Origin of the sequence: Enterococcus sp. RTP21361st1_A6_RTP21361_211029 (assembly GCF_040910045.1) — a bacterium.
Classification (GTDB): Bacteria; Bacillota; Bacilli; order Lactobacillales; family Enterococcaceae; genus Enterococcus_D; species Enterococcus_D gallinarum.
Genome location: NZ_JBDGBK010000023.1, coordinates 1 through 41,752, shown reverse-complemented (window position 1 = coordinate 41,752; position 41,752 = coordinate 1). Strand labels below are relative to the sequence as shown.

Sequence of the window (41,752 nt, the reverse complement as noted above, 5' to 3'; positions counted from 1 at the left end):
GACCTAGTCATTGATGATATGAAGTTCTCTGGGAATGCAATGTACGCCACCAATGGTCGAATGTTTGCTCATGGGACCATCATGTTTGACAGTGACATTAATGAAGTGGTCAATGCGTTGAAAGTGCGCAAAGATAAAATCGAATCAAAAGGGATCAAATCGATTCGTTCTCGCGTGACGAATATCAAACCTTTCTTACCAAAAGACAAACAAGATATGACGACCGAAGCGTTTCGTGAAGAGATTCTTTTGAAGATTTTTGGTGTGGATTCAGTCGACCAAGTCAAGACCTATACATTGACTGAGGAAGATTGGGTCAAAATCAACGAAATTTCCGACAAGTATTATCGAAACTGGGATTGGAATTACGGGAAATCTCCTGCGTTTGATATTGAACGCCGCAAACGATTTCCAATTGGATCGATCGAAGTTCGCTTTAACGTTCAAGAAGGCAAGATTACAGAAGCAAAGATTTATGGAGATTTCTTTGGATTAGGAGATATTGCTGACGTTGAACAAGCTTTTATCGGCACCCGCTATGATAAATCTGCATTGAAAGATGTGATTGATCAAATTGATGTCAAAAAATATTTTGGCAATATTACCCCTGAGGATTTGTTGGAATTAGTTTATTGATTTTCCAGCAAATCAAAAAAAGATGTGGATATAACGAAAATCTATAGAATAACTGAAATGCACTAAGAAAAAGCAGCCACAGATCCTACGATCTGTGGCTGCTTTTTCTTTTAGTGAACATGCCGTTTTTTTACGGGTTGCGCTTTTTTCTTTTTGCTCTTTGCTTAGTAAGCTCGGGCAATCCAAACGGTGTGTTTAGCAGGTTTCCCGCTGACGATGTCAACTGTTTTTTCCATAGGAGCTTCAAATGGGATATTTCTGGTAGTAAAGCCAGTTTCTTCTTTGATCTTGGCTTCAGTTTCTTCTGTCCCGTCCCAACCAATTAAGACAAAACCAGTGACTTTATCTTCTTTTTTGCAGGTTTCGATATGTGCTTTTAACTCTTCCAGTGTTTCGATATCGTAATACTCGTTCTCTTTATTTCTATTACGAGCTGCTTCAAGCAAACGTGGTGTCATCGCAGCCAATTGCTGATCCACGAAATCAGCAAGGTCATCAAATGCTACGGTTTGTTTTTCGGCAAGATCACGGACTTTGACCATTACATGCCCATTTTCTAAATCTCTTGGACCACATTCGATTCGTAAGCAAGCGCCCTTTAATTCCCACTCGTTAAATTTGTAACCTGGCGAATTGTCAGAATCATCTAAGCGAACACGAATACCTTTGGCTTTGAAAGATGCAAACAACTCTTCCAATTTTTCTAAAATGGCAGGATTTTTCTTCCAAGGTCCGACTGGCATCAAGACGATTTGCGTAGGGGCGATCGTTGGTGGGAAAACCAATCCGTTTTCATCACCGTGAGTCATGATCAATGCGCCTAACAAACGTGTAGAAACACCCCAAGAAGTTGTATGTGCATAGGTATGTTTGTTTTCTTTCGATAAATATGTAATATCGAAAGCTTCCGCAAATTTCGTCCCCATATAATGGCTCGTACCGGCTTGGACAGCTTTTCCATCTTTCATCATGGCTTCGATGGAGTAGGTATCCACCGCGCCAGCAAAACGTTCAGAAGGTGTTTTTTGTCCTTTGTACACTGGAATGGCTAAAAATTCTTCGCAAAGACGTGCATATTCATCCAAAATTCCTAACGTCCGCTTTCTTGCACCTGCTTCATCTTCATGGGCGGTATGTCCTTCTTGCCATAAGAATTCAGAAGTGCGGAGAAAAGGCAGTGTTTTCTTTTCCCAACGAAAAACATTGGCCCATTGATTGATTTCATATGGTAGATCACGGTAAGAATTGATCCAATCAGAAAAGGCTGAACCGATCATAGTTTCAGAAGTAGGACGCAATGCTAATGGTTCTTCTAATTTTTCATTACCGACTTCTGTCACCCAAGGCAATTCAGGAGCAAATCCTTCAATGTGATCCGCTTCTTTCGTGAAAAAACTTTGGGGGATCAGCATTGGGAAATACGCATTGCGAATGCCTTCTGCTTTTAAAAAGCGATTAAATTCTTCTTGAATATGTTCCCATAGCTCAAAGCCATCAGGACGGAAGATGATTGATCCTTTAACTGGCGAATAAGCCATCAATTCGGCTTTTTGAATGGTCTGAATGTACCATTCTGTAAAATCATTTTTTTGTGTCATTGTTTTTCCTCCTTAAAAAATAAAAAAGCATTCCGTCCTATAAAAAGGACGAAATGCTTGGATTTCGCGGTACCACCTTTGTTGACTATTGCTAGTCCAACTCATGAAGGATAAGGTCTTCACACCGACCGTTTTGCGGTCACTACCATTGGCAGGTTCTTCTTATTAGCGGGTATTGGATTTCCAGCTTGCTCCAACTCTCTTTAACCATCATAAGAATACTGATCCAAATCTTACATTCATGCTAAATCGAAACTCGGAAAAAAGCAAGCTTTTTTTGTCATTTTGTTATTCATTACTGACTAGCTCTAGGTAATCTGGCAACCCATCTGAAGAAAATGTCAGAGAAAAACGAGTGGCTTGTTCCTCATGTAAGACCGAGCAAGACCCAAAATTTTGCTGGGTCAGTTTTTCAATAATCTGAAGATCAAAATAGTTTTCTTCTTCAAAGGTTTCAATATTCGGCATGGCTTCTTTTTCCGAAGTAGCCAAAGTTGGAAACTGACAGCTGACGAACAATTGATTCTGCTGTTTGATAGCACTTAGATGAATCTTCCGCAGGGCGCGATCTTTGAGTAGATACGTTTCCCGAATTGCATAGTCCATTAAATGAGCAAATAATTGTAGAAAATCTTCTTCAGCTAGTTCTTTGATTGCGGGAATATCCACATCATAAGAGAATTCAATGCTTTTTTGCTGAGTCAATTGCTGATAACTTGTCAATAGCAGGGTTGTTAGAGAATGATCTTCACTTTTGATTGGACAGGATTCTTCTAGCGTTTGCTCGATTAGGTTGATTTGATCAAAAGCTCCCAGCAAACTGTTGTCTTCCAGCATGACTTTTGCAGTATTCAACTGTTTGCGAAAACCGAGAAAAGCTTGTTGCCATTGATTGATTTGTTGTTGAATTATCGGTTGTTGTTCTTCATACAAGCGAATCTTGAGTCCTGCGATATCCTGTTTTTTTGTTTTCCCCTCATTATAGAAAAACAAACGCAGCAAATCATAGCACCAGCAGACAATAATCAAGAGTACGAAGAAAATCGTATTCCAATTGATTTTTGATTGATCGCTGTTTAGGACATCTTGAATGTAGATAAAGCAGTGACCAATCGCGGATAAAACGATCCAGGGAGAACAAAGAACAAAAAATTGATTCTTTTTAACCGCTTCATAGATGGCAGCAAAGGATGTCACAAGAGTGCTAAAAATATTCAGTAAATGGATATAATCCATAATTTCCGGCAAGTGGAGTTGATGGGAAAAGACAGATAAAATGGCTGCTGCACCACAAATGCCATGGAAGATCACCTAAATCTTGTACTTCTGTTGAAGAACTTCCATTTTCGATAAATAAAAGCCGATCAAGAACATTGGGGTAATGATCGATAAGACATTCAACATCACTGAATTTATGGTGGGGTTAAAGAGCAACCCTCCAAGAATATCGCCAAAACCGGCTTCTAGTCCAGCTGACAGTGCAAAAGCACTGAATAATAATTTCGAAACGAGTAATTTTCGTTTCTTAACTAATTTAATCCCTACATAAATCAAATTAAGCAAGCTGATAAAACCTGTCAGAAGAAGCATGAAAATATTGGGAATCGAATGACGAAAGACATAACTGACTAAAGCGTTTGAAGAACCAAGAAAGACCTCAGCGGGATATCCTGAATAATTTTTGAAAGGACTAGATACATAGATACGTAGTGTTTGGCCTTGGTAATTTTCTGGCAAGGTGACAAAAGAGAGGGTTTTCCCAGGATTCACAAGACCATCTGCTACTTCTTTTTTATTGGTATATAAAAGTTTATCATTTAAATAAACCGTCATTTTCTGATGATCGCCCACCAACAGCAATGTCGGGTAGTAGTGCTCATTGGTGATTTTACGTTCCATTACCAAATTTTCATTGGTAGGAATATTAGGCAAAAAATTCACATAGTTACTGTCGAAAGTTGTTTCTGGTTCTGCTGCAGAATAATACAGCCAATCTTCCTGTTTTTCAATAGAAGGAAGACTGATCACTGGATTAATCAGAGCAGAAATATAGAACAAGATAATTCCCAGAGAAAAAGCAGAAATCGTTAAGAAGGGAATTGCATTCTTCAAGTTTAGTTTGTTATTTTTTTAAACATATATGAATTCTCCTGTTTTTTATCCACGTCTAGAATAAAACAAAACAATTGATTAAGTCAAATGATAATGGGTGTTATACCAGAAATAATAAAATAACTAATAAAAAAAATCATTTAAAAAAGCGGACTCATATTATTTGAAAAAATCATTAATCGTTATAATATAAACGTAATATACAAAAATATCAAAAATAAAGGAGAACTGTGATGAAAAAAAATTTCTAAAACAAGTATCCTTCTTTCTTTTACAACATTAATTATTATGCTTCTTCCTTTACTCATGATTGTTATTCCAAAAATGTTAGGGTTACCCATCGCTATTGTGAAGAGTGACGCAATGGAACCAACATATTCCTCTGGAAGTTTATTATTTGTTAAAAGTGTGGATGCAGAAAATTTGATTGTCGGCGAGGCAATCACTTATTTTGTGAATCAAGGGGAACAAATATACACGCGGCGAATTGCTGCAATTGATCAAAATGAGCAAGTGATGTATACGATCGGAGACATTCAAGACCACATGGAAACGACCAAAATCAGAAAAAGTCAATTACTTGGCCAACCTTTGTTTCATTTGCCTCGAATCGGTCATCTAGTCACGAGCGAAACTGTTTCTATTGTAAAAAAGCTTTATTTGGTTTTCACCATTTATATTACAGCAACCACTTTTTTGGTGATGATTTCTCAGATCAAACAAGGGAAACGAATGGTAATGTAAGTTCCACTAATCAATAACAAATACCGCAAACAAGTTCAGCAAGTGCTGTCCTGTTTGCGGTATCTTTTTGTTTAGAATCAGATTTGTTGTTTATTCTATCCCTTTTTTTAGCTTCATACTGGAAGCAAAGTAAGGATCAATCCAGCGCCAAGAAGTCCAAGTCCAAACAACCAATCCTTAAGGGTGACTGAATAATTCACTGCATAGGTTCGAGGTGCATCACCGACAAATCCGCGAGATTCCATGGCTGCAGCTAGAAGTTCTGACCAGCGGATCGATTTGACCATCAGTGGAATCAGTGGTTTTAAGGATAGTTTGGAATAAGTGATTCCTCGAGATTTCAGACTAAACTGGATGTTGCGGTACTCTTTAGGAATCATAGGTGCCATATGAAAGGCTGCCATTAAGCCATAAGCAAAAACAGGAGGCAAGCGAAGTTGCTGTTGTAAAGAATAGATCAGCTCTGTTAGTGAGGTCGTAGCGGCAAAGACACTTCCTAATGTCCCAAAACAATAAACGCGACTGGCGAGACGAATGCCATAGGCATATGCCGCTGTCGTGCTGCCGTTTTGACCTTCTTGGAAAAATAATAGCCCGGTAAAAAAGATCCCGACTGCACTTAAAGACAAGAGAAAAAGTAACTTGAGCAATTTTTTCAGAGGCAGATAAACCAAGAGCAGCAACAAGAAAAATAAAGTCAAACTGCTATTTAGCAACAAATTATCTTGAAAAGAGACGAGCAAAGCCAGCGCGGATAAAGTCAGCAGCTTGACTGTTGGGTTTCGGTACTTCATTGGAAGACTCCTTTACAAAATGATTGAAATCGAATGTTCGGTCACAAAAATCTGACAGAAGACGCAAATCATGGCTAATGATGAAGACCAGTGTACCGCTGGCCGCTTTGTCTGCCAATAACGACATCAATTGCCAAGACTGCCGCAAATCTTGTCCATAGGTTGGCTCATCAACAAGCAAAATCGGGATCTCACGATCGATCAAACAGGCAACAGCTAATCGCCGTTGTTGTCCTTGGCTTAATAGGAAAGGAGAATCTTCCTGTTTCTCCCATAGTCCCAATTGGTTCAGCTTTTCAGAGAGATCCTCTCTTTCTTGACCATTGGCTAATTCTTGTGCCACGGAGGAAGCTAGAAACTGATCCTGCGGGTTTTGCATGACCCAGCTCATCCGATCGAAAGGACGACTGCGAGAGGTCAAGCATTGCTCTTGGTAATAGATCGTTCCATCATAGGGAACTTGCTGCAACAGGGCTTTAAAAAAGGTTGATTTTCCTATCCCGCTTTTTCCTGTGATGCCTATTCGTTCTCCGGTCGAAAAGACTTCGTCTTTGATCAGCAGAGAATGTCTGCCAATTGGCAAACGAAAATTTTCAAACCGCAAGAGGGGCTGCGGCTCAATAGGAATGAGGGACGGTTTAATCATAGTTTGTCTTAGCTGCTCTTCTTGCTCTAAAAGCAACTGAGAAGGAACCGACTGAAAAGCATCTGTTAATAGGAGCCATTCCTGCACCCAGTCAGCGACCGGTGCGACTTGATGGTCGATTAAAAGAATTCCGATTTTCTTTTTTTGTTGAATTTCTGTTAATTTTTCAAGCAATGATTGGGCGGTCAGCGAATCGAGATTAGCGAAAGGTTCATCTAATAGAAGATAGCGGCTTTCTAAAACAAGACAGCATGCTAACGCTACTAGTTGTTTCTCCCCACCTGAGAGGGTTGTCAGCACTCGATCTTCTAAATGACGAATCTCGCAAAAATCGAGTGCCGTCTCAATACGACGAGTCATTTCGTTTAATGGAATGGCTCTGTTTTCCAAACAAAATAACAGCTCTTCTCGGGGAGTTCGCATACAAAACTGCGTATCGGGATTTTGAAACATCAAACTAACGGACGCAATCCGTTGTACAGGGGATAAATCAGTAAAATCTTTCTCATCGATCACATAGTGTCCAGATTCGAACCCTTGATCCGACAAACCGGCTAATAAGCGAAAAAACGTACTTTTTCCTGAACCAGAAGGACCATAGATCCCTTTGATTTCCCCAGGAGCTAATTCAAAGGTAGCGGTAAGTTTTTGCTCATCAATCGTAAAGACACAGGAGTCTAGTGCTAAACTCATTCTTTCACACGGCTTCGTTTGAAGCAAGTATGTTGAGCAATCGGATAGCTATTCAAAACCCCCATTTTTGCTAAGTGATCACAAACCACTTTAACAAGGACAGCTGAAAAAAGGAGCGCGGAAAGCAGACGGATCACGAAAATAGTCAGCAGTAATTGCCACTTTAAATCAAGAAAGCTGGAACGGATCATGCCCCAAATAAAACTGGTGACAGTCGCTCCCAAAGCTCCCAGGATCAAAGAAGACCAGCCGAATTTTCGATAGCGAAAAGCGGCAAAGCCAGCCTCTGTGCCGATTCCTTGAAGAAAGCCGCTGACAAAGATAATTGGACCATAAAAGTTACCCATGAAAACCTCCAACAAAGCGGCGATCATTTCAGTAATCGTGGCTGCACCTGGTTTTCTTAGTACGTAACCGGCAAATGCAGACGCCATAAACCAAATCCCAAAGAGAAATTCATTCGCTAGAATGGCGAGGCCAAATGGAGTTAACAAGGTGCTGAGTAAAACCCCCAAGTGAACGGCCCCTAAATAAACGACACCGAATACGAGAGAAACGATGCCTACCATGATCACATCCTTTAATTGCCACTTACTCATGCAAAGAGGCCTCCTTCAACGAGGGACTATTGACTGAAACGGTTCCTTCAAGAACATAATGAGGCAGCTTTTCGTGTGCATAGGCCAGTGCTTGTTCAAAATAGGCGAATAATTGAGCGGCTGTGCCAGATAGCAGCGTCACGTAATGGGCCGATTGCGGTCGTAAGCCCATGGCATCCGCCAACGAGACGATATGCGCAATTTCTTCCATATAATCTTCACGTCCAAAGACATAAAAAGAATATTTGCACTGAACGATGAACGTACCTTTTGCAGTAATTTGCTGATGATTTGGCCGTTCATGCTTGCCGCTGAGAAAGGCATCACCAGCCAGATCTCCTGGACAGCCTTTCGAAAAAGTGAACTCACCGACCAAATGTGTTTTTGGGTCATAGGCATTGACAAAAAGAGCTGCTGCCGCATCAATCACACTGGCAGCTTCACCACGGTAGAGTGTACTGAAAAGATCTGTCTGCTGCCAAACGGCTGTGGTATCGGTCTCTTTGATGCTTCGAAGAATGTGAGAGGCAAAATCATCTTTCATTGGATAAAGACTGATGCGGCATCCCGTGATATCGATTTGATTCATTGAACAATTTTCCATAGTATTCTTCCTTTCGAATGATTTTCTGTCTACAAAAAAAGCGTTCCTCCTTTTCTATCCACGGGTAGACAGAAAAATGGGAACGCGAAATAAGCTGCGCAACCACTTCCCTACGTTGGTATTAACCAAATCAGGTTCAAAGGGACCAGACAAACTGTCTATCTCAGCATAAAGCGCCCCTAGTGGATAATTCGATTCAATTACTTTCTGAGTGTAGCACAGACGATTTGAAAGAACAAGTCAGACAGCGCGAGCAAAAAGACAAATGAATCACTGCAGATATGAAAGAATAGACATATAAAAAACATCTTTTTAGGTGTTGACAGATTGTTTTCCCTTGTGTAAAGTAAATAATCGAAAGTAAAACGTAAGTGTTACGATTTGTGAAAATCAAATCGTAACAGGCTCTCTGGTGTTTTTTTAGGAGAAATGATCGTTTTGCTAAATCAAAAAGGGGTGCTGGTAAAGAGATGAAGAAATTTTTAAAAATAACAGGTATTTCGCTTTTAACCATAGGGTTGGCTGCTTGCAGTGTGACAAAGGAATCAGCGAATGAACAGACAGAACAATCAAGTGATCCAACGATTCAAGTCCTCGCTAGTTTTTATCCTATGTATGATTTTACTCGCAATGTGGTGGGAAATGAAGGCAATGTCGAATTGTTGATGCCGGCAGGGACAGACTCACATGACTATGAACCATCGGCTAAAGATATGGCAAAAATCCAAGAAGCGGATGCCTTTGTTTACAATAATGAGAACATGGAAATGTGGGTTCCTGCCATTGAATCTACATTGAAAGAAGGAGATGTCACCATTGTGAAAGCTACGGAGGGGATGGTGTTGCTGTCGGGTGATGAAGAGCATGACCACGATCACGAGCACGATCATGAAGAAGGGCACTCTCATGAATTAGATCCTCATGTCTGGCTAGCACCAAGCCTTGCAATCAAACAAGTAGCAAGCATTCGTGATCAGCTAAGCAGGGCTTATCCAGAAAAGAAAGCTGCTTTTGAAAGGAATGCTGCGGCCTATTTAGAAAAATTGCAGTCATTGGATGATTCTTATCAGTCAGCATTTAAGAATGCCAAGCAAACGCATTTTGTCACCCAGCATGCTGCTTTTGGCTACCTCGCTTTGGAATACGGATTGACACAAGTTCCGATTGCTGGACTGTCTCCCAATGAAGAGCCTTCAGCGGCACGTATTGCTGAGTTGAAGCATTTTGTAGAAGATACCGGGATCAAGACGATTTACTTTGAAGAAAATGCCAAAGACAGTATTGCCAAAACACTGGCAACAGAAGCTGGTGTCGATTTATCCGTTTTGAATCCGCTGGAAGGATTGACACAGGAACAAATGGATCGTGGGGAAGATTACATTTCTATCATGGAACAAAACCGAGACGCATTGATGCTGACTACTTCACAAGCCAATGAGAAAGAAGTGAAAGAAGCAGAGAAAGAAAAAACCGTTTATAATGGGTATTTCGACGACGCAGATGTTCAAGACCGCTCACTCACGGACTGGAAGGGACAGTGGCAATCGGTCTATCCTTATTTGAAAGACGGCACGCTGGATCAAGTTTTTGACTACAAAGCAAAACAGAATAAAAGCATGACGGCCGAGGAATACAAAGACTATTATACAACTGGCTACCAAACAGATGTTGCAGAAATTACGATCACAGGAGATACGATGTCATTTACCTTTGAAGATGGCACAACCAAGAAAGCAACCTATCAATATGTAGGCAAAAAGATCTTGAATTACCAAGCAGGGAATCGCGGCGTCCGTTATTTGTTTGAATCAAAAGATAACGATGCAGCCTTCAAATATATCCAATTTAGCGATCACTCGATTGCACCAACTGATTCCCATCATTTTCACCTTTATTTTGGCAATGAAAGTCAAGAAGCATTATTGTCGGAAATGGATCATTGGCCAACGTTCTATCCGACTGATCTGTCTGGATTAGAAATTGCACAGGAAATGCTTGCTCATTAAAAAAAAGATTGACAATTACTGCTCTTTTCGTCAAAGTTAAACTGATAGAAAGGAGCGGTATTTTTTGGAAAAAACATTGAAAAAATTAGCAAAAGTAATCGATCACATGATGGATCATGTCGCGTTGTTCGGTGGTCCGAGTGTTGTCAGTAATGATGATTTAGATCATTACTTAGATCCGGTTTTTTATTTGATTTTTTGTGCAGAACAAAAGACGAATAAAAGAATGCTGACAGACAAAGAGTTTGTCGAATGGGTCTATACGGAAATGATGCCTCAAGAGATTCCTTATGATTTGAATTTCCTCCCCTTTGCTAAATTAGCTATTGAAGATTTTTATTATTGCATGTATAAAGAACAGCACATCACAAAAGAACAATACCAAGAGATTATCTTTGTTCTTGCAGAAAAACAGCCTGTGTTTTACTCTCGCATGTCAAAACCGCATTTCTGGTCTTCAGAGAAGAAAGCGGCAATGCTAGAGATGCTTCATGATGTCGAACCGGAAGATCATGATTTGGTTCCGATCGAACATCCCTATGAAAATCAACGATCGCCAAAAATCGTCCCTTTTCCAATAAAAAAAGTTCCTGAAGCTAGCGAAGAAAGAATCGCTGCATATCAAATCCGTATTGATTTGGAAGGTTTCAAGCCGCCGATTTGGCGAAGGATGCTCATTCCTGCAGGCATTAGTTATGAACAACTCCATAATATGATCCAAATTGCTTTTCAATGGAAGGATTCACAGCTCTACCTTTTTCTTGCCGGCAATAATTCAATCGATGTGCCGAACACGGAACCTACAAATGCATTAGTGATCGACCATGATTTCCAAACCTGCCAAACTCTGACCTACATTTATGACATGGGTGCTGACTGGACCCACAAAATAAAAATCGAGAAAATACTGACGGCTGCTGAAGCAGGTGAAACAGTCACGCCTGATTGTCTAAAAGCGGTTGGTGATGTGCCAAACGAAGAGCAACCAGAGGAACAAAGAGAATCAGTGAATGTTGAAACAATCAATGAAGAACTCCGGGATTACTGGGAATCTGATCCGTCCGACTAATTTTTTTCTCGGAATAAGTGCAATAATCGATTCATACGATGGTGTGACGAATCTGTTTAACAGTTCGTGACATCTTTTTTGATCGGTCCTTGTTTGATTAAGGTGTTGACCATTCATGAACTACATCAAGTTAGCTGATATAGAAATACTCATTTCTGTGGCGACACGCCTGGTTTGATACAGATTCTAACTTTTTAACTCTAGAGCCAATGATTCAGCAGATTGATTTTCGAGTACATTCGAGTACAATAGTTCGTAATGATACTGGACAAGCGACGATGCTCTATCTGCTGTGAGGTGCATCTTTCAATCGCTCTAGAAGATGGACTATCTGTTCTGGCGACAGCTGAGAGCAAGTGAGGGGAGTTTTTATGAAAAAACGAGAATTTATCGTTCAAGATTTGCTTAGTAAAATTTATCAGGAAGAATTTATTGAAGGAAAATTACCGAATCAAAGAGAACTTGCCAGAAATTATGGCGTTTCCCGCTTTACGATTCAACAAGCAATCAAAAATTTAGAAGAAATCGGCATCGTTCGTGTGGTCCAAGGATCGGGAATCTTTATCCATGAGAAGTGGGTCAAAAATCCCATGATCTTTAATTCCTTGACACGGACTCCTTACGATCGGATCCACTCCAAAATGATTTCTTTGAGTAAAGCACCCGCTACCCCAGATGAACAAAAAATCTTTCAGTTAGCAGACAATGAAGAAGTTTGGACTTTTGAACGGGTGCGAATCGTCAATTATAAGATTGAACAGCTAGAAACGTCGAAGCTACCGGTAGGATTATTTCCTAATGTCACTCAAGAGGTAGTAGAACATTCAATTCAGCGCTATGTTGAGAGTTGCGGATATCGGATTTCCCACTACATCAGCAGTTATACCCCGATTGCGACTTCAATGGCCCAGTCGGCAATCTTGCTGTGCAAACGGGGGACCCCAGCGATGCAAATCACGAATCGGGCAATTTTGGAAGATGGGCGGGTCTATGAATTCAGCAACATCGTCGCCATCGACTATGCAGTCACCTATATTCGACCTTTCGATCGAGAAATCCATCGTTCACGCATCGATTGATCGGCAGAGGAAGAGCCACAAATTTCCTAGACGATAAATCAAAAAAACTCAGAGCTCTGATTCAACAATTTGAGTCAGGCTGCTGAGTTTTTTAGGATTATTATTTAAGGTGTGATTAGTGTACCATCCGGCGTTCTGCTTTGTGTCCACTCATGGGGGCGGTAAACGACCGGAAAATCAGCCGCAGCTTCTTCATCAAATGTAATACCGATCCCGCTTTTTTCCATTGGATAGAAGAAGCCGCCTTTGGGTTGGGGACTGCCAACAAACACGGATTGGGTATTTGCCGGCAACTCGATTGTTTCTTGGATCGCGGCATTGTGCAGATGGATATTCAAATGCGTATTGACTGCCAAGCCGACTGGACTGATATCAGAAGGCGTATGCCAGGCAATTCGAACCCCCATCGCATCGCAAAAATGAGCTAGCTTCAATGCTGGCGTAATGCCGCCAATCTGTGATACATGGGCCCGCATGAAATCGATCTGCCGATTTTTGACTAGTTCTTGCCATTCCATTGGATTATTGAACAATTCACCTGTTGCAATGGGGGTTGCTGACTGACTGCGTAATTGTGTCAGCCAGTGACTTTGGTCAGGCGGCAGAATATCTTCCAAGAAAAAGAGCTGATAAGGTTCTGCTGCTTTGGCGAACTGAATGGCTTGATTCGGATGGAGGCGTTCATGAACATCATGCAGCATTTGAAATTGGTTGCCATATTTTTCTTTGATCGCTGCGAACATCTTCAAAGTCGTTTCCATATAATCTGTCTGATCAAAGTAAGAGCCGGAGATTGGTTCTTCGGGTGTTTGCAGCTGGCTTGGATTCCCGCCATAGAACCCGAGCTGGCAACGAATATAGCGATAACCGGCTGCCAAAAAGCGATCGATTTCGTGATAGAGATCGTCTAAATTATCTGCTACCGCATGAGTATAAGCAGGGATCGCGGTTCTTGCTTTTCCCCCCAGCAGTTGATACAGAGGCATATCAGCTAACTGTCCCTTGATATCCCATAATGCCATATCAATACCAGAGATGGCATTGTTTGTGATCGGACCGTTGCGCCAATAGGAATTGACATTCATGACTTGCCAGATGTCTTCGATTTCATTCGCGTCTCTACCCATCAGAAGGGGACGTAAATATTCGTCAACGACTGTTTTGACTGCTAAAGGACGAAATTGAAACGTACTACAGCCTAGTCCGGAAATTCCTTTATTGGTTTCTACTTTAACGACAACAAGGTTATGGCGATCAGGTTTGATCGCAAAGGATTTGACGTCGGTGATGATCGTTGGTGTCATTTTATTCACTCCAATTTTTGTATCTAGTTGATATAGCCATTGAAACACGCAGAGCAACCGCTGTCAATTTGGTCCAAAAAAAGATGGCTATGGCTCATAAAACCAGTCCAATTTTAGATGGATTCTTATTTATTTGTTGATACATAGCCTTTTTGGTCTATTTTTTTAATAAAAGGACTGGTTTTACAAGCGGGTGCAGCCATGCTACTATGTGTGTGAAAACGGACCCACTTGAAAAGGCGCCTCAAGATTCAAGTCCGTTAGCAAACAACAGGAGGAAAAAATGATGATGAAAGAAGACATCGTAAAACAGATCATAAAAGATGTTGGTGGATCCGAGAATATCAATAATGCTTGGCATTGTATGACGCGGCTTCGTTTTGATTTGAAGGATGAAAAGAAAGTTGACTATACTGCTTTAGAAAAAATACCTAAAGTGGTGGGAACGAAATATCAAAGCAATCAGCTCCAAGTGGTGATCGGTACAGATGTAGCGGATTATTATGCTCCATTAGCCAAAGAACTTGGTTTGGATGAAAAGAGTCAAGAGTCTTCAGAGAAAAAAGGCGCTGTCTCGTTGTTTATGGATACAGTCTCCGGTGTATTCGGACCAATTGTTCCAGCAATCGCTGGGGCAGGAATGATTAAAGGGTTGATGGCAGGATTGGTTGCCTTAAATGTGATTTCCAATCAAACAGATACGTATTTAGTCATTGATATGATCGCCAGCGGCGTATTTACCTTCTTGCCATTTTTTGTTGCTGCTTCTGCTGCGCGCATCTTTAAAACGAATCAATACTTGGCGATCGCCATTGCTGCAACATTACAATTTCCAACGATGACGAATGCAGGTGCTGAAGGCAATATTTCGGCCTTTCGACTGTTTGGGGTTTTACCAGTTCCCGTTTTCAATTATGCGGGTACCGTTATTCCAATCATTTTTGCTGTTTTAGCATTAAGCTACATTTATCGCTGGGTAGACAAGGTATTGCCGCAAGTTCTGCGGACCGTCTTTACACCGACGATTTCCTTGTTTGTGGCTGGACTGATTACACTGACAGTTATTGGTCCAATCAGTATTCATTTAGGCAATTTGCTTGCAGATGGTGTAGCTGGCTTGTTTACGATTTCTCCTGTATTGGCAGGAATTGTTGTAGGTGCTATTCGTCCAATTGCGATCTTTACCGGATTACACCATGCAATGACGCCAATCGCATTACAAAACTTTGCCAATCAAGGGTATGATATGTTGATGCCAATGATGTTCATGGCAAATATGGCGATCACCGGCGCAACCGCAGCGATCTACTTTAAAGTAAGATCAAAAGAAGAAAAATCAATCATTTTGTCCTCAGCTGTGTCAGGATTGCTGGGCATCACTGAGCCAGCATTGTTTGGGATTTTATCAAAATATAAAAAAGCATTTTTAGCAGCTACCATCGGTAGTTCGATTGCATCAGCGTTCATCAGCTTTTTTGGCGTAAGGATCTATGGCTATATTTTATCCAGTATCTTTAGTTTGCCGGCTTATATTGGTGAATACTTTATCTATGCGGTCCTAGGCATTGTCTTGGCGATCGGTTCCTCTTTTGCTCTGACTTATTTCCTAGTCCCTAATCAAGCAGAAACAGAAACCTTCACCAACGAACTTGATTTGCATGTTGTAACGCAAGGAGAATACATTCCATTGGAAGATGTACCCGACGAAGTGTTTTCAACAAAAATGATGGGTGAAGGGTATGCCATTCACTCTAAAGACGGCCAAATCTATTCGCCAGTCAGTGGTGAAGTCACTTCGGTTTTCCCTTCCAAACATGCGGTGGGAATCACCACATCGAATGGTGTGGAAGTTCTAGTCCATATGGGAATCGATACAGTTTCTCTTGATGGCAAAGGCTTTGAAGTATTCGTAAAAGTAGGAGAGCAAGTAACCCCACAATCGAAACTAGCAGCGATGGACTTGCCTTATATCGAACAACAAGGCAAAGAAACGATGGTCATCGTCCTAATCACGAACATGGAACGTGTCCAACAATTTTCAGGAACGATCGGTCTTGAAGGAAATCATCAAGCCGGTGCCCTATTAGAAAAGGTAATTTTAAACGCTTAAATTCAAGAAAAAAAGAGGTTTAACAAGAGGGGAGATGCACCTGGCAAAAACAGCTGCGGCATATTCTGTCCAATTGTTCGAAAGAAAGAGCTGCGACAAGACTTTTGTTACAGCTCCTTTTTTTTACCATCAGTGACGTTGAGTAATATAGGCAGCTATAGGTTTACTATATTTCTCAAAAAGTTTTTGCTTTTCAGAAGGGTTCTGACCTTGATTAAAATATTCAGCCAGTAAATAACCGATATAGGGACCTGTGGTTAATCCAGAAGACCCCAGTCCGCTGGCGACCACTAATCCTGGCTCACTGGGAAGCAGTCCAAAAAATGGCGCAAAGTCAGAAGTATAGGCCCGTGTTCCTACGCGAACTGTCATTGGCGCAGCAAACAATTTCTCGGGGGCTGCCAAAAATGAACCGATGCCAGTCAGCAATTGTTGCTTTGCTGCTTCAGTGGGAGTCAGATCCCAACCGCCATCATTTTCGTGAGTCGCTCCTAAAAGGATCTTCCCATTCGCAAAAGGAATCAAATCGCCTTCGCCTTCTAACATCGCCACTGGCCAATCTTTTGCTGACGCTGTCGTTTCGAAGGAGAGCAGCTGTCCTTTTTGGGGACGAACATCGACGTGGTAGTTCAAGTGTTCTAACAGTTGGCCTAATCCTGGTCCGGCGGTTAAACAAACATGATCCGCTGGGATTTCTGCGTATGTAGTAGAAACGACCCAATTTTTTTCTTTATAAAGTCTAGCCTTCCCTTGGACGAAAACGACCCCATTGGTACGGGCCCGTTCTTCTAGGAACGCTAGATAAGCAGCGCCATCTAGTCGACCTCCTCCGGAAATTTTCAAAGCCGGTAGTGGTTTGAGCAAAGGTAAAGCTTGCTGCGTTTCAGCAGGAGAAAGACAGGTGATTTGACCGATTTCCGGTGCCTCTTTGCGCCGTTCCTCCGCCAGTTCCGCTAATGCTGCCAACTGATTTTCTGGGCGAATGATCAATGTACCTGAGCGTTGATAAATATCTGTGGTCAGTGAGAAATCTTGTGCCAATTTTTCGAAAAAAGCAGCCCCATCTTTAGCTAATTGATACCATCGTTTGTTTCGCCGTTTCGAAAGCCAGGGGGAAATGATCCCGGCACTCGCTTTAGTAGCTTGTCCCGTAGGGTCGTCAACCACGGTCACTTGGTACTTCGTCGTATCTAGATAATTTGCTAAGGTCATCCCAATGATGCCGCCACCGATAATTACGATTTTTTCCATAAAACTGCAAACTCCTTTTTTGTTTCAATCATTGTTCCATATTCTTCTCAAAAAATCAAAGACTGAAAGTTTCTGTCGAAAGTGATTCCCAAACTGTTCCCATTTCAAATGACTGGATTTTCTCGTATAATGGACATGGAAAAGAGGATATTATGCAATCAATCAATCAAGTTTTAAGAGATAAATTCGGTTATACCAGCTTTCGGGAAGGTCAAGAATCAATCATCAATGCCATTCTTTCTCATCAAAATGTTTTAGGCATCATGCCGACTGGCGGAGGAAAATCTGTATGTTATCAGCTCCCAGCTTTATTGTTAGACGGTCTGACATTAGTTATTTCACCATTGATTTCATTGATGAAAGATCAAGTAGATGCATTGAATGACATGGGTATCCCGGCCGCTTATATCAATAGTACCTTATCAGCTCCGGAAATCAACCAACGGTTAAGGCAAGCATCGAAAGGAAAAATCAACCTCCTGTATGTCGCTCCAGAGCGTTTGGAATCAGATCATTTTCGCGAATTGCTGCGCTATGTTCCTATATCCCTACTCGCTGTTGATGAAGCCCACTGTATTTCACAATGGGGACATGATTTTCGTCCTAGCTATTTACGCTTAGCGGAAACGATACATAGTTTTGATCAGCGGCCAACGGTGGTGGCATTGACAGCTACAGCAACGCCAAAAGTTGCCCAAGATATTGAACGACTGTTGCTGATTCCACCAGAGAACCAAGTGAAAACGGGCTTTGCTCGCGAAAATCTATCTTTTGAAGTTATCAAAGAGCAGAAAGATACTTATTTGCTGACCTATTTAAAGATGAACAAAGGACAATCAGGGATTATTTATGCCAGCACACGCAAAGAAGTCGAACGAATCTATCGTTTATTGAAACAACAATCTATCAATGCTGGACGCTATCATGGCGGATTAACTGAAGAAGAACGTACGCAAAACCAAGAAGATTTTCTTTTTGATCGTCTTCAAGTGATGGTAGCAACCAATGCTTTTGGTATGGGAATCAACAAAAGCAATGTGCGCTTTGTGATCCACGCCCAAATCCCCGGTAATTTAGAATCTTATTATCAAGAAGCCGGACGTGCCGGACGAGATGGTGAACCTAGCGAAGCCATTTTATTATACGCTCCGCAGGATTTGCAGATTCAGCAGTTTTTTATCGATCAATCTGAGTCCGATATTCAGTATCGTCAAAATGAATACCTCAAGTTGAGAGAAATGAGTCAATATGGGCATACACAAATGTGTCTTCAACGTTACATATTGCGGTATTTTGGGGAAGACGGTCCCGATTGTGGCCGCTGCAGCAATTGCTTAGATGAACGAGAACAGGTAGATATCACCGTTGAGACGCAAAAAGTGTTGTCCTGTGTGAAACGAATGGGTGAACGTTTTGGCAAAGCGTTAGTGGGGAAAGTGTTGACCGGATCAGCAGATCAGAAAGTCACCCAATGGGGATTTGAAAAATTGCCAACCTATGGTTTGTTGAAAGATTGGTCACAAAAAGAAGTCAATCAACTCATTGACTACTTAACCGCATCAGGCTATTTAGTCCCTTCGGAAGGACAATACCCCCTGCTCAGTGTGTCAGCTGCCGGTGTAGAGGTTCTTTTAGGCAAGGCAAAGGTTTACCGGAAACAAGCCAAAGTACGTCAATTGGTCGTCGATGACGAATTGTTTGACCAATTACGTTCCCTGCGATTGACGCTCGCACAAGAACAAAACTTGCCGCCGTATGTCGTCTTTTCGGACAAGACATTGCGGGAACTTGCGGAGCAGCAGCCTAAAACTCCTATCGAATTTCTACAGATCAAAGGTGTTGGTCAAAACAAGTTAGATAAATACGGTGATGCGTTTCTGGCTGTGTTGAAAGAATACCGAGAAACAACAGAAAAATAGTGCTGCTTTACGATTCAGGAAAAAACAAGGAGAAACCAAGATGCTGAAGATTCGTTATGCGCAAAAAAGGGATATGACATTCTGGTTAGAACTAGATAATCATTTGTCAAAAGCAGGATTAGCAAAAAAGTTCCAAGATCAACAGGCGTTGATCTTGACCGATGAGGAAGAACCTGTGGGGATTCTTCGCTACCAATTGTTTTGGGATACCATTCCCTTTTGTACCATGCTGGTGGTCAACGAATCCCAGCAGAGAAAAGGGAGAGGAAGGCACTTCCTCCGCCTTTGGGAAGCAGAAATGCGGAAACAAAGGTATGGGATGTGTATGGCCTCTACTCAGTCTGATGAGAGCAGTCAGCATTTCTATCGAAAATGTGGCTACAAAGATGCCGGTGGGTTGCTTATGGACGTACCAGGTTTTGAACAGCCGTTGGAATTGTTTTTTGTGAAGCCGTTGTCGATACAGCCTCAATCTGTAGAATCAGAAGAATGAAAAAATAGGAGCGATAGGCATGTCTTTTTTTGGAAAAATAGATTTCAACGATTTATCAGAGACGGATCGAGCAATTTATCATTATATGTCCAGTCAAAGTGACAAGATTCCTTATATGCGGGTGAGAGAAATCGCCATCGAATCCCATACATCGGCCTCTTCTGTGATGCGCTTTATTCGTAAATTAGGCTATGAAAGTTTTACGGAGTTTCGGTCGCATGCTAAGATGCCTCAGGTTGAAAATGCTGATATACTTAGCGGAAGCACGTTATTAAGCGCTGATCATTTTCCTAAAAACATTGAGAGTAAATTGAGACGAGTGGCTGAGAAACTGATTGAGTGTGAGAATATTATTTTTTATGGTATTGGTGCTTCTGCATCAATGTGCGAGTATGCTGCGCGTCGATTTTCAACTTTAGGCTGTAATAGTTTTGCATTAGTCGATCATACATATCCGATTTTTGCAAAACTAAAAAATACATCTGATAATATGGTATTTGCGTTATCTATTACAGGAGGGACAACTGAAATCATAGAGTTGTTTAACGGATTTAAAAACAACCCGGACTTTACAACGGTCGTAATCACAAGCGATTCTGCAAGCACACTGGGTAGAATGAGCGATTTTGTATTAGATTATTCGGTTGATGTGAAGAGAATTAATAAGCACGAGGATTTAACAAGTCAAATTCCCTGTATGTTTTTGATTGAAGCCTTATCAGAGGCTGTGCGCCAACTCATTACATTTGATAGAGATTGAAATTATTCATGACCTTGGTACTTCGTGTACCAAGGTGCTTTTTTTTCTAATTTGCTTCTCGTGTACCGATTTATTAGTAAATGCACGATGAATATCGGACTTTTTGTATACTCAAGGAGAATAAAGAGAGGATGAAGAATCATGAATACATTTCCAGAAAATTTTTTATGGGGTGGAGCTGTTGCCGCACATCAAGTTGAAGTTGTGTGGAATGTTGAGGGTAAAGGTGTAAGTATTGCAGATGTGATGACCGCATGAGGAAATGGTATTTCCAGAGAAATTACAGATGGTGTTATAGAAAATAGGTATTATCCAAATCATGAAGCTATTGATTTTTATCATCTTTACAAAGAGGATATTCAATTGTTTAAGGAATTGGGTCTTAAAGTATTGCGCACATCTATCAATTGGACAAGAATTTTTCCAACTGGCGATGACAAAGAACCAAACGAAAAAGGGCTTAAATTCTAAGATGATCTATTTGATGAATTACTTGCAAATGGTATTGAGCCAGTCATCACCTTATCGCATTTCGAAATTTCCTTTCACCTATATAAAGCTTATGGTGGATTTAAGAATAAACAATTAATTCCTTTTTTTACTCGTTATGCGGAAAGTGTTATGACGAGATACAAAAACAAAGTCAAATATTGGATGACTTTCAATGAAATCAATAACCAAGCTGATGGATAACATAATTTACACACCTGGACTAATTCTGCTTTTTTATTTGATCAAAATAAGACCCAAGCGAATAAGGAAGAGATAATTTATCAAGGTGCTATAAATGAATTGATTGCGAGTGCACAAGTTGTTAAGTTAGGACACAAAATTAACCCCAAATTTCAAATTGGATGTATGGTGGCAAACGTTCCAGTGTATCCATATTCTAGTAAACCTGAAGATCAGATGTCGGCACAGAAAGAAATGAATAGACGTTTTTTTTATAGTGATGTCCATGCTAGAGGAGAGATACCCCAATATGTCCTAAAGAAATGGGATCGGAAAAACTATTCTATTGATATCTCAGATGAAGAAAAGAAGATATTAAAAGAAGGTAAAGTTGATTATATCGGCTTTAGTTATTATATGTCAGGCACTGCCACTACTCTGGATGAGAATGGCGAGTTGATCAATGATTTTTCAAAAGCCAAATGGTTAAGCAACCCACATGTGAAAGCAAGTGATTGGGGTTGGCAAATTGATCCTGTTGGGATGAGATACACTTTGAATATCCTTGACCAACGGTATCAGATACCTTTGTTTAGTGTTGAAAATGGGTTTGGGGCCTGTGATACAGTCGAAAATGATGAAATTCATGATCAATATCGTATTGATTATATCCATGCACATATAGCAGAAATGAAAAAAGCTGTCTTAGAGGATGGAGTTAATTTGTTAGGTTACACACCTTGGGGAATCATAGATATAGTGAGTTTTGGTTCAGGTGAAATGGAGAAGCGTTATGGCATGATTTATGTAGATAAAAACAATGACGGAAAAGGTACACTAAAGCGGTTAAAAAAAGATTCATTTAAATGGTACCAAAATTTATCGCATCAAATGGAGCAGACATCTGATGATTGGTACAAGGGGTTTCATTAAGGTACAGAAGCCATTAAGCTGGTACAGCAACCAACCTTGATGAAACCCATTGAATGTGAAAACGTTTTTATTTATAGTTTGTTTATAATGTTGATAAAAAAAAACGTTTTTATGTGGTGATGATAATGAATACACGAACAACAATCCGAGACGTTGCAAAAGAAGCAAATGTGTCAATCGCAACAGTTTCAAAAGCGTTAAATGGCGTTGATGTTGTTAAAGCATCGACGAAAGCAAAGGTCATAGCAGCTGCGAAGAACCTTCATTATGTGCCTAATCTTATGGGAAAGGAATTAAAGAAAAGTAGGACGAAAAGAATCGGATTTTATACCACAAGTATTACTGGTCCGTATTTTAGTGTTCTGATTGAATCCATAGCAAGAGAAGTTGAAAAACATGGTTACGCTTTAAATGTGTTTATTTCAATGGAAAAAGAAGTTGTCTTGACGAGTATTCTGGGAGGTGCTGTAGATGGATTTATTGGATTTGAAGATATGCTTGATGAAGAAGATCTTGAGATAATCAGAAATGAATCCGTCAATGCCGTTTTTATTGATCGTAATATTCAAGATCATACATTTGGTAGTATTGTTTTCAATTCCAATGAAAGCGCTGAATATGCAACATCTTATCTGATAGCGAAAGGCCATCGTAATATTGCATTCGTCAAAGGCTTTGATGGTGTTTATGATAGCGATGAACGATTCAAGGGATATCAGCAAGCACTAAGAAAAGCACACATTCCTCTAAAGCCGCATTATCTAATAGAAGGAAGATTTGAAGAAAATTTCGCATATCAATCGACAGAAAAATTTTTGCATAAGCAAAAAGATTTACCGACAGCATTTCTAGCGGGAAATGATCTTAGTGCTATCGGCGTAACCAAAGCGATTGAACATGCAGGCTATCATGTGCCGAATGATTTTAGTGTTGTTGGGTTTGATGGAATCGAGCTGTTGAAATATTTTCGACCGTCTTTAACAACAATTGTGAACCCAATCAAAGAACAAGGGGAGCTTGCAACGCAACATTTAGTAAAGCTGATCAATGGGGATGTTTCAGGAAAATCCTTTGTATTAAATGGAAGATTGGTTGAGGGCGAATCAGTATATCAGTTTAATAGAAATGAGTGATATAAATGTATTTGGGAATAGATATTGGTGGAACTACAATCAAATATGGATTTATTGATGATAAAGGACAAGTTTATTGTAAGCAGAGTATCAAAACGATCGATAATAGACATCAATTCTTGGTAAACCTACAAACAATTATTGAAGAGAGTCAGAGGCAAGAACCAATTGAAGGGATTGGAATCAGCGCACCAGGAATTATTGATCAACACGGCACAATGATTACAGCAGGAGCAATCAAGTCCATCTATGGTGTTCGTCTAAAGCAAGAATTACAGAAGATAACGAAAGTACCAATTGTTATCGAAAATGATGCCAATGCTGCTGCTATCGCAGAACAATGGATTGGCCATGCTCAAGGGATTCCCAATTACATATGTATGGTTCTAGGAACAGGCATAGGTGGCGGTATTATTTATCAAAATGAATTGATCAAAGGTGCCCATGGCATGGCAGGCGAATTTGGCTGGATGGTTATTAAGGAAATTAATGAAAGCGTTGACATAGAGGCGATGTCTTTGAATCAGCGTGCAGCAGTGATTGGTGGTTTATGTTCTCGTTATAATGAAATAATGTTAAAGAAAGATTCAAAGTTCGAACCAATTTGGGATGCAAAAGAAATTTTTGCTAAAGAAGAGGATGACGATATTGCCCACGACCTCATTCATAGTTTTTATGAAGATCTATCTGTCGGCATATTGAACTTGATCAGTTGTTTTGATCCCGAATTGGTATTGATTGGTGGTGGCATAAGTGCAAACACGTTATTTTTAGAGCGATTGAGCTCCACCATTTCAAAAATGACAGAAAGACATCAAAGTATTCATTATTTAGTGGGAAAAACGATCGCACCTATCAAAGCAGCTAAATTGATGAATGATGCTGGCATGGTTGGAGCAGTATATCAAGTAAAGAAACTGATTCTAAATGAGGCAACAATAAACTGAAAGTGAGGGGAACAGATGGAAACTTCCGTGCAAAATGCAAAACGCTCTACTAATAAGATAAAAAAGTGGTTCTCTGTTTTTTTTGAACAATGGGAATTGCAAAGTATGGTCTGGCCAGGAATTATCTTTATGATCATTTTTAACTTTATTCCTATCTATGGGCTGATCATTGCCTTCAAAAGATATACAGTCATCGACACACTTGAAACAGCACCTTGGGTCGGCTTTGAAAATTTTCAGATCATATTAAATGATAAATTTTTTTGGGGATCAGTTGTAAACACGCTTGGTATCAGCTTCTTGAAGCTACTGATAGGTTTTGTTTTACCGATTATCTTAGCAATCTTGATTTTTGAACTCAGACAAGGTGTATTTAAAAAATTGGTCCAAACAATCTCTTACATGCCTTATTTTCTATCATGGATTGTTCTAGGCGGTATGTTGATTAATTGGCTGTCAACAAATGGATTACTCAATACAATATTGAGTGGACTTGGTTTTTCAATCAAACATGAAAACTATCTTTTATCAACGAATAAATACTGGTGGATTGCGGTATTGTCAGATATATGGAAAAACACTGGTTGGGGTACGATTTTATACTTAGCTACGTTATCTAAAATTGATCCCTCATATTACGAAGCAGCAAAAATAGATGGGGCAACTAGGTTTCAACAAATTATGAAAATTACATTACCAATGCTAAAAGGAATCATTAGCTTAAATTTGATTCTGACTATAAGTGGATTACTGGGATCCAACTTAGATCAGACAATGGTTTTGATGAATAATCAAAATCAAGCGAAGGCGGAAGTGATTAATTCATATGTATTTAGAATGGGGATAGCGCAAGGCGATTTTTCTTATGCTACTGCAGTTGGATTAGGTGTGTCAATTGTATCAGTAATTTTATTGGTATGTTCAAATCAAATGACCAAACGACTAAATGACAATACGTCCGTATTGTAGAAAGGAGCGTTGTATGGAAAAAAAAGTGATGAAAAAGGATGTAGATAGTCGTTTATTCGACATTTTCAATATTTTGATCTTAACCATTTTCACCTTGATTATCGTTATTCCTTTATGGAATGTGGTGGTATCATCATTCGCCTCTGGAAGTGTTCTTGCTAAAGGTGACTTTGTATTCTGGCCTTCTGAACTGTCACTAGAGAATTATCGAGCAGTATTCAGAGATGGGAGTATGTTGCAAGCTTTCTTTATTTCAGTTTCTAAAACAATCTTTGGTGTTTTAACACATGTATTTTTCTGTGCCATGATGGCTTATGCTATGAGCAAAGCAAATCTGAAAGGCAGAAAATTATATTCTGCGATGGGTATCACTACGATGTTTTTTTCAGGTGGAATGATTCCTACGTACTTATTGTTTAGACAAATAGGTTTGTTAAATAGCTTCTGGGTTTATATTATACCAGCGCTGTTAAGTTATTATGACGTCATTATATTAATGAATTTTTTTAGAAATGTACCCGATTCATTAGAGGAATCGGCAATGATTGATGGTGCAGGTCATTGGCGCATTTTTTTGCAAATATTTTTACCTCTGTCCAAACCAGCTCTAGCAACAATTGCCTTGTTTAATGGGGTAAACCAATGGAATGACTTTATGACAGCTAGAATTTTTATTACTGATAAGGCTCTTTACCCATTACAAATGAAACTATATGAGATCATTGTTCAATCACAGACACAAGGGATGCAAAACATCGGAACGGCTGTGGCAGAAAGTACAACCAAAGGTGTCCAACTTGCTACAATCGTGGTCACAATGATTCCAATTCTGATTATTTATCCATTACTCCAAAAACATTTCATTGCTGGAATGATGGTCGGAGCTGTTAAAGAATAGAAAAGGGGAAAACAAAAAATGAAAAACTTGAGAAATTTAGTTTTGCTGTTTAGTTCGGTGTTGTTGCTAGGTGCATGTGGAGGGGGAGAAGATAACGCAAGTCAAGAAGCAAAGGATGTAGATATTAGTGAGCGTTATAATCTAGATAAAAATACGCCAGCATGGCAATTGGATAATAAGGAAGAAGTCACAGAACTGACATGGTATGTTAATGCTGATTGGTGGAATGATGAATGGGGAAATGATGTCGTTACAAAAAAAATGGAAGAAGATTTGAACATCAAAGTCAAATTTATCAAAGGTGATGATACTAACTTAAATACAATGTTTTCAAGCAATGATATGGCAGATATCGTCACAATTTTTGATTCAAACTCACAAGTTGCGCAAAAAGCTGATAGTTGGGCCTATTCATTAGATGAACTTGCAGATAAATATGATCCTTATTGGCAAACTGTAGCTGCAAAAGACACATTAAATTGGTTTCAATTAGATGATGGAAAAACGTATGGATATCCCAATTATTCTAATACAGCAGAAGATTATGATAGCGGTTTAATTCCTGCTAACACAAACTTTTTGATTCGAAAAGATGTATATAAGGCAATTGGTGAGAATAATTTTGAAACTGCGGATGATTTCATAGCGGGAATGAAATCTATCAAAGAGAAATATCCAGAACTTGTTCCCTTTGGTTTCAATGCGTTGGGTGATGGGGCTGGATCTTTAGGTGATGTTTTCCAAGACTATTTGGGTGTTGATCTAGAAACAAAAGAGGGTAATTTTTATAACCGTAATCTAGATCAAGAGTATTTAAACTGGTTAAAAGTGTTGCGTCAAATTCATGAGGATGGAAATTTGTCGGATGATAGTTTTTCTGATGATGGTACAGCTTTTGAAGAAAAAGTGAAATCCGGTCAATACGCCACAATTATGGCTAGTGGTACAGCACAAATGAGTGGTTTTTTACAAAGCTGGTTAGCTGAAAATCCTAATGGTGAGTACATTGCAATCAATGGACCACAAAATAGTGAAGGGAAAGAGCCTAAATTAAATCAAAGTGGTATTACTGGTTGGATGATCAATTATATTAGTAAAAGTGCTAAAGATCCAGCTAAGGCCATGCAAATCTTCACTTATTTACAAAGTGAATACGGCGGCATTCTAACTACTTTTGGTATTGAAGGAGAGACTTTCCAATATGACAATGATGGTAAAATTGAATTACTGCCAGAAGTGCAAGAGATGAAAGATAATGATTCAGATCGATTCAAAAAAGAGTATCGACTAAGTGAGTTTATTTTCTTTGGTCATGATAAATATCAATCAATGGCTAGTGAAAGTACTCAGACACCTGCCTTGATACAGCCAAGAGAATGGGGAGAAGGAAAATTATACCCTCATTTTATTCTAGAAAATATTGATCCTAGTTCAGGGACTCAAGAAGCACGTAATCTCTCTGCAATCAATACAAATTGGTATACAACATTAGTCTGTTTGATTCGCTCTTCTTCAGAAGAAGAATTTGATCAAGTAATCTCTTCATATTCAACATTTTTAGATCAAAATGGTTGGTCAGATATTGAGGCAATTAGAAACGAGAAAATTGCTGAGAATAAAGAGAAATTAGGCATCGAATAAAAAGGTGGTAGTCAGTAATGAAACAAATATTTAATATTGATGGTGAAGTATACAGTTTCCTACAAAAAATATATCAAATGATGCTATTAAATCTATTAATCATCTTTTCTAGTTTGCCAATCATCACAGTGCCTTGTGCATTGATTACTGGCTACCAGCTTTTAAAAGAATACAATCAGCAAGAAGTTACCCTAACAAAATACTTCATGCTGTTTAGAAAAAATCTGATTCTTTCATTCAGGTTAATCATCGCTTTCTGGGTGATCTTTTTCTTACTGTTTCTTTTACTAGCATTCACTAGAAGAACTATATTTCAATTTTTGATATTACTTTTTATTGCATTTTTTATTGTGTTTCTTTCGAATGTATTCATTGTTTGTACCAGCCAAATGTCCATTCGGTCCATAGTGGAGTTTTCATTAGGGATAACGTTAAAATACGTAGGTTGTAATATTATTGGCTTAGCGATAATGCTTAGTAGTTTTGTTTTACCTGTGTTTTTACCTAGATTAGCATTAGTATGGGCGTTATTTGGAATAAGTATTCCTATGGTTTTTCAAGTTATGATCCATAAGCAAATTATGAAGCATGTAACTACAAATCAAATAGAACAGGAGTGATCCATTGAGTTTTGAATATTACACGACAACAGATGAAATGAATATGTTTCAGCTTGAACAATCTCCGTTTACACAAAATAAAAATGAGTTTGAAATCAATGTCAATAGCCATCAAACTTTTCAGAAAATTGATGGATGGGGAACTTCTTTGACAGATTCTTCTGCATATTTAGTTGATAAATGTTTATCTGAAGAGCAACAAATCGCAGTCATGGAAGCGTTATTTGATTCAAAAAAAGGAATCGGTCTTTCAATTCTACGAAACCCAATGGGTGCATCTGACTATGCGCGGCATATTTATAGTTATGATGATATGGAAAAAGATCAAACAGATGAGAATCTGATTCATTTTTCTATCGCACAAGATGAAGAAAGTATCATTCCCCTAACAAAATATGCTAAGAAAATGAATCCTGAACTAAAATTATTTATGTCTCCTTGGAGTGCTCCTGGATGGATGAAAGATTCTCAACAAATGATTGGTGGAAAATTGTTGTTGAAGTATTATGATACATATGCCCATTACTTCAAAAAAGTGATTGACAGTTATCATATGCATGGATTAGATATATATGCGATTACACCACAAAATGAACCGTTGTTTGTGCCACCGAATTACCCAGGAATGGAGATGCTGGCGGATGAACAAGCAACTTTTGTTGCTAAATACTTAAAACCTTTGTTTAATGATAATAACATTCGGACAAAAATATTAGGCTATGATCATAACTGGGATAGAATTGATTATCCATTAGAAATTTTGGATAAGGCAGAAGCGGCCTTTGATGGCATAGCTTGGCACTGGTATGGTGGTAATGTAATTAATCAATCAAGAGTTGCTCTATTTTATCCAGATAAAGAAATTCATTTTACTGAGGGATCTGGAGGAGATTGGATACCAGCCTTTGAACCAGCTTTCAGTAATCTAATGAGAACAGGGATCAACATTTTTAGAAATGGTGCAAAATCTATGACGCTTTGGAATTTAGCGCTAGACGAAAATAATGGACCTACTGTTCCGGGATTTGGAAAAAGTACTTGTCGCGGCCTTGTAAAAGTGGATCAACAAACGAAAAACTATGAATTGACACTTGATTATTTTGGTCTGGCTCATTTCAGTAAATTTGTCCGCCCTGAATCTGTTCGAATTGAAAGCTCGAATGATCGGCATATCCAAAGTGTTGCCTTTCAGAATAATAATAAATCCATTGTTGTTATTTTGTTTAACGATAGTGAAAAGGATGCATCTGTTAAGATAACGATAGATACTTATTCAATGGATACAATCTATTTGTCAGCGAAAACTGCGATGACGATTAGAGAAATATCTAATAACGAGGAGTAGGCGGAAAATGATCTGTTTGAATCGTTATGTTTCTAAAAATCATGATGCGGAAAATGGGAAAATCGTCTTTGCTGGTTCTTCTTTAATGGAAGAATTTCCTTTGGAACAATTGTTTCTCGATAAAGAAATAATTGTTTATAACCGCGGAATTAGTGGAGCAACTTCTAAAGACTATCTTGAAATTTTTGATCGATTGATACTCTCTATACAACCTGTACATCTATTGATCAATATTGGGTCAAATGATCTAGCAGACGAGTGTTTTGAGGATAGTCACTTATTAGATAGCTACCGCCAAATTTTCAGTAAATTGAAGAAAAGTCTACCACAATGTGCAGTTACTTTTATTAAGTTTTATCCAGTAAATACCGGAATAATGCAAGACGTTTCAAAAAAACAAGGCGAGCAATGGCTACTGCAGGCTTCAAAGTATAGAATCAATAGCCGTGTGATTGAAGCAAGTGAGAAAATCAGCAAGCTTGCCGATTCAAATGGATATGAGACGATTGAAGTCAATAATTTGCTTATAGATGAAACTAAACAGCTTGATGCTTTGAATACCAAAGATGGCATACATTTAACAGAAGCTGCATATAGAAAAATTTTCCCTTTGATATATCAACATGTGGATTTAGTACGAAAGGTGAATAAAGAAGCATCGGATGGTAAGAAATGACCATTCGATGCTTCTTTTTATGAAACACATTCCAATCTATGTAACAGGTTGATTTGAAAGCGATTTCTATAGGAATGTCCTTCAAACTTACCTATAATAAACCTACCGATAAAAAAGCAAAGGAGTATCATCAATGAAAGAAAAAATGATGGATGCGATGCAGAAGTTTTCAAAAGCCATGTTTGTACCGGTTCTGATTTTGCCAATTGCTGGGATCTTGATTGCCATTGGCAATGTTTTTACCAATGTTCGTTTGATCGAACGTTTTCCATTTTTGGATAACCCAATCACCACAGGTTTTGGCAGCATTCTCTCTGCCTCACTTTTACCGATCTTAACGAATCTCGGCATCATATTTTGTGTAGGGATCGCTCTTGGTCTGGCCAAAAAGAAAAAGGCGGAAGCGGCGTTTACTGCATTACTAGGCTATCTGGTGTTTTTATATGCCATGAACAAATTTATGGAACTTCGAGGGATGCTTGTAGCCGCCGATGCACTCCAAGGATCAGGACAAGCACTGGTTTTAGGGGTTCAAGTCTTAGATATGGGGGTATTTTTAGGGATCATCTTAGGGATCATCGTTGCATTGATCCACAACCGTTTCATCGACACTACCTTCAATAATGCTTTTCAAGTCTATGGCGGGGCTCGCTTTGTCTTCATTGTTTTGATTGCAGTTGTTGTATTGTTCGCCATCCTTTCTTCGATCGTATGGCCGGTGATTCAAACGAGGATTGATGGATTAGGCGGCATTATTCAAGAAACAGGAAACTTCGGTATCTTCTTATACGGGACGCTAGAAAGATTATTGATTCCAACTGGACTCCATCATTTGATCTATACACCATTTCTATATACTTCCCTTGGAGGCGTCGCTGAAGTTGGGGGCCAAGTCTTCGAAGGGGCTCGGAACATTTACTTTGCAGAAATTGCGGATCCGGCAGTAAAGGTTCTCTCGCAAAGTGTCATCTGGGATGCACGAGGAATTTCAAAAATGTTTGGCTTACTTGGTGCCTGTCTAGCTATGTATCAGACCGCAAAACCAGAGAATAGAGTCAAGGTCAAAGCTATTTTGATCCCAGCAGTGGTGACTTCCTTTATTGCTGGGGTAACGGAACCGATCGAATTTTCGTTTATGTTCGTTGCACCAGTTTTGTTCGTGATCCATTCCGCATTAAGTGGACTGAGTATGGTTGCATTGAATATTTTTGGCTCAAGAGCGATTGGTCCGAATGGCTTTATTGATTTCCTTTTGTATAACTTGCCGTTAGGGATTGAAAAGACTCGCTGGCCCATCTATATCGCCGTTGGCATAGTATTTTTCTTTCTCTATTATGCTCTTTTCCGCTTTTTGATTACCAAAATGAATTTGAAAACAGTCGGTCGGGAAGATGAAGGGAATGAAACAAAATTGTATTCAAAAAAAGAGTACAAAGAGAAACGGTTAGCAGGAGCTGGTGTTGGAGTGACGGCAGAAGTAATCCCTTCATCTGTACCAACGGACTCGATTTCAGCATTGATCACGAAAGGTTTAGGTGGAGACAGTAATATTAAAACGATTGACAACTGTTACACACGATTGCGTTTGAAACTAAAAAATCCAGAACTAGTGGATGAGACATTGCTAAAAGAAGAAACCCAAGCCAAAGGCGTTATCAAGAATGGTGAGAATGTCCATGTTGTTTATGGATTGACTGTACCAAAAGTACGAGAAGAATTAGAAAAGTTTCTTGGACGAGAAGGAGAGATTGAATGATGAAGAATTTTTCAGTAGTGATTGCCGGTGGAGGAAGTACCTTCACACCAGGGATCGTGATGATGCTGTTAGATAATCAAAACCGCTTCCCATTGAGAAAGCTGACACTTTATGATAATGATGAAGCGCGACAAAGAACTTTAGGTGAAGCATTGACGATCTTATTAAAAGAACAGGCACCACAGATCGAATTTTCTTATACGACGGATCCGCAAGCAGCTTTTACTGGTGCTGATTTTTGTATGGCTCATATTCGAGTAGGCAAATATGACATGCGGGAAAAAGACGAGAAGGTTCCTCTACGCCATGGTGTGTTCGGTCAAGAGACTTGCGGACCTGGCGGTATCGCTTATGGTATGCGCAGTATCACCGGAATGTTGGAAATCATTGATTATATGGAAACGTATTCGCCAGATTGCTGGATGTTAAATTATTCGAATCCGGCAGCGATTGTAGCAGAAGCCTGTCGTGTGTTGCGACCTGACGCAAAAGTGTTGAATATTTGCGATATGCCAGTGGGCACCTTGCGACGGATGTCGCAAATTATTGATAAAAATCCAGCAGACTTAGAAGTTCGTTATTTTGGCTTGAATCATTTTGGCTGGTGGACCAGCATCAAGGACAAAGAAGGCAACGAATACATCCAACAAATCAGGGAATATGTTGCACAGAATGGCTATCTCACTCAAGTTGAAGTGGACACCCAACATACAGATCCTAGTTGGCAAGAAACCCACAAAAAAGCCAAAGATCTTTTGGCTCTGACACCAGAGTATTTGCCAAATACGTATTTAAAATATTACTTATACCCAGATTACGTTTATGATCATATGAAAGAGCATCCCGAATATACGCGTTCGAATGAGGTCATGGAAGGAAGAGAAAAGCGAGTCTTCGACCATGCGAAAAAAATCATCGAACAAGGATCGGCAGAGGGTATCGCATTTGAAATCGATGCTCATGCAACCTTTATTGTGGATCTGGCACGAGCAATTGCGTTCAATACGCATGAACGAATGGTCATGATTGTTGAGAATAACGGGGCAATCGCTAACTTTCCTGATGATGCCATGGTGGAAGTTCCTTGTATCGTTGGCTCTGATGGACCAGAAGCTTTGGCACAAGGCAAGATACCATCTTTCCAACAAGCCTTGATGTTCCAACAAGTCACTGTGGAAAAATTAGTGGTGGAGGCATATGTGGAAAAGAGTTACCAAAAAATGTGGCAGGCGTTAACCCTTTCCAAAACCATTCCTAGCGCAAAAGTAGCCAAAGATCTCTTAGATGATCTGGTCTCAGAAAATGGTGATTATTGGCCGGGACTCCACTAAAATGTTTCACATGCTGAGAAACATTTCTGATCAAAAGATGTCACTTTGAAAAACCTTACAACAATTAGTGTTCGCTAAAAAGTCTGAGGATGACAGAGGAGATAGAGGATCTGAATGATAAACGAGAGGGAGTGCATCTGTGGTGCAGTAGTTGATGGCTGCAAGCTGGATGTTTGCCAACCCTCTTGTCAATCATTCGGATTTTTTTGCTGGAATCACTGACATTCTAAATGTTTATCAAGAATTCAAAGGGAGATGAGCAATGGTCTTTTTGTGGGGATCTTTTTTAAGTATGCTAAAATAGAAATGAATTAGCAGAGATAAGGGAGCGAGAGGAATGTTTTTAGGGATTGATATTGGAACGACGGCAATAAAAATCGGTTTGTTGGAAGAACGGAAAATCATTTATCAACGTTCTTTTCCTATTTATACCAAAACAGAAAAAGGTCGCACACAGTCTGCGTCAGAAATCATAGCTGTACTTTTGAAAGGGATCACGGCGATTCCCTCCTCTTTACGAGAGCAAATAACAGTGATTGGGTTCAGTACAGCGATGCATAGTCTAATGCCAGTGATAAATGAGAAATTTGAAGAAATCTATATTTGGTCAGATAATCAGGCTAGCCAAGTGATTGCAGAGTTTCGTCAATCCTCATTGTCAGAATCGTTTTATCGGCAGACTGGGACACCGATCCATGCGATGTCGCCATTTGCTAAGTTGCTTCACTTCAAATCCGCTGGCGGTTTTGATGGCAAGACAAAATGGTATGGGCTGAAAGAATTGGTGATGCTTTTATTTACCGGAGCTCCTTGGATCGACCGAAGTACTGCATCGGCAACAGGCCTCTACTCCCTTGAAGAAAAAAATTGGAGTCAAGAGATTCTTCACTATTTGGACCTTTCCATTGAACAGTTTGCGCCAATCTGTGACACGACCGATCGGTTTCCTATTGCTGCGTCCGCTGCCGCTCGCTATGGATTGAATGAAACAGTAGAGATCATGTGCGGCGCCAGTGATGGCTGTTTGGCGGCTTATGCAGGGTATGTATCGACTGGAATCAAAAATAGTTTGACGATCGGCACTAGTGCTGCTGTTCGAAAGGTGACGGATCAACCGGTGTTCGATCAGCGGCAAAATTTTTGTTATTACCTTAAAGAAGGTCAATATGTCATTGGTGCTCCGTCGAATAATGGGGGGTGCGTCCTTGCTTGGATCAAAGAAACATTGGCACAAGATCCTGACACTTTCTATGAAAGCCTCCCAAGAATCATTGAAGAAACCATAATCGGCAGCCATGGTCTGCGCTTTTTTCCGTTTATCAATGGGGAACGGGCTCCTTATTGGACATCTGATATCAAGGCGTCTTATCATGGTTTGACGATTCAACATACTCGGGCAGATATGATTCGTGGAGCAATTGAGGGGATGTTGTTGAATATTGGTGTTTTAAAAGAAATGGCAGCAATTACCGATGAAGTGACGATCAGCGGTGGCGTTTTCCAATCGAAAGCCATTGCACAATTAACAGCTGATATCTTGGGCGTGACATGTTATTTGTCACCGGCAAACGAACCAATTTTTGGTCTTTATGATCTTTATTTTGGTCATCGTTTGGCAGCGAGAGACCACTTGCAGACCATTACGCCGAATCAAAAAACGAGCGCAGCCTACGCGTCGCTCGCTGAACATTATTTTGACTAGCAGAAAGGGTTGCGGCTGAAGTATCAGCGAGATTGAACAACAAGATTGAACAACAAGATTGAACGACCTGAAAGCAACTGAATGGCTTCATTTATCGAGTAGATGCGAAGCGAGCCAGCCAGATAGCAGGGGTGATCCTAGATTTTTTTGGCTATTCCATATGTTGAAGCCCCGGACTCTTTTAGTTGATTTCGGCAGTAAATGCCTCTACGAGGTACTCCATTAGCAGTAAAAGCTTTCCGTAAAAACTCGTATATTGGATGTTCTGCGTATCATATGGTCGTTCATCAGTGACACCAAAAGAAAAATTTGCTAGTTGATGGGCTCGGTGTTCACCATTGCCGCAGAAAAGGACAGTGGGGATTTGATGATCATTCGCTAGTTGCATTTTTTCTAGCACTTTCTGTGTCTCCCCCGATTTAGAAATCGTGATCAGCATACTGATGTTGTCGATATTATTACTAATGATACCGCCGGAATCAGAAGCACTCACCAGTAAAGTTTTAATACCATTAACCAACATTTTTTTATGAAGGTATTCTGCTATGATACCAGAAAAGCCAGTGGCATAAATGGTAATGAATTTATCATTGTTTTGAGCATAAATTTCTTTGATCGCATCAATAGAGGCTGCAATGCCTTCTGTGTTGATCTGATAGTTAATGGCTGCTTCAGTGGTCATTTGACGATTCAGCCGATTTTTTAAGAAATAAAGTAATTCCAAATAGCCGGAAAAACCTAATTTTTGTGCTAATCGCACCAGTGTTGCTGGAGAAGTATAAAGCTCTTGCGCGATTTTTCGCAAAGGGACGCCTTCGATTTTGTCCGTATGAGACACCAAATAAGTGAGGATGTGCTGCTCGCTTTCGGAAATTTTTTTTCCTTTGGTCAATACATTTAAGTCCATGCTATTGCTCCTTTTCGTGGTAATATCATCATACAATGAAGAGAAACAGAAAGTAAAACTTTTTTCTTTATCCTTTTTTTAAACAACCTTCTTACACCGTCTTCGCAAGAGAAGATGGATAAGTTTGGTTGTTTATTTCATTATAAGAGATTATAATTTCTTATATAGAAAAAACAAAGGTGGAATACAAATGACGAAACCCTATGGGACTGTTTTGATTAAAGCCGCGAAAATCATGGATTATCTTGCGGAAGAACCCAACAAATCGTTGCAAGAGATTGCAGCTGCTACAGACTTAACCAATTCAACCGCGTTAAAGATTCTCGAAACATTACAGCTGATCGGCTATGTTGCAAAGGACAAGCAAAAAGAATACCGCTTAGGATCTAAACTCGTCAAATATGCCAATAAAAATATTCAAGAACTTGACTTGGTAGAGATCAGCCTGCCATTTTTGGAAGAATTGCAGGAAAAAGCCGATGAGACGATCCATTTGGGGGTTTTGACAGCGAATGAAATCTTGTATGTCAATAAACTGGAACCTCAAAATCAAACCATTCGCATGTCGTCGAAGGTGGGAATTTCAAGACCTTTATATAGCTCAGCGATGGGGAAAGCTGTATTAGCAGAATTCGATGAGACAAGCTATGAAGCTTATTTAGATGAAACACCTTTACAACCTTATACTGAGAACACCATCACGAATGTTCTTAAATTAAATCAAGAGTTAAGAGAAGTGCGTCAGCTGAAGATCGCTTTTGATGATGAAGAAATGGAGAAAGAGATTTTTTGTATCGGCGCGGCTCTTTTGAAAGATGAGGAAATTGTCGGTGCTTTCTCAGTCAGTCTGCCAAAATACCGATTGACCGAGAGCTATAAACAAACATTGCTTCAAGAAATACGTGCCACAAAAGATAAAATCGAAGCAGCCATTTGAAATACTTTTGGAAACCCCTTGCAAAAGAAAAAAGACCAGGTATAATAAAGATAAGATTTCTTTATAATAAAACTTAATTTCCAAATAGGAAATTAAGAACGGAGGGGTTTATGAAAAAAGTAGAGCGATTATCAAAGTTAAAAGCCTGTGGAATCGTTGCAGTCGTTCGAGGCACCACAAGGCAAGAAGCGCTGGAAGCTAGTCGTGCCATCGTCCGAGGCGGTATTAAAGGAATTGAATTGACCTTCACGGTTCCGCAAGCTGCTGAAGTGATTGCAGAGTTAGTCAATGACTATCAAGAGGACCAAGAAGTGATCATAGGAGCTGGCACGGTACTTGACGCAGTGACTGCCCGCTTAGCGATTATGGCTGGCGCAGAATATATCGTCAGTCCGACATTTGATCGCGATACAGCTGAGATTTGTAATTTGTATCAAGTACCTTATTTGCCAGGCTGTATGACGATCACTGAAATGAAAGAAGCCTTGAAATCAGGCGCAGACATCATCAAGCTGTTTCCAGGAAGTGCCTATGGTCCTAGTATCATTTCCGCTTTCAAAGCACCATTGCCCCAATTGAATATTATGCCTACTGGCGGAGTCAGCTTGGAAAATATGTCTGAGTGGTTCAATGCCGGAGTGGTCGCTGTTGGTGTCGGTGGTAATTTGTTAGCGCCAGCTGCTAGTGGTGATTTCGAGAAAGTGACAGCGGTTGCTTCACAATATGTGGCCAAGTTAAATGACATTCGAGGTAACTGAGATGACTAGAATTATTACCTTAGGCGAGATTATGTTGCGCTTATCGACTAGTTCTGGTGTACGCTTGGAGCAAAGCGGACGTTTTGCTGCACACTATGGCGGTGGTGAAGCAAATGTTGCTATCTCTTTAGCTAACTATGGGCACGACGTCTCTTTTGCAAGTAAAGTCCCGGCAAATGATCTCGGAAAAGCTGTTACCCATCATTTACGCAATTACGGAGTGGATTGCAGTCTGCTTCTAAGCGGTGGTCCCCGGCTGGGAACTTACTATATGGAATCTGGAGTAGGAGAACGTGCAGCAAAAGTCATTTATGACCGTGCAGGGTCAAGTTTTGCGGAAATCAAGACCAATGAATGGTCAGAAGCGATCTTTAAAGATGTCGCACTTTTCCATGTATCCGGCATTACACCAGCGTTATCCGAGACGTGGCGGGATTTGACCCTTTCACTTGTTAAGCGTGCGAAAAAAGCAGGTTGCAAAATCAGTTTCGATATCAATTATCGTGGCAAACTGTGGACGACAAATGAAGCCGCCGCCTTTCTAAAGGAAATCCTTCCTTTGGTCGATTATTGTTCGGCGGGCAAGTTGGATGCACAAGTTTTTATGGAGATTCCAGCCTATACAGGGCAAGGAAATGAGTTGCTGTATTATTACCAACAAATGAACCAGCGTTATCCGAATATTGAACTGTTTTATTCGACAAAACGAGAAGTGCTTTCCGCCAGTGCTAATACATTGATGGGTACTCTTTGGCATAACGGCCAATATGCAGCTTCTCAAGAACACCGCATCGATCCTATTGTTGATCGAGTAGGCGGAGGGGATGCTTTTTGTGCAGGCGTCCTGCATGGCATTCTAAGTGGGTATTCCTCTCAGGAAACCATTGACTTTGCTACCGCAGCATCTGCATTAAAGCACACGATTCATGGAGATTGTAATCAATTTACAGAAGCGGAAGTAGCTGAATTTTTAGCAGCCGGATCTGGAAAAATCATTCGCTAGGAGGAACCAGCATGCAAGAAATGGAAACCCGTTATACACACAGCCCAGAAGATATTCGACACTATAGTACCGAACAATTACGCAATGAATTTTTGGTAGAGAAAATTTTTGTACCCGGAACGATCCAGTTGACTTATACCCATAATGATCGCATGATCTTTGGCGGAGTAACGCCTACGGATCAACCATTAGAGTTTCAATTGAGCAAAGAGTTAGGCGTAGAATACTTTTTGGAACGCCGTGAACTAGGTGTGATCAATATTGGCGGTGCGGGAACCATTGAAATTGACGGCACCAAAGAAGACATGAAAAAGCAAGACGGATACTATATCGGAAAAGAAACGAAACATGTAGTCTTTTCTTCAAAAGATCCAAATGATCCGGCGAAATTCTATGTATCCAGTGTACCGGCACATCATAAATACCCGAATGTAAAAATCAGTATCGATCAGGTCAAACCAATGGAAACAGGTGAAGGCTTAACGCTGAATGAACGGAAGATTTATCAGTATATTCATCCGAATGTGTGTGAAAGTTGCCAGTTGCAAATGGGGTATACGATTTTAGAACCAGGTAGCGCTTGGAATACGATGCCTTGTCATACCCATGAACGCCGTATGGAAGCCTATGTTTATTTTGATTTTGCCAATGAGGACACAAAAGTTTTCCATATGATGGGTAAACCAGATGAAACCAAACATTTAGTAGTCGCAGAAGAGCAAGCAGTCATTTCCCCAAGTTGGTCGATCCATTCTGGAGTCGGAACAAGCAACTATTCCTTTATTTGGGCAATGTGCGGGGAGAACATCACATACACAGATATGGACATGGTTCCCATGGATGAGTTGAAATAATAAAAGAAAGAAGGATGAAGATGGATTTTTCAATGGATCACTTTCGTTTAGATGGCAAGATTGCATTAGTTACCGGCGCAGTTTATGGGATTGGCTTTACGATCGCCCAATCTTTGGCAGCAGCTGGTGCAACGATCGTCTTTAATAATTTAACACAAGAATCAGTCGATGAAGGCATAAAAAATTATCAAGCAGCCGGCATCAAAGCCCATGGCTATGTCTGTGATGTCACCGATGAAGCAGCAGTCAATGAAATGGTCAAAACCATAGAGGAAGAAGTAGGTGTCATTGATATCTTAGTCAACAATGCAGGGATCATCAAACGGATCCCAATGTTGGAGATGTCAGCCGCTGATTTCCGTCAGGTAGTTGATGTTGATTTGAATGCGCCATTCATCGTTTCTAAAGCCGTTTTGCCTTCCATGATCAAAAAAGGACATGGCAAAATTATCAATATTTGTTCTATGATGAGTGAACTTGGCCGCGAAACCGTTGCTGGTTATGCAGCTGCTAAAGGTGGGCTTAAAATGCTAACCAAAAACATTTGTTCTGAGTTTGGTGAAGCAAACATTCAGTGTAACGGCATTGGCCCTGGTTATATCGCGACACCGCAAACTGCACCATTAAGAGAGATCCAACCAGATGGATCTCGTCATCCCTTTGATCAGTTCATTGTGGCAAAAACGCCAGCAGCGCGTTGGGGAGAGCCCGTAGACTTAGCCGGTCCTGCTGTCTTCTTGGCTTCTGACGCTTCCAATTTTGTCAACGGACATGTTCTCTATGTGGACGGTGGTATTTTGGCTTATATTGGCAAACAGCCTGAGTAATCCTCCTAAGTTCCTGATTTCTAAAACAGGCGAACTTAGCAATCAAAAAAGCTCCTATTCTTCGCACATCCTCAATGGATTTTGCAAAGAGTAGGGGTTTTCTTTGTCGAATTTTCCGATAAAAAAATGAATGGGAGAACCTCTTCTCTGAGAAGGCGGATCGTGGTTCTAGCCAAGTTCGATCAAGAAGAAGGGGGGGAGCCGCTTACTAAAGAACCAACAGTTAGTTTTCTTGCAGCTTTGCTCTAGTTTTTTTCTTTATTTGATAAATTTTTTAGACTATTCAATTGTCAGTGGATATGAGTAAATAGATTAGGGGTTCTATCGATTTTCCACTAAATCAATTGATAGGAGGATTAAGATGAAAAAATGGTTTCTAGTAGCAATGCTATTTATTTGTAGTGTCTTTGTTAGTACGCAAAAGGCAGCTGCCCAAACGGAGGGCTCGATCACAGATTCCTCTTATTATCGCAACGCTTTAACCGAGAAGATTCCTGCAGATCATGCTTTTATTATGAGAAATGGTGAATCAACCACGATAGAAAAAGTGTCTGGAGTCGTGAATAGTGAAAGAATAGTTACTGGGATTAATTCTGTAAAAGAGAGCGCTGCTCTGATAAGAAATGTTGGGTATTATCAAGGGCAACCGGTCAATGTCAAGGTGACTGTCAAGATGTTGGAACCTTCAGGTGCGGATATGCTTATCACGAAAAACGAATTTCTAAGATTGAAAATATGGGCAAATGGTACATCAGAAATCACCTATGAATTTTTAGACGATAAGATGCAGCCAATTCAACTAAAGACGACTTTTAATGAAATGGGTTTGAACAAATGGAAAGACATACGAATTCCTCAGGCTGCTACTGCCATAGAACATATCTTTGCTGCTCCCGATTCCACGATCCAATACAGCGAAGACGAGCAAGGCACTTTGACGTTAAAAGGACAAGGAAACGCAGATAATTGGTCAGATGATGCTTGTAAACTGGCAATCACAACAAAATCTATCACTAGCCACTCAGAACATCGAAAACAATGAAGTGATCACTCGTTTCCAACAAACAGTTCCTTACACTGAAACAAACAATTCTCGAACAACTTTATCTTACAGAATCGAAAATCCAGATCAAAATCAGTTTCAATTAAAAGGAGTCGAGATCAAAGATTTTTCTGGAACGGATCGAACAAATTGGTTTGACCAGACCATCGATGATGAGGGGAATTTGCTTGTTCATGCAAAAGCTTCTACACTAAAAAACCGGGCCTTTTATGACAATAGTTATCAGTTTATCATTCACCACACCTTCACTGGAAGTGCAGAACAACCGGTCGATCCTGCACTGATCGAGAATGACTGTTTTCAACTTCAACCAATTCTTTATGAAGATATTGGTGATGGTGAACAGTTAATCGGAAAACTTTC

Annotated in this window: 36 protein-coding genes, 2 pseudogenes and 1 riboswitch; of the genes and pseudogenes, 28 read left to right on the top strand and 10 right to left on the bottom strand. The window is 40.0% G+C overall.

The features are described from left to right. The coding region (locus AB5Z52_RS06250; protein ID WP_368266848.1) for a lipoate--protein ligase at positions 1-636 on the top strand (636 nt) is incomplete at its 5' end. Positions 637-800: 164 nt separating this feature from the next. On the opposite strand, the gene proS is transcribed toward AB5Z52_RS06250, so the two are convergent. The 3 genes from proS to AB5Z52_RS06235 form a co-directional block, all read right to left on the bottom strand. Next, on the bottom strand, positions 801-2,234 hold the full coding sequence (gene proS / locus AB5Z52_RS06245; protein WP_003127113.1) for a proline--tRNA ligase: 1,434 nt from the start codon (positions 2,232-2,234) through the stop codon (positions 801-803). A gap of 288 nt (positions 2,235-2,522) precedes the next feature. After that, the gene (locus tag AB5Z52_RS06240) at positions 2,523-3,545 is read right to left on the bottom strand and encodes a hypothetical protein (RefSeq protein ID WP_003127115.1); all 1,023 of its coding nucleotides are present in this window, start codon (positions 3,543-3,545) and stop codon (positions 2,523-2,525) included. After that, the gene (locus AB5Z52_RS06235) at positions 3,546-4,346 is read right to left on the bottom strand and encodes a hypothetical protein (protein ID WP_003127116.1); all 801 of its coding nucleotides are present in this window, start codon (positions 4,344-4,346) and stop codon (positions 3,546-3,548) included. It lies immediately after the preceding gene. 243 nt (positions 4,347-4,589) lie between these two features. Between AB5Z52_RS06235 and AB5Z52_RS06230 the strand changes: the two genes are divergently transcribed. Next, positions 4,590-5,090 carry a signal peptidase I gene (locus tag AB5Z52_RS06230; RefSeq protein WP_312845697.1) on the top strand — a complete coding sequence of 167 codons (501 nt, stop codon included), beginning with the start codon at positions 4,590-4,592 and terminating at the stop codon, positions 5,088-5,090. 113 nt (positions 5,091-5,203) lie between these two features. Here AB5Z52_RS06230 and AB5Z52_RS06225 read toward each other — a convergent pair whose 3' ends face one another. From AB5Z52_RS06225 to AB5Z52_RS06210, 4 genes are read right to left on the bottom strand one after another with little or no spacing between them, the layout of a single operon-like run. After that, positions 5,204-5,884 carry an energy-coupling factor transporter transmembrane component T gene (locus tag AB5Z52_RS06225; RefSeq protein ID WP_040013728.1) on the bottom strand — a complete coding sequence of 227 codons (681 nt, stop codon included), beginning with the start codon at positions 5,882-5,884 and terminating at the stop codon, positions 5,204-5,206. Continuing rightward, entirely contained in the window at positions 5,811-7,223 is a 1,413-nt protein-coding gene (locus tag AB5Z52_RS06220) for an ATP-binding cassette domain-containing protein (protein WP_029486921.1), read from the bottom strand. The genes AB5Z52_RS06225 and AB5Z52_RS06220 overlap by 74 nt, the downstream gene beginning before the upstream one ends. After that, positions 7,220-7,822 carry an ECF transporter S component gene (locus AB5Z52_RS06215; protein ID WP_029486920.1) on the bottom strand — a complete coding sequence of 201 codons (603 nt, stop codon included), beginning with the start codon at positions 7,820-7,822 and terminating at the stop codon, positions 7,220-7,222. Before AB5Z52_RS06215 ends, AB5Z52_RS06220 begins: the two co-directional genes overlap by 4 nt. Next, positions 7,815-8,426: a YkoF family thiamine/hydroxymethylpyrimidine-binding protein gene (locus tag AB5Z52_RS06210; protein ID WP_041119254.1), complete on the bottom strand. Its 612-nt coding sequence runs from the start codon at positions 8,424-8,426 to the stop codon at positions 7,815-7,817. Before AB5Z52_RS06210 ends, AB5Z52_RS06215 begins: the two co-directional genes overlap by 8 nt. A gap of 90 nt (positions 8,427-8,516) precedes the next feature. Next, positions 8,517-8,617: riboswitch (TPP riboswitch) on the bottom strand. Between the two features lie 279 nt (positions 8,618-8,896). Between AB5Z52_RS06210 and AB5Z52_RS06205 the strand changes: the two genes are divergently transcribed. From AB5Z52_RS06205 to AB5Z52_RS06195, 3 genes are all read left to right on the top strand, one after another. Next, on the top strand, positions 8,897-10,432 hold the full coding sequence (locus AB5Z52_RS06205; RefSeq protein WP_288551404.1) for a zinc ABC transporter substrate-binding protein AdcA: 1,536 nt from the start codon (positions 8,897-8,899) through the stop codon (positions 10,430-10,432). A 64-nt stretch (positions 10,433-10,496) separates the two neighbouring features. Further along, positions 10,497-11,501 carry a plasmid pRiA4b ORF-3 family protein gene (locus AB5Z52_RS06200; RefSeq protein ID WP_368243141.1) on the top strand — a complete coding sequence of 335 codons (1,005 nt, stop codon included), beginning with the start codon at positions 10,497-10,499 and terminating at the stop codon, positions 11,499-11,501. Between the two features lie 371 nt (positions 11,502-11,872). Further along, positions 11,873-12,580 (top strand): GntR family transcriptional regulator, encoded by a 708-nt coding sequence (locus AB5Z52_RS06195; protein WP_005472428.1) that lies wholly within the window; start codon positions 11,873-11,875, stop codon positions 12,578-12,580. A 104-nt stretch (positions 12,581-12,684) separates the two neighbouring features. Here AB5Z52_RS06195 and AB5Z52_RS06190 read toward each other — a convergent pair whose 3' ends face one another. Beyond that, positions 12,685-13,884 (bottom strand): D-galactonate dehydratase, encoded by a 1,200-nt coding sequence (locus AB5Z52_RS06190; RefSeq protein ID WP_003127127.1) that lies wholly within the window; start codon positions 13,882-13,884, stop codon positions 12,685-12,687. 286 nt (positions 13,885-14,170) lie between these two features. On the opposite strand from AB5Z52_RS06190, the gene AB5Z52_RS06185 reads away from it, so the two are divergent. Beyond that, positions 14,171-15,994, top strand: a complete 1,824-nt coding sequence (locus AB5Z52_RS06185; RefSeq protein ID WP_288551413.1) for a glucose PTS transporter subunit IIA — start codon at positions 14,171-14,173, stop codon at positions 15,992-15,994. Between the two features lie 129 nt (positions 15,995-16,123). On the opposite strand, the gene AB5Z52_RS06180 is transcribed toward AB5Z52_RS06185, so the two are convergent. Then, on the bottom strand, positions 16,124-17,245 hold the full coding sequence (locus AB5Z52_RS06180) for an FAD-binding oxidoreductase (protein ID WP_005472432.1): 1,122 nt from the start codon (positions 17,243-17,245) through the stop codon (positions 16,124-16,126). A gap of 152 nt (positions 17,246-17,397) precedes the next feature. Here AB5Z52_RS06180 and recQ point away from each other — a divergent pair, with 152 nt between their 5' ends. From recQ to AB5Z52_RS06105, 15 genes and pseudogenes are all read left to right on the top strand, one after another. Then, positions 17,398-19,164: a DNA helicase RecQ gene (gene recQ / locus AB5Z52_RS06175; RefSeq protein ID WP_288551403.1), complete on the top strand. Its 1,767-nt coding sequence runs from the start codon at positions 17,398-17,400 to the stop codon at positions 19,162-19,164. Positions 19,165-19,204: 40 nt separating this feature from the next. Continuing rightward, positions 19,205-19,657, top strand: a complete 453-nt coding sequence (locus AB5Z52_RS06170; protein WP_005472434.1) for a GNAT family N-acetyltransferase — start codon at positions 19,205-19,207, stop codon at positions 19,655-19,657. 19 nt (positions 19,658-19,676) lie between these two features. Continuing rightward, positions 19,677-20,417, top strand: coding sequence for a MurR/RpiR family transcriptional regulator (locus AB5Z52_RS06165; RefSeq protein WP_003127132.1), 741 nt, complete (start codon positions 19,677-19,679; stop codon positions 20,415-20,417). A gap of 141 nt (positions 20,418-20,558) precedes the next feature. Then, a pseudogene (locus tag AB5Z52_RS06160) lies at positions 20,559-21,997 on the top strand (6-phospho-beta-glucosidase). Positions 21,998-22,147: 150 nt separating this feature from the next. Beyond that, positions 22,148-23,155: a LacI family DNA-binding transcriptional regulator gene (locus tag AB5Z52_RS06155; protein WP_041119258.1), complete on the top strand. Its 1,008-nt coding sequence runs from the start codon at positions 22,148-22,150 to the stop codon at positions 23,153-23,155. 5 nt (positions 23,156-23,160) lie between these two features. Further along, on the top strand, positions 23,161-24,102 hold the full coding sequence (locus AB5Z52_RS06150) for an ROK family protein (protein WP_005472441.1): 942 nt from the start codon (positions 23,161-23,163) through the stop codon (positions 24,100-24,102). A 15-nt stretch (positions 24,103-24,117) separates the two neighbouring features. Continuing rightward, a complete protein-coding gene (locus tag AB5Z52_RS06145) occupies positions 24,118-25,071 on the top strand; it encodes a sugar ABC transporter permease (RefSeq protein WP_003127138.1) in 954 nt (317 codons plus the stop codon). 28 nt (positions 25,072-25,099) lie between these two features. Beyond that, positions 25,100-25,969: a carbohydrate ABC transporter permease gene (locus tag AB5Z52_RS06140; RefSeq protein WP_368243177.1), complete on the top strand. Its 870-nt coding sequence runs from the start codon at positions 25,100-25,102 to the stop codon at positions 25,967-25,969. 18 nt (positions 25,970-25,987) lie between these two features. After that, on the top strand, positions 25,988-27,610 hold the full coding sequence (locus AB5Z52_RS06135; protein ID WP_003127140.1) for a hypothetical protein: 1,623 nt from the start codon (positions 25,988-25,990) through the stop codon (positions 27,608-27,610). A 17-nt stretch (positions 27,611-27,627) separates the two neighbouring features. Then, entirely contained in the window at positions 27,628-28,230 is a 603-nt protein-coding gene (locus tag AB5Z52_RS06130) for a hypothetical protein (protein WP_003127141.1), read from the top strand. A gap of 4 nt (positions 28,231-28,234) precedes the next feature. Next, positions 28,235-29,575 carry a glycoside hydrolase family 30 beta sandwich domain-containing protein gene (locus tag AB5Z52_RS06125; RefSeq protein ID WP_003127142.1) on the top strand — a complete coding sequence of 447 codons (1,341 nt, stop codon included), beginning with the start codon at positions 28,235-28,237 and terminating at the stop codon, positions 29,573-29,575. 7 nt (positions 29,576-29,582) lie between these two features. Beyond that, complete coding sequence (locus tag AB5Z52_RS06120) at positions 29,583-30,251, top strand: GDSL-type esterase/lipase family protein (RefSeq protein ID WP_003127144.1); 669 nt, start codon at positions 29,583-29,585, stop codon at positions 30,249-30,251. Positions 30,252-30,384: 133 nt separating this feature from the next. Continuing rightward, complete coding sequence (locus AB5Z52_RS06115; RefSeq protein WP_288551402.1) at positions 30,385-32,007, top strand: PTS transporter subunit EIIC; 1,623 nt, start codon at positions 30,385-30,387, stop codon at positions 32,005-32,007. Next, positions 32,004-33,338, top strand: coding sequence for a 6-phospho-alpha-glucosidase (locus AB5Z52_RS06110; RefSeq protein ID WP_196774967.1), 1,335 nt, complete (start codon positions 32,004-32,006; stop codon positions 33,336-33,338). The genes AB5Z52_RS06115 and AB5Z52_RS06110 overlap by 4 nt, the downstream gene beginning before the upstream one ends. A 337-nt stretch (positions 33,339-33,675) precedes the next feature. Beyond that, entirely contained in the window at positions 33,676-35,040 is a 1,365-nt protein-coding gene (locus AB5Z52_RS06105) for a gluconokinase (RefSeq protein WP_003127147.1), read from the top strand. Positions 35,041-35,221: 181 nt separating this feature from the next. Here the strand turns inward: AB5Z52_RS06105 and AB5Z52_RS06100 are convergent, their stop codons facing one another. Continuing rightward, a complete protein-coding gene (locus tag AB5Z52_RS06100; protein WP_005472443.1) occupies positions 35,222-35,947 on the bottom strand; it encodes a MurR/RpiR family transcriptional regulator in 726 nt (241 codons plus the stop codon). 184 nt (positions 35,948-36,131) lie between these two features. Between AB5Z52_RS06100 and AB5Z52_RS06095 the strand changes: the two genes are divergently transcribed. The 7 genes and pseudogenes from AB5Z52_RS06095 to AB5Z52_RS06065 all read left to right on the top strand — a co-directional run. Then, on the top strand, positions 36,132-36,884 hold the full coding sequence (locus AB5Z52_RS06095; RefSeq protein WP_029486913.1) for an IclR family transcriptional regulator: 753 nt from the start codon (positions 36,132-36,134) through the stop codon (positions 36,882-36,884). A gap of 110 nt (positions 36,885-36,994) precedes the next feature. After that, positions 36,995-37,642, top strand: coding sequence for a bifunctional 4-hydroxy-2-oxoglutarate aldolase/2-dehydro-3-deoxy-phosphogluconate aldolase (locus AB5Z52_RS06090; protein ID WP_003127150.1), 648 nt, complete (start codon positions 36,995-36,997; stop codon positions 37,640-37,642). 1 nt (position 37,643) lies between these two features. Then, entirely contained in the window at positions 37,644-38,645 is a 1,002-nt protein-coding gene (locus tag AB5Z52_RS06085) for a sugar kinase (RefSeq protein ID WP_003127151.1), read from the top strand. Positions 38,646-38,656: 11 nt separating this feature from the next. After that, a complete protein-coding gene (gene kduI / locus AB5Z52_RS06080; RefSeq protein WP_005472445.1) occupies positions 38,657-39,499 on the top strand; it encodes a 5-dehydro-4-deoxy-D-glucuronate isomerase in 843 nt (280 codons plus the stop codon). A gap of 20 nt (positions 39,500-39,519) precedes the next feature. After that, positions 39,520-40,326 carry a gluconate 5-dehydrogenase gene (locus AB5Z52_RS06075; protein ID WP_005472446.1) on the top strand — a complete coding sequence of 269 codons (807 nt, stop codon included), beginning with the start codon at positions 39,520-39,522 and terminating at the stop codon, positions 40,324-40,326. 361 nt (positions 40,327-40,687) lie between these two features. Next, positions 40,688-41,368 (top strand): hypothetical protein, encoded by a 681-nt coding sequence (locus tag AB5Z52_RS06070; RefSeq protein ID WP_021151003.1) that lies wholly within the window; start codon positions 40,688-40,690, stop codon positions 41,366-41,368. Next, positions 41,301-41,752: pseudogene (locus AB5Z52_RS06065) on the top strand (hypothetical protein); the annotation flags it as partial. The gene AB5Z52_RS06070 and the pseudogene AB5Z52_RS06065, both read left to right, overlap by 68 nt.

Excerpts from the sequence above, each read along its gene's own strand:
- proS (WP_003127113.1), bottom strand. The coding sequence starts at position 2,234 with ATGACACAAAAAAATGATTTTACAGAATGGTACATTCAGACCATTCAA.
- AB5Z52_RS06225 (WP_040013728.1), bottom strand. The coding sequence starts at position 5,884 with ATGAAGTACCGAAACCCAACAGTCAAGCTGCTGACTTTATCCGCGCTG.
- AB5Z52_RS06220 (WP_029486921.1), bottom strand. The coding sequence starts at position 7,223 with ATGAGTTTAGCACTAGACTCCTGTGTCTTTACGATTGATGAGCAAAAA.
- AB5Z52_RS06215 (WP_029486920.1), bottom strand. The coding sequence starts at position 7,822 with ATGAGTAAGTGGCAATTAAAGGATGTGATCATGGTAGGCATCGTTTCT.
- AB5Z52_RS06210 (WP_041119254.1), bottom strand. The coding sequence starts at position 8,426 with ATGGAAAATTGTTCAATGAATCAAATCGATATCACGGGATGCCGCATC.
- AB5Z52_RS06205 (WP_288551404.1), top strand. The coding sequence starts at position 8,897 with ATGAAGAAATTTTTAAAAATAACAGGTATTTCGCTTTTAACCATAGGG.
- AB5Z52_RS06195 (WP_005472428.1), top strand. The coding sequence starts at position 11,873 with ATGAAAAAACGAGAATTTATCGTTCAAGATTTGCTTAGTAAAATTTAT.
- AB5Z52_RS06190 (WP_003127127.1), bottom strand. The coding sequence starts at position 13,884 with ATGACACCAACGATCATCACCGACGTCAAATCCTTTGCGATCAAACCT.
- AB5Z52_RS06185 (WP_288551413.1), top strand. The coding sequence starts at position 14,171 with ATGATGAAAGAAGACATCGTAAAACAGATCATAAAAGATGTTGGTGGA.
- AB5Z52_RS06180 (WP_005472432.1), bottom strand. The coding sequence starts at position 17,245 with ATGGAAAAAATCGTAATTATCGGTGGCGGCATCATTGGGATGACCTTA.
- recQ (WP_288551403.1), top strand. The coding sequence starts at position 17,398 with ATGCAATCAATCAATCAAGTTTTAAGAGATAAATTCGGTTATACCAGC.
- AB5Z52_RS06170 (WP_005472434.1), top strand. The coding sequence starts at position 19,205 with ATGCTGAAGATTCGTTATGCGCAAAAAAGGGATATGACATTCTGGTTA.
- AB5Z52_RS06165 (WP_003127132.1), top strand. The coding sequence starts at position 19,677 with ATGTCTTTTTTTGGAAAAATAGATTTCAACGATTTATCAGAGACGGAT.
- AB5Z52_RS06155 (WP_041119258.1), top strand. The coding sequence starts at position 22,148 with ATGAATACACGAACAACAATCCGAGACGTTGCAAAAGAAGCAAATGTG.
- AB5Z52_RS06150 (WP_005472441.1), top strand. The coding sequence starts at position 23,161 with ATGTATTTGGGAATAGATATTGGTGGAACTACAATCAAATATGGATTT.
- AB5Z52_RS06145 (WP_003127138.1), top strand. The coding sequence starts at position 24,118 with ATGGAAACTTCCGTGCAAAATGCAAAACGCTCTACTAATAAGATAAAA.
- AB5Z52_RS06140 (WP_368243177.1), top strand. The coding sequence starts at position 25,100 with ATGAAAAAGGATGTAGATAGTCGTTTATTCGACATTTTCAATATTTTG.
- AB5Z52_RS06135 (WP_003127140.1), top strand. The coding sequence starts at position 25,988 with ATGAAAAACTTGAGAAATTTAGTTTTGCTGTTTAGTTCGGTGTTGTTG.
- AB5Z52_RS06130 (WP_003127141.1), top strand. The coding sequence starts at position 27,628 with ATGAAACAAATATTTAATATTGATGGTGAAGTATACAGTTTCCTACAA.
- AB5Z52_RS06120 (WP_003127144.1), top strand. The coding sequence starts at position 29,583 with ATGATCTGTTTGAATCGTTATGTTTCTAAAAATCATGATGCGGAAAAT.
- AB5Z52_RS06115 (WP_288551402.1), top strand. The coding sequence starts at position 30,385 with ATGAAAGAAAAAATGATGGATGCGATGCAGAAGTTTTCAAAAGCCATG.
- AB5Z52_RS06110 (WP_196774967.1), top strand. The coding sequence starts at position 32,004 with ATGATGAAGAATTTTTCAGTAGTGATTGCCGGTGGAGGAAGTACCTTC.
- AB5Z52_RS06105 (WP_003127147.1), top strand. The coding sequence starts at position 33,676 with ATGTTTTTAGGGATTGATATTGGAACGACGGCAATAAAAATCGGTTTG.
- AB5Z52_RS06100 (WP_005472443.1), bottom strand. The coding sequence starts at position 35,947 with ATGGACTTAAATGTATTGACCAAAGGAAAAAAAATTTCCGAAAGCGAG.
- AB5Z52_RS06090 (WP_003127150.1), top strand. The coding sequence starts at position 36,995 with ATGAAAAAAGTAGAGCGATTATCAAAGTTAAAAGCCTGTGGAATCGTT.
- AB5Z52_RS06085 (WP_003127151.1), top strand. The coding sequence starts at position 37,644 with ATGACTAGAATTATTACCTTAGGCGAGATTATGTTGCGCTTATCGACT.
- kduI (WP_005472445.1), top strand. The coding sequence starts at position 38,657 with ATGCAAGAAATGGAAACCCGTTATACACACAGCCCAGAAGATATTCGA.
- AB5Z52_RS06075 (WP_005472446.1), top strand. The coding sequence starts at position 39,520 with ATGGATTTTTCAATGGATCACTTTCGTTTAGATGGCAAGATTGCATTA.
- AB5Z52_RS06070 (WP_021151003.1), top strand. The coding sequence starts at position 40,688 with ATGAAAAAATGGTTTCTAGTAGCAATGCTATTTATTTGTAGTGTCTTT.